General features: G+C 56.1%; 60 protein-coding genes, 1 tRNA gene, 2 pseudogenes and 1 riboswitch (1 of these 64 cut by a window edge). Of the genes and pseudogenes, 27 read left to right on the forward strand and 36 right to left on the reverse strand.

Going from position 1 to position 56416, the window contains the following annotated elements:
- Positions 1–617: 617 nt before the first annotated feature.
- The 5 genes from WG891_RS16205 to uvrY all read right to left on the reverse strand — a co-directional run bounded on the left by WG891_RS16205 (position 618) and on the right by uvrY (position 4323).
- Positions 618–752 carry a hypothetical protein gene (locus WG891_RS16205; protein ID WP_443006166.1) on the reverse strand — a complete coding sequence of 45 codons (135 nt, stop codon included), beginning with the start codon at positions 750–752 and terminating at the stop codon, positions 618–620.
- A gap of 262 nt (positions 753–1014) precedes the next feature.
- A tRNA-Gly gene (locus tag WG891_RS16210) sits at positions 1015–1090 on the reverse strand.
- Between the two features lie 144 nt (positions 1091–1234).
- Entirely contained in the window at positions 1235–1783 is a 549-nt protein-coding gene (pgsA, locus tag WG891_RS16215; RefSeq protein WP_337263809.1) for a CDP-diacylglycerol--glycerol-3-phosphate 3-phosphatidyltransferase, read from the reverse strand.
- A 58-nt stretch (positions 1784–1841) separates the two neighbouring features.
- A complete protein-coding gene (uvrC, locus tag WG891_RS16220) occupies positions 1842–3674 on the reverse strand; it encodes an excinuclease ABC subunit UvrC (RefSeq protein WP_337263808.1) in 1833 nt (610 codons plus the stop codon).
- Positions 3667–4323, reverse strand: a complete 657-nt coding sequence (uvrY, locus tag WG891_RS16225; protein ID WP_337263816.1) for a UvrY/SirA/GacA family response regulator transcription factor — start codon at positions 4321–4323, stop codon at positions 3667–3669. The genes uvrC and uvrY overlap by 8 nt, the downstream gene beginning before the upstream one ends.
- Before the next feature lie 792 nt (positions 4324–5115).
- Here uvrY and WG891_RS16230 point away from each other — a divergent pair.
- A complete protein-coding gene (locus tag WG891_RS16230; RefSeq protein ID WP_337263807.1) occupies positions 5116–5340 on the forward strand; it encodes a DUF2594 family protein in 225 nt (74 codons plus the stop codon).
- A 731-nt stretch (positions 5341–6071) separates the two neighbouring features.
- On the opposite strand, the gene WG891_RS16235 is transcribed toward WG891_RS16230, so the two are convergent.
- Genes WG891_RS16235 through WG891_RS16255 form a run of 5 tightly spaced genes read right to left on the reverse strand, consistent with a single transcriptional unit; the run spans position 6072 to position 9837 of the window.
- Positions 6072–6227: a hypothetical protein gene (locus tag WG891_RS16235; protein ID WP_337265217.1), complete on the reverse strand. Its 156-nt coding sequence runs from the start codon at positions 6225–6227 to the stop codon at positions 6072–6074.
- A 47-nt stretch (positions 6228–6274) separates the two neighbouring features.
- On the reverse strand, positions 6275–7537 hold the full coding sequence (locus tag WG891_RS16240; RefSeq protein WP_337263806.1) for an FAD/NAD(P)-binding oxidoreductase: 1263 nt from the start codon (positions 7535–7537) through the stop codon (positions 6275–6277).
- Positions 7530–7778 carry a (2Fe-2S)-binding protein gene (locus WG891_RS16245; protein WP_337263805.1) on the reverse strand — a complete coding sequence of 83 codons (249 nt, stop codon included), beginning with the start codon at positions 7776–7778 and terminating at the stop codon, positions 7530–7532. The genes WG891_RS16240 and WG891_RS16245 overlap by 8 nt, the downstream gene beginning before the upstream one ends.
- Positions 7775–8890: an NAD(P)/FAD-dependent oxidoreductase gene (locus tag WG891_RS16250; RefSeq protein WP_337263804.1), complete on the reverse strand. Its 1116-nt coding sequence runs from the start codon at positions 8888–8890 to the stop codon at positions 7775–7777. Before WG891_RS16250 ends, WG891_RS16245 begins: the two co-directional genes overlap by 4 nt.
- Positions 8890–9837: a 4-hydroxyproline epimerase gene (locus WG891_RS16255; RefSeq protein ID WP_337263803.1), complete on the reverse strand. Its 948-nt coding sequence runs from the start codon at positions 9835–9837 to the stop codon at positions 8890–8892. The genes WG891_RS16250 and WG891_RS16255 overlap by 1 nt, the downstream gene beginning before the upstream one ends.
- Positions 9838–10219: 382 nt before the next feature.
- On the opposite strand from WG891_RS16255, the gene WG891_RS16260 reads away from it, so the two are divergent.
- The 5 genes from WG891_RS16260 to WG891_RS16280 all read left to right on the forward strand — a co-directional run bounded on the left by WG891_RS16260 (position 10220) and on the right by WG891_RS16280 (position 16435).
- The gene (locus tag WG891_RS16260) at positions 10220–11065 is read left to right on the forward strand and encodes an AraC family transcriptional regulator (protein WP_337263815.1); all 846 of its coding nucleotides are present in this window, start codon (positions 10220–10222) and stop codon (positions 11063–11065) included.
- Between the two features lie 196 nt (positions 11066–11261).
- Complete coding sequence (locus tag WG891_RS16265; RefSeq protein WP_076942094.1) at positions 11262–12182, forward strand: dihydrodipicolinate synthase family protein; 921 nt, start codon at positions 11262–11264, stop codon at positions 12180–12182.
- 59 nt (positions 12183–12241) lie between these two features.
- On the forward strand, positions 12242–13861 hold the full coding sequence (locus WG891_RS16270; protein WP_337263802.1) for an aldehyde dehydrogenase (NADP(+)): 1620 nt from the start codon (positions 12242–12244) through the stop codon (positions 13859–13861).
- Positions 13845–15410: an APC family permease gene (locus WG891_RS16275; protein ID WP_337263801.1), complete on the forward strand. Its 1566-nt coding sequence runs from the start codon at positions 13845–13847 to the stop codon at positions 15408–15410. The genes WG891_RS16270 and WG891_RS16275 overlap by 17 nt, the downstream gene beginning before the upstream one ends.
- Positions 15411–15421: 11 nt before the next feature.
- Positions 15422–16435, forward strand: a complete 1014-nt coding sequence (locus WG891_RS16280) for an Ldh family oxidoreductase (RefSeq protein ID WP_337263800.1) — start codon at positions 15422–15424, stop codon at positions 16433–16435.
- Between the two features lie 36 nt (positions 16436–16471).
- Here the strand turns inward: WG891_RS16280 and WG891_RS16285 are convergent, their stop codons facing one another.
- Entirely contained in the window at positions 16472–16900 is a 429-nt protein-coding gene (locus tag WG891_RS16285) for a universal stress protein (RefSeq protein ID WP_076942098.1), read from the reverse strand.
- A gap of 759 nt (positions 16901–17659) precedes the next feature.
- Here WG891_RS16285 and cycA point away from each other — a divergent pair.
- Positions 17660–19057, forward strand: coding sequence for a D-serine/D-alanine/glycine transporter (gene cycA / locus WG891_RS16290; protein WP_337263799.1), 1398 nt, complete (start codon positions 17660–17662; stop codon positions 19055–19057).
- 61 nt (positions 19058–19118) lie between these two features.
- Here the strand turns inward: cycA and WG891_RS16295 are convergent, their stop codons facing one another.
- Positions 19119–20042 carry a LysR family transcriptional regulator gene (locus tag WG891_RS16295; RefSeq protein ID WP_337263798.1) on the reverse strand — a complete coding sequence of 308 codons (924 nt, stop codon included), beginning with the start codon at positions 20040–20042 and terminating at the stop codon, positions 19119–19121.
- A gap of 67 nt (positions 20043–20109) precedes the next feature.
- Between WG891_RS16295 and WG891_RS16300 the strand changes: the two genes are divergently transcribed.
- On the forward strand, positions 20110–20727 hold the full coding sequence (locus tag WG891_RS16300) for a LysE family translocator (RefSeq protein ID WP_337263797.1): 618 nt from the start codon (positions 20110–20112) through the stop codon (positions 20725–20727).
- Positions 20728–20965: 238 nt separating this feature from the next.
- On the forward strand, positions 20966–21277 hold the full coding sequence (locus tag WG891_RS16305) for a hypothetical protein (RefSeq protein ID WP_337263814.1): 312 nt from the start codon (positions 20966–20968) through the stop codon (positions 21275–21277).
- A 102-nt stretch (positions 21278–21379) separates the two neighbouring features.
- On the opposite strand, the gene WG891_RS16310 is transcribed toward WG891_RS16305, so the two are convergent.
- A complete protein-coding gene (locus tag WG891_RS16310; protein ID WP_337263796.1) occupies positions 21380–21616 on the reverse strand; it encodes a hypothetical protein in 237 nt (78 codons plus the stop codon).
- Between the two features lie 258 nt (positions 21617–21874).
- Here WG891_RS16310 and WG891_RS16315 point away from each other — a divergent pair.
- Both WG891_RS16315 and WG891_RS16320 read left to right on the forward strand, forming a co-directional pair.
- Positions 21875–22057: pseudogene (locus tag WG891_RS16315) on the forward strand (cytosine permease); the annotation flags it as partial.
- Between the two features lie 121 nt (positions 22058–22178).
- A pseudogene (locus tag WG891_RS16320) lies at positions 22179–22799 on the forward strand (precorrin-2 dehydrogenase/sirohydrochlorin ferrochelatase family protein); the annotation flags it as partial.
- Positions 22800–22846: 47 nt separating this feature from the next.
- Here the strand turns inward: WG891_RS16320 and cobT are convergent.
- The 23 genes from cobT to WG891_RS16435 form a co-directional block, all read right to left on the reverse strand.
- Positions 22847–23905: a nicotinate-nucleotide--dimethylbenzimidazole phosphoribosyltransferase gene (cobT, locus tag WG891_RS16325; protein WP_337263795.1), complete on the reverse strand. Its 1059-nt coding sequence runs from the start codon at positions 23903–23905 to the stop codon at positions 22847–22849.
- A gap of 4 nt (positions 23906–23909) precedes the next feature.
- Positions 23910–24527: an adenosylcobalamin/alpha-ribazole phosphatase gene (locus WG891_RS16330; protein ID WP_337263794.1), complete on the reverse strand. Its 618-nt coding sequence runs from the start codon at positions 24525–24527 to the stop codon at positions 23910–23912.
- Between the two features lie 9 nt (positions 24528–24536).
- Positions 24537–25283, reverse strand: a complete 747-nt coding sequence (gene cobS, locus WG891_RS16335; protein WP_337263793.1) for an adenosylcobinamide-GDP ribazoletransferase — start codon at positions 25281–25283, stop codon at positions 24537–24539.
- Positions 25280–25822, reverse strand: a complete 543-nt coding sequence (gene cobU / locus WG891_RS16340; RefSeq protein WP_337263792.1) for a bifunctional adenosylcobinamide kinase/adenosylcobinamide-phosphate guanylyltransferase — start codon at positions 25820–25822, stop codon at positions 25280–25282. Before cobU ends, cobS begins: the two co-directional genes overlap by 4 nt.
- Positions 25823–25896: 74 nt before the next feature.
- The gene (locus tag WG891_RS16345; protein ID WP_337263791.1) at positions 25897–27426 is read right to left on the reverse strand and encodes a cobyric acid synthase; all 1530 of its coding nucleotides are present in this window, start codon (positions 27424–27426) and stop codon (positions 25897–25899) included.
- The gene (locus WG891_RS16350) at positions 27426–28238 is read right to left on the reverse strand and encodes an ATP-binding cassette domain-containing protein (RefSeq protein WP_337263790.1); all 813 of its coding nucleotides are present in this window, start codon (positions 28236–28238) and stop codon (positions 27426–27428) included. The genes WG891_RS16345 and WG891_RS16350 overlap by 1 nt, the downstream gene beginning before the upstream one ends.
- Before the next feature lie 13 nt (positions 28239–28251).
- The gene (locus WG891_RS16355; protein ID WP_337263813.1) at positions 28252–28929 is read right to left on the reverse strand and encodes an energy-coupling factor ABC transporter transmembrane protein; all 678 of its coding nucleotides are present in this window, start codon (positions 28927–28929) and stop codon (positions 28252–28254) included.
- Positions 28916–29197, reverse strand: coding sequence for an energy-coupling factor ABC transporter substrate-binding protein (locus tag WG891_RS16360; RefSeq protein WP_337263789.1), 282 nt, complete (start codon positions 29195–29197; stop codon positions 28916–28918). The genes WG891_RS16355 and WG891_RS16360 overlap by 14 nt, the downstream gene beginning before the upstream one ends.
- Position 29198: 1 nt before the next feature.
- Positions 29199–29930, reverse strand: coding sequence for a cobalt ECF transporter S component CbiM (gene cbiM / locus WG891_RS16365; protein WP_337263788.1), 732 nt, complete (start codon positions 29928–29930; stop codon positions 29199–29201).
- Between the two features lie 3 nt (positions 29931–29933).
- Positions 29934–30647 carry a cobalt-factor II C(20)-methyltransferase gene (locus WG891_RS16370; RefSeq protein ID WP_337263787.1) on the reverse strand — a complete coding sequence of 238 codons (714 nt, stop codon included), beginning with the start codon at positions 30645–30647 and terminating at the stop codon, positions 29934–29936.
- The gene (gene cbiK / locus WG891_RS16375; RefSeq protein WP_337263786.1) at positions 30647–31441 is read right to left on the reverse strand and encodes a sirohydrochlorin cobaltochelatase; all 795 of its coding nucleotides are present in this window, start codon (positions 31439–31441) and stop codon (positions 30647–30649) included. Before cbiK ends, WG891_RS16370 begins: the two co-directional genes overlap by 1 nt.
- 1 nt (position 31442) lies before the next feature.
- Positions 31443–32222 (reverse strand): cobalt-precorrin-6A reductase, encoded by a 780-nt coding sequence (locus tag WG891_RS16380; RefSeq protein WP_337263785.1) that lies wholly within the window; start codon positions 32220–32222, stop codon positions 31443–31445.
- Positions 32219–32944 (reverse strand): precorrin-3B C(17)-methyltransferase, encoded by a 726-nt coding sequence (locus tag WG891_RS16385; RefSeq protein WP_337263784.1) that lies wholly within the window; start codon positions 32942–32944, stop codon positions 32219–32221. Before WG891_RS16385 ends, WG891_RS16380 begins: the two co-directional genes overlap by 4 nt.
- Positions 32938–33999: a cobalt-precorrin 5A hydrolase gene (gene cbiG, locus WG891_RS16390; protein WP_337263783.1), complete on the reverse strand. Its 1062-nt coding sequence runs from the start codon at positions 33997–33999 to the stop codon at positions 32938–32940. Before cbiG ends, WG891_RS16385 begins: the two co-directional genes overlap by 7 nt.
- Positions 33980–34756 (reverse strand): cobalt-precorrin-4 methyltransferase, encoded by a 777-nt coding sequence (locus tag WG891_RS16395; RefSeq protein ID WP_337263782.1) that lies wholly within the window; start codon positions 34754–34756, stop codon positions 33980–33982. The genes cbiG and WG891_RS16395 overlap by 20 nt, the downstream gene beginning before the upstream one ends.
- Entirely contained in the window at positions 34749–35318 is a 570-nt protein-coding gene (locus tag WG891_RS16400) for a decarboxylating cobalt-precorrin-6B (C(15))-methyltransferase (protein WP_337263781.1), read from the reverse strand. Before WG891_RS16400 ends, WG891_RS16395 begins: the two co-directional genes overlap by 8 nt.
- Positions 35308–35913, reverse strand: coding sequence for a cobalt-precorrin-7 (C(5))-methyltransferase (locus tag WG891_RS16405; protein ID WP_337263780.1), 606 nt, complete (start codon positions 35911–35913; stop codon positions 35308–35310). The genes WG891_RS16400 and WG891_RS16405 overlap by 11 nt, the downstream gene beginning before the upstream one ends.
- Positions 35910–37040 (reverse strand): cobalt-precorrin-5B (C(1))-methyltransferase CbiD, encoded by a 1131-nt coding sequence (gene cbiD / locus WG891_RS16410; RefSeq protein ID WP_337263779.1) that lies wholly within the window; start codon positions 37038–37040, stop codon positions 35910–35912. Before cbiD ends, WG891_RS16405 begins: the two co-directional genes overlap by 4 nt.
- Entirely contained in the window at positions 37037–37669 is a 633-nt protein-coding gene (locus tag WG891_RS16415; RefSeq protein WP_337263778.1) for a cobalt-precorrin-8 methylmutase, read from the reverse strand. The genes cbiD and WG891_RS16415 overlap by 4 nt, the downstream gene beginning before the upstream one ends.
- Before the next feature lie 12 nt (positions 37670–37681).
- Positions 37682–38638 (reverse strand): adenosylcobinamide-phosphate synthase CbiB, encoded by a 957-nt coding sequence (gene cbiB, locus WG891_RS16420; protein WP_337263777.1) that lies wholly within the window; start codon positions 38636–38638, stop codon positions 37682–37684.
- A complete protein-coding gene (locus WG891_RS16425; protein ID WP_337263776.1) occupies positions 38635–40017 on the reverse strand; it encodes a cobyrinate a,c-diamide synthase in 1383 nt (460 codons plus the stop codon). Before WG891_RS16425 ends, cbiB begins: the two co-directional genes overlap by 4 nt.
- 172 nt (positions 40018–40189) lie before the next feature.
- Positions 40190–40408: riboswitch (cobalamin riboswitch) on the reverse strand.
- 278 nt (positions 40409–40686) lie between these two features.
- Entirely contained in the window at positions 40687–41592 is a 906-nt protein-coding gene (gene pocR / locus WG891_RS16430; protein ID WP_337263775.1) for a transcriptional regulator PocR, read from the reverse strand.
- Between the two features lie 242 nt (positions 41593–41834).
- Positions 41835–42644 carry an MIP/aquaporin family protein gene (locus WG891_RS16435; protein WP_337263774.1) on the reverse strand — a complete coding sequence of 270 codons (810 nt, stop codon included), beginning with the start codon at positions 42642–42644 and terminating at the stop codon, positions 41835–41837.
- Positions 42645–43152: 508 nt separating this feature from the next.
- Between WG891_RS16435 and pduA the strand changes: the two genes are divergently transcribed.
- The 16 genes from pduA to WG891_RS16515 form a co-directional block, all read left to right on the forward strand.
- Complete coding sequence (pduA, locus tag WG891_RS16440; RefSeq protein WP_337263773.1) at positions 43153–43437, forward strand: propanediol utilization microcompartment protein PduA; 285 nt, start codon at positions 43153–43155, stop codon at positions 43435–43437.
- Positions 43434–44246 (forward strand): propanediol utilization microcompartment protein PduB, encoded by an 813-nt coding sequence (pduB, locus tag WG891_RS16445; RefSeq protein WP_337263772.1) that lies wholly within the window; start codon positions 43434–43436, stop codon positions 44244–44246. Before pduA ends, pduB begins: the two co-directional genes overlap by 4 nt.
- Before the next feature lie 19 nt (positions 44247–44265).
- Positions 44266–45930, forward strand: a complete 1665-nt coding sequence (gene pduC, locus WG891_RS16450) for a propanediol dehydratase large subunit PduC (protein WP_337263771.1) — start codon at positions 44266–44268, stop codon at positions 45928–45930.
- A gap of 15 nt (positions 45931–45945) precedes the next feature.
- On the forward strand, positions 45946–46617 hold the full coding sequence (locus WG891_RS16455; RefSeq protein ID WP_337263812.1) for a propanediol/glycerol family dehydratase medium subunit: 672 nt from the start codon (positions 45946–45948) through the stop codon (positions 46615–46617).
- Between the two features lie 14 nt (positions 46618–46631).
- Positions 46632–47153 carry a propanediol dehydratase small subunit PduE gene (gene pduE / locus WG891_RS16460; protein ID WP_337263770.1) on the forward strand — a complete coding sequence of 174 codons (522 nt, stop codon included), beginning with the start codon at positions 46632–46634 and terminating at the stop codon, positions 47151–47153.
- A 110-nt stretch (positions 47154–47263) separates the two neighbouring features.
- Complete coding sequence (locus tag WG891_RS16465) at positions 47264–49090, forward strand: diol dehydratase reactivase subunit alpha (protein ID WP_337263769.1); 1827 nt, start codon at positions 47264–47266, stop codon at positions 49088–49090.
- On the forward strand, positions 49087–49428 hold the full coding sequence (locus WG891_RS16470; RefSeq protein WP_337263768.1) for a glycerol dehydratase reactivase beta/small subunit family protein: 342 nt from the start codon (positions 49087–49089) through the stop codon (positions 49426–49428). The genes WG891_RS16465 and WG891_RS16470 overlap by 4 nt, the downstream gene beginning before the upstream one ends.
- Positions 49429–49553: 125 nt before the next feature.
- Positions 49554–49829, forward strand: coding sequence for a propanediol utilization microcompartment protein PduJ (gene pduJ, locus WG891_RS16475; protein ID WP_004090424.1), 276 nt, complete (start codon positions 49554–49556; stop codon positions 49827–49829).
- Positions 49830–49850: 21 nt separating this feature from the next.
- The gene (locus tag WG891_RS16480; protein WP_337263767.1) at positions 49851–50339 is read left to right on the forward strand and encodes a BMC domain-containing protein; all 489 of its coding nucleotides are present in this window, start codon (positions 49851–49853) and stop codon (positions 50337–50339) included.
- The gene (locus WG891_RS16485; RefSeq protein WP_337263766.1) at positions 50339–50971 is read left to right on the forward strand and encodes a phosphate propanoyltransferase; all 633 of its coding nucleotides are present in this window, start codon (positions 50339–50341) and stop codon (positions 50969–50971) included. The genes WG891_RS16480 and WG891_RS16485 overlap by 1 nt, the downstream gene beginning before the upstream one ends.
- The gene (pduM, locus tag WG891_RS16490; protein ID WP_337263765.1) at positions 50968–51450 is read left to right on the forward strand and encodes a microcompartment protein PduM; all 483 of its coding nucleotides are present in this window, start codon (positions 50968–50970) and stop codon (positions 51448–51450) included. Before WG891_RS16485 ends, pduM begins: the two co-directional genes overlap by 4 nt.
- A 3-nt stretch (positions 51451–51453) precedes the next feature.
- Positions 51454–51732 (forward strand): EutN/CcmL family microcompartment protein, encoded by a 279-nt coding sequence (locus tag WG891_RS16495; RefSeq protein ID WP_337263764.1) that lies wholly within the window; start codon positions 51454–51456, stop codon positions 51730–51732.
- Positions 51733–52217: 485 nt separating this feature from the next.
- Positions 52218–53228, forward strand: a complete 1011-nt coding sequence (locus tag WG891_RS16500; protein WP_337263763.1) for a cob(I)yrinic acid a,c-diamide adenosyltransferase — start codon at positions 52218–52220, stop codon at positions 53226–53228.
- On the forward strand, positions 53229–54620 hold the full coding sequence (locus WG891_RS16505) for an aldehyde dehydrogenase family protein (protein ID WP_337263762.1): 1392 nt from the start codon (positions 53229–53231) through the stop codon (positions 54618–54620). It abuts the gene before it with no gap.
- A gap of 10 nt (positions 54621–54630) precedes the next feature.
- Entirely contained in the window at positions 54631–55743 is a 1113-nt protein-coding gene (locus WG891_RS16510; RefSeq protein ID WP_337263761.1) for a 1-propanol dehydrogenase PduQ, read from the forward strand.
- Positions 55740–56416: the 5' portion of a 4Fe-4S dicluster domain-containing protein gene (locus WG891_RS16515; RefSeq protein WP_337263760.1), read on the forward strand. 661 nt of this gene lie beyond the right edge of the window; the window shows 677 of its 1338 coding nt (coding positions 1–677); it begins with the start codon at positions 55740–55742; its stop codon lies off the right edge, out of view. Before WG891_RS16510 ends, WG891_RS16515 begins: the two co-directional genes overlap by 4 nt.

Below are 56416 nucleotides of genomic sequence, written 5' to 3' on the forward strand. Positions count from 1 at the left end.
TCACTGTGAGAATACTGTTTTGCCATATTTTGCCTCAGGTTCGTTGTATTGAATGAAGGCAGCATGTGGCAGCAGAGTTTTGTTAACAATATGAGTTCGCCGGACGCTTACCTGGCTCCGGTCATTATCATACATCGGCCTGTACGAGACTGCCGATAAGGTTCAGTAACTGCCACAGACCGGTCACTTTACCTTCCTCGTCAGCACATCAATGTATTATGCAAACGGGTCACAAACAGACTATTCGCCGCCGCCAGGTTGGCATTGTCGGCCCCGGTAATCCGCTTACATCTGGACTTCGCTGGTTTCTACTGGATGAAAAAAAGACCCAAACAGGATTTAAGTCTTTCTTTCAAGAAATTATGGAATCTAGTGGAATTCCATAAATCGTAAATTGGAGCAGGAAACGTGACTCGACCAATTACTCTTAACACACTGAAGTTTGAACAATTTACCCTTTTTGTTCCGAGTTACTGGGCTTGTTTTGGACTCATTTACTTTGGTTTTCAAGTTTATACCCAAAATAATTCGAGTTGCTTGTAGGCGGCAACTGAGCGAAACCCCAGGAGCTTACTCAGGTAAGTGACTGGGGTGAATGAGGGCGGGCGGTGTTGAGGTTAATGTCGGGGTAGGTGCCAAAGTTTGCCGCCTGCGGGTTCGATGCGTAATGACAGCCCTCTGACATCTTTGAGGGGGTAGGGGGTGTTCTGGGGTTTGGCGCGGCGTACTTTGTAGTCGGTCAGGTGAGCCATAAGGGTTTCCTCTTAAGTTTCGAATGGGGGTTTCGGAAAGCATCAAGAGGTCTAAGCCCTCACAGCACGCGGCTGTGCGCTCAGACGGGGAATACAGTCAGGGACGGATGTACTTGCTGGATCAGGCCGATGTACTTAAAGCTGTACTTGTTGCACTAGGCTTTGATGGGATATCGCTGGATATCTTTGGACTGGAAAATCGCATAACGCTCTGATTTTCCATGGGTATTTAGAACACAAAGGATGTCTAAATACTAGGAAATGGAGCGGGAAACGAGACTCGAACTCGCGACCCCGACCTTGGCAAGGTCGTGCTCTACCAACTGAGCTATTCCCGCACTCATCAGATCTTGATGATTTATTTCAATCTTTCGGCAACGTGTCATTGCTGGCCGATGCGCTGCATTCTACTTGCCTGACGTAATGAGTCAATAACATTGTTCATGCACTGCGTTCATTTGTCGTTTTTTACAGCGCATTGATTACGGTTCCTGCAAATCCCTGCGTGCAGCATGCAAGTATTGGAACATCGACCAGAAAGTCAGTACCGCAGCAATATACAGCAGACCAAATGCCACATATTCAACCGTGCGATCGGGCCGCCACAGCAGTCCTACCAGCGACATCATCTGCGCCGTCGTTTTTACTTTACCAATCCACGAAACTGCCACACTGCTACGCTTGCCAATTTCTGCCATCCATTCGCGCAATGACGAGATAATAATCTCACGGGCAATCATGGTAGCTGCAGGTAACGTGATCCACCAGGTGTGGTAATACTCCGCTACCAGCACCAGCGCTATCGCAACCATCACTTTATCCGCAACGGGATCGAGGAAAGCGCCAAAGCGTGTTGTCTGCTTCCAGCGGCGTGCTAAAAAGCCGTCAAACCAATCGGTTACGGCAGCGAACACAAAGATCACGGCGCAAACTACTGGAGCCCAAGTGAATGGCAGATAAAACGCCAACACAAAAAATGGGATCAGAATCACGCGGAACAGGGTAAGCCAAGTCGGTATATTCAATTGCATAATGCTACGGTAACTGTCTGGCTGGAGTGGAAATTAAGAGTATGTTGCTACATTGCCCTCAGTGTTTCAATGCATTGTAGATCTTTTCTGCCAATGCTTGTGAAATACCCGGCACTTTTGCAATTTCCTCAACGCTGGCGTTCAATAATGGTTGAAGTCCACCCATATACTTCAACAGCACCTGACGCCGTTTTGGCCCAACGCCTTCGATCAACTCCAAGGCACTGGTGTTTTTAACTTTTGCCCGCTTCTGACGATGGCCGGTGATCGCATGGTTGTGTGAATCATCACGAATATGCTGGATCACATGCAATGCGGGTGAATCTGGCGGTAGTGAAATCCCCTCACCTTCCGGCACAAAGAACAGGGTTTCCAACCCGGCTTTACGACCGCTGCCTTTGGCAATACCAATCAGCAACGGCCGGTTTTTGTCCCAGGTGACATTCAGCGAATTGAATACCTCGATCGCCATCCCCAGTTGCCCCTTACCACCATCAATAAAGATCACATCAGGGATCTTTTTCTCTTCCAACGCTTTACCATAACGGCGTTTCAATACTTGCGTCATCGCCGCATAGTCATCGCCCGGCGTAATGCCTGTAATATTATAACGACGATATTCTGAACGCAGCGGCCCATTACCGTCGAACACGACACAGGATGCTACCGTCTGCTCCCCCATGGTGTGGCTGATATCAAAACACTCCATACGGTTAATCTCAGAAAGATTGAGCAATTTTGCCAGCTCCGCCAAGCGCTGATGAATCGTCGACTGTTGGGAAAGTTTGGTGGTCAGCGCCACCGAGGCGTTAGTGCGTGCCAGCTTGAGGTAACGAGCACGATCGCCGCGCGGTTTGCTCTGAATCTGGATCTTGCGCCCCGCCAGTTCACTCAGTGAGTCCGCCAGCAGGTCTTTTTCCGGCAGGCTGAAGTCCAGCAGGATTTCAGCCGGTAAGGTGCGCGCCTGGCTCCCCTGCAAATAAAACTGCCCCACGAAAGTTTGCACCACCTCGCTCATATCTGTGCCACCCGGCACTTTCGGGAAATAGCTACGGCTGCCAAGCACTTTGCCTTGGCGTATGAACAACACATGTAAACAGGCCATTCCCGCATCGAATGCTACGCCAATCACATCCAGATCGTCACTATTGCCCGAAACAAACTGTTTCTCGGTAACCCGCCGTACCGCCTGGATCTGATCGCGAATGCGTGCCGCTTCTTCAAAATTGAGCTCCCGGCTGGCATTTTCCATCCGCTCAATCAACTGATGCAAAACCTGCTGATCTTTGCCGGACAGGAACAAACGCACGTAATCCACCTGCTGTTGATACTCTTCTTCGCTCACCAAGCCAGAGACACATGGCCCCAGGCAGCGGCCAATCTGGTACTGCAGGCATGGGCGGGAACGATTGCGATAGACGCTATTTTCACACTGGCGGATCGGGAACAACTTTTGCAACAGTGCCAATGTTTCACGTACGGCATAAGAATTAGGGAACGGGCCAAAGTATTCGCCTTTGGCATGTTTAGCCCCGCGGTGTACGGCTAGCCGCGGATGAACATCTGCACTGAGGAAAATCAGCGGGTAAGATTTATCATCACGCAACAAAACGTTATATCGCGGTTGATATAATTTAATGTAATTATGTTCTAGAAGTAACGCTTCAGTTTCCGTATGCGTAACGGTGACATCTATCTGTACGATATTTTTGACTAACGTCTCCGTTTTACGGCTGCTGACTTGAGCACGAAAATAACTGGCGAGACGCTTTTTCAGATCTTTGGCTTTACCAACATAGATCACCGTACCCGTAGCGTCATACATACGATAGACGCCTGGCTGGCTGGTTACGGTTTTGAGAAATGCCTGGGCATCGAAACGGTCAGTCACTGCTTAACAACGTCTCCGCATTGAACAACCCGTGCCGTATCGCCAGGTGAGTCAACTCAACATCGCCGCTAATGTTCAGCTTGCTAAACATACGGTAACGATAGCTGTTTACCGTTTTCGGGCTGAGATTCAATTGCTCAGAGATCTCATTCACTTTTTTCCCTTTGGTGATCATCAACATAATCTGCAGTTCACGCTCAGAAAGCGTACTGAACGGGTTTTCCGCCTGCGGTTCCAATTGGCTCAATGCCATTTGTTGCGCAATATCGGAAGCAATATAACGCTGGCCAGCATGTACCGAACGAATCGCATTAACCACCTCCTGCGGCGCAGCACCTTTGCTCAAATAACCAGCAGCACCAGCCTGCATCACCTTAGCAGGTAACGGATTCTCAGTATGAATTGTCAGCATGATGACCTTGATATCGGGCGCATAACGAACAATCTTGCGGGTGGCTTCCAGCCCCCCTATACCCGGCATATTCATATCCATCAAAACGATATCAGCGGAGTTGCTTCGGCACCATTTAACGGCATCTTCACCGCATTGAGCCTCACCAACAACTTTTATGCCTTTGATATCTTCTAGAATGCGTCGTATCCCTGCGCGCACCAGTTCGTGGTCATCAACAAGAAGAACGCTAATCAAGGAAAATTCTCCAAAATAGGGGAGTAACGCAATCAATCAGCCTCTGACATCTAAACAGATATTACTTGGTTTTCAGCAAAGAATGAATACAGATTAATACTTACTCACGATTAACTCTGCGGAACAGGCCAAACTTTTCAAACTTTAGTCCGCTGCGACACCATTAATCTGCCCAGACACGGATGAAAATCAGTCGTATCAATTAGCAGCAACTCTGAACACTATCTTCCTATGATACGCCATTTTACACTCTTTGGTGGCAAATTTATTGTAAGTTATCGCTATCCACAATTATATTGACACCATCAATCATCACACATAACCATATGAATTACAAAAAGATAACAAAGAATTGCCATTTTCAATCACGCAGAAATCGCTGTGGCAAAACCATTATTCAGAATACAAAGCCGCCACGAACGCCGAAAGCGGGCTATTTTCAATTAAAATACCTAGCCTCACCCTTCACCGCACGCAGGCCAAATACTTGTTAAGGCTTCTGAAATACACCAGCGATATACTTCAGAACGCCGTAGCGGTAAAGGCATATCTATTCGCTGACCCAGTGTAAGCAGAAGCAGTAATTACAACACGAGTCTTACACTGCTGCCATTCCTTCTCAGCGGCAGTTCCGCGCACTTCCGCTCCTTCGCTAGACGTCAGCCTCCCTTGCCATGCTATACTTCGCGCCCACGTAAGTGCACGGCGGTCAGCCAGAGTGAATCGGCAACCGGCTAATGTGCATCAACCTGCATTTAGCTTCAGGCTTCAGCCTTAAACTAAGGAGAAAAAATGAGCAACGTTGACTTCACTACATCTGCAGATCCGCAAGCGCTGGCAACAGAAATCGCCTGCCTTAAAGCCACTCTGACACTGATCCTGAAAGCGATTGGCCAGGCAGATGCGGGGAAAGTTATCATCAATCTGGAGCGTTTTGCTGCTCAGGTTGATGATCCTGCCCAAGCTGAAATTTTTAAAAACAGCATTCAGCAGATCAAGCACGCTTACCGCCAGTAACCCCTGCTGGTGTTATCAGGCTGCCTTTATGCGAGCCTGATACTGCGCGGTTCGCCATCCCCCTGTCGTTGCTTTGTAGTCAAATTGCCACTGGCGCACGCTCAGCAGAGACTTTGAGGGTGACCCGCATGTGGATCCCTATACGCAGCCATCGCTCCACAGTTTCTCCCTTTTCTAACAAGAAAAACAAGCTGTTATATTAACTATCCTATGACAATAGCAGACTTATGGCAAAAACAGGATCCCTACTCTATAAAAAAACAAATAAATTAGAGAAACTCAGGAAAACCCAGGCTCAAATCCATTCATCACAATAGGACTACTCTTAATTAATCAATAAACATTTAATGGGATTATTATTACTCCTTTATTTCTATCATTTAATTATTAATATCAAGTTGAAACATTCCCCAAACCTTCAGCAATCACATAGATCTGCAGGTTGCCAAAAGCCAATACTGAGCTTTGGCATTTCCGCCATCAATACCTCGAAATGACTCATAGAGTCTGGCCTCTGCCAGGCAATGACTGCAGGGTATCACCCTATTGTCCTGTCTAAATAATTTACGAAAATAATGAATAAATAATTTCAATACATTTTTTTAATGAAAAAGAGAGCAATAAACCGCAGCGAACGAGGGCAGTGTGTGCAAAAACAACGGCGGTTACAATGCCGATATTTATTGACAAGGACAAATCGCGATGAGCATCACAGGGGCAACATACGTGGCTTATTCATCACCGCCACGTGGCATGCCGGTTCTTGAGCGCTCTTTGTCTCCCGCAGGCTTTTTATGATGGGCTTTTAACAACGCACGCTGAATTAACCTCAGCAGCAGAGGCATTAATAATAGACACAGACCTAATGTAATCAGAGCCTTTATCATGGTTCATCTGCCTGTACTTTTTACCACAGGCTTTAAGTATAGCAGTTTTATTGCTCTATCTTTGAGGGAGCCAGCAACGCCAAGGTTTCAACCCTTGCAGGGGTGAGCGGCACTCGAGGGGCGGACAACGGCCAGTCAAACAAATGACGCGCCGCAGCACCGCAAATCTTCCCTTGGCAAGCCCCCATACCACAGCGGCTCCCAAGTTTAGCGCTAGCCCAATCCGTATACTCACTCACTTGGCCCAGTTGCACATCCTCACAGCGGCACAGCAGCGTATCGGGTGGCACCAGCGCTTTCAGTGCCGGACGCAGGGCAAAAGCCTGTGCTACCGCCATGGCAAAACGTTGCCACCGAGCACGCAGCGCCATCTGTTGCAGCGCCTTTTCATTATTCTCTGTCGCGGCATAACCTGCGATAGCGCCTTCCACCAAGGCCAATTCGCTGCCGCCAACCCCGGTGCATTCACCGGCAGCAAATACCTGCTTTACGCTGGTTTGCTGCCAGCGATCGACCGCCACCGCCTCATCAACGATGCCGCACCCTAATAACAAGGCCAGCTCGATATTGGCCACCAGGCCAAAACCGCAGGCTAGCCGATCGCAGCCCAAGGTATATACCCGCTTTCCCTGCTGGACCTGTACGGACTCAATGCGTTCCACGCCCTCTGCCGCTATAACTTGGCTACTGGTCCGATAATGAGGGTTAGCCAGCGTGAAAGCCTGACGCAGCTTCGTTGGCCAGCGCCACAGCCCACAGCTGAACACCAACATACGCCGAAGGCTGGCCTGTTCAGCCAGTAACACGACTTCACCACCGGCCTTAACCACACTGTTGGCTACCGCCAGCAACAACGGCCCGCTGCCAGCAATCGCCACGCGTAACCCTTTTACGGATAAACCATTTTTAATTTGTGCTTGTAGCCCCCCAGCACCACTGACGCCAGGCAGCGTCCAGCCGGGGAAAGGCAACAGCAGTTCACGTGCACCGCAGCATAAAATCAGCCGTTGATAGGTAATCACCCCATGCTCTTGCGCACTTTCATACAGAATCTGCCGCCCGCCATACTGGGCAACCACCCGCGTAGCGTTAAGCAGCTTCACATGGTTCAAACCCTGCAATGCCTGCCGATATTCTGTGGCAGCGGCAGGTAGCTGCACTGCTGGGCCATCGCGCCAGATTTGCCCACCAGGGCGTGGATTATCGTCAAGTACCACGATCCTTTTCCCACTCTCGGCTGCGGCACGGGCGGCGGCCAGCCCGGCAGGCCCCGCACCGATAATCAGCACCTCACACTCAAAATCACGCATTTTTACTCCTTTCGATACACATACCTGATTGACACAAGGTCTGGCACGCCAAGCGACGCTGGCCGTTGATCGTAACCCGACACTCCTGGCAGATGCCCATACCGCAGAAGGCCGCACGTGGCTGCTGCGTGACTGAATATCGGCAAACATCCAGGCCGCTCTGGCTGAGTGCAGCCGCCACGCTGCAGCCATCGGGAACAAGAATGCCGTGCCCATCAACAGTTAAGCGAATCTGACTCATACCGGTGACTCCTCAGCAATGAACACACGTGCGGCCCTGTATGGGCTATCGTCGATTTCCGTGCGGTGATTGTGGATCTGTGCACCGATCAGCGCCGCGCTGCCCAGCGCCGTGGTGACACCCAGCCCTTCATGACCCAGCGCCAACCATAGCCAGGCATGGTGCGGATGTGGCCCCAACAAAGGCAAGCCATCAGCAGTGGCGGCACGAAAACCACTCCAGCAGCGGATAATATTCATCTGGTCCAGCGCGGGTAAAAAATGCTTGGCCCGTGCCAGCATTGCGGCCAATAGCGGCATATCGATAACGGGTTCGAGAGAGTCAAACTGACGTGAAGAGCCTATCAGCAACTGGCCGGTTGGCCGCGGTTGCACATTAAATGCGACCGAAGTGCCGCTGCCAGCATGGGCGCTGGCACCATAACCGAGCTCCACCAGTTGATGTTTGACCTGCGGTGGATAGCGATCGGTAATCGCCAGATGCCCCTTCTTGGCACGCAACAGCGGCTGCGCTAACAGTTGGTTAGCCTGTAAACCACAGGCCAGTATCACTACCGGCGCGGCCAGTTTCTTACCGCCCGTCAACACTACCGTTTCCTGATCTAATGCCTCCACCTGGCCGTAAAGAGTCGTTATCTGCTTTGCGGCATCGGCAACCAGCCAGCGGGCAACGTTTGGGGCGTAGACGATCCCATCACTCGCCACCCGCAATCCCCCGGCCAGACCACTGCGCAGCATCGGTTCCCTGACGGCTACCTGTGCCGCACTCAGGATTTCACTGGCAACGCCACGTTCCGCCAAACGCCGTTGCTTCAGTTCGGCAATCGCCATCTCATCCTGATGCTCCGCCAACCACAGCGTGCCACAACCGCGCCAGGCACAATCCTGCGGCAGGCGATCCACCACATTCCGCCACAAACGCAGCGAATAGGCGCTGAGCGCCAGCTCTGCCGGATTATCATCCATACATACCAGGTGCCCCATACCTGCGGCAGTAGCACCAGGCCGCCGATTATCCACTACCAGAACCCGACACCCCTGCTGTGCCAACTGCCAGGCGCAGGCTGCCCCGATAATCCCAGCACCGACGACGATAACATCCGCTACCGCCATTAACGGATCCCCCAGACAAAGGGATCGCGTTCATCCAGCAGCAGTTGGCTGTCGGCACAGACAAACGCCTGCCCACGAATGAAGGGGATAATTTCGTTACCTTTGGGTTGATAGAAGGCGCTGAATTCACTGCCAATCACGCTGGCCTGTCGCCAGAGGGTATCCGGCAACAGCTTACCGTCTGCAGCCAGGCAGGCCAGCTTGGCACTGGTGCCGGTGCCACAGGGGGAGCGATCGTAGGCTTTACCAGGGCACAGCACAAAATTGCGGCTATCGGCATGATCATCAGGCCCAAAAAGCTCAATGTGATCAATAATCCCCCCCTGTTCGCCATGAATACCGGCCAGTTCGAGTGCCTGACGCACGGCCCAACAGAACGCCGTCAGCTTGTCGATATTATGGTGGGCAATCTCCAGTGAATGATCGGCGATCAGGAAAAACCAGTTGCCCCCCCAGGCGATATCGCCCACGACGCAGCCATACCCCGCCACCTCAACGGCCACCCGTTGACGGAAACGATAAGCGGGCACGTTCTCCACCGTAACGCTGCCATCGTTATGCAGTGTGGCATTGATCGTACCCACCGGTGTTTCAATCAGGTGTTTACCGGCACCTATCTGCCCCAGATAGGCCAGCGAGGCGATCAGGCCGATAGTGCCATGGCCACACATGCCCAGATAGCCGGCGTTATTGAAGAAGATCACACCCGCGGTGGCCTGGGGTGAACAAGGCTGGCACAGCAATGCCCCCACCAGCACGTCATTACCCCGTGGTTCCAGAATGATCGCACTGCGCCAGTCATCGTAATGTTGCGCAAAGCGTGCCTTGCGTTCGGCCATCGTGCCCGTGCCCAGATCGGGAAAGCCGTCAATGATCAAGCGGGTCGGTTCACCACCGGTATGGGAATCAATCGCCCGCAGCGCGGTCAGGTGCGAAGGTAGGTTCATCAGGCTCTCCAAGTTAAGGAAATGTTATCAACACGCCTCAGCCTGCCCGAACGTCTTGCTGACAGCTTGATGTGTTTCAGCGCAAGCGATGCCGAAATCAGCATAATCATTCACCTGTGTCCTTCGCGAGAATGCATTGAAAAAACTCACGCAGTATAAAAAACAATAATATTTATCAATAGATTAAAAGCCCACCTTCCAATATGGAAACCTCTTCGCACCACCGCACGAACCCGTAACATTGCCGCAAGCAAAAGTATGCGGCGTTTCGCATATTTCATTTCTCACTGCTCATTGCGCTTGCCAAGTTACACAAAAGTTAATATTGATCCGAATGCGTTAAAAAAGAACAATTTGTCAGTTCACTGGAATAGGTATGACTATGCAATTAGCTCCTGAATACCCCGTGAACCCGCTTTCCTCGCGGCATGCGGAGGAAAACGAGGATGAAGTTTTCGCCGTTGAACAACTCTCGCGGCTGTGTACTGGCCTGGCGCAGCAACGTCCGAATAACCTCAACAGCTTGCTCAACGCCCTGGCGTTGATCGCCCCGCTGCTGAATGCCATTCCCAACGTGGTGTTTTTCATCAAAGATGCGCAAGCGCGTTATCTGCTGGCCAACCTGACGCTGGCCAAACGCTGCGGCTTCAAAACCGTCACACCGCTGCTGGGTAAAACCTCGGCCGACGTTTTCCCTGCTCAACTGGGTTCTGGTTACACCGAACAGGATCTGCGGGTGTTGCATAACGGCGTGCAGATTCAGGATCAGTTGGAAATGCACCTCTACAGCGGGCGTGAAACGGGGTGGTGTCTGACACAAAAGCTGGCGTTGCATGATACACAAGGCAAAATTATCGGTATGGCGGGTATCTCGCACGATCTGCAGGAAGCCAAAGCCAACCATCCGGCTTACCAACGGCTGGCAGCGATCGATGTTTATATTCGCGAACACTTTGCCCGGCCAATCGCCTCAGAGGAACTGACGGCGCTCACGGGCCTTTCCGTGGCGCAGATCGAGCGCTACTGCAAACGGATTTTCCATCTCACCCCGCGCCAGATGATCCATAAGGTCCGGCTTGAAAAAGCCACCGAACTGTTGGCCAGCGACCTGCCCATTACCGACATCGCCTTGCAGTGCGGCTATACCGATCACAGCGCTTTCAGCCGCCAGTTTAAAGCGATGACCGGCTCAACGCCGCGCGATTTCCGCACCACGCTGAGCAACTAACTTATTGAAATAAAACTACCGATGGCGTTAACGCGCCAGGCTTATTGCTACGCGTCATTCTCTGCCATTGTGCCAATTTCGTCATAGCAATCGGCGAAAGACGTCAAGCCGCCTCGGTCAATAGCGGTCAATCTGTTATCGAATTTCACCAATAATTCACCATTAATTAACAAACCCAGATAACAGGATAAAAGCGATGAACTCTAAAACGATTAGCTGGAGCGGCGTGTTCCCCGCGGTGACAACCCAGTTCCGCAGCGATTTCTCTCTGGATCTCGATGCTACCCATGCGGTCATCAAAAACCTGGTTAAAGACGGTGTTTCCGGCCTGGTCGTTTGCGGCACCGTAGGAGAAAACACCTCTCTCACCGTGCAAGAGAAACTGGCAGTCATTGAAGTGGCAAAAGATGCCGCTCAGGGCAAAGTGCCGGTGATCGCCGGTATCGCCGAATTCACCACCGCTTTTGCGCAAAACATGGCACGTGAAGCTCAAAAGGTGGGCGTCGACGGCATTATGGTGATGCCAGCCTTGGTCTATTCCGCCAAACCGCATGAAACCGCTGCCCACTTCCGCAGCGTGGCAGGTGCTACCGATCTGCCGATCATGGTTTACAACAATCCGCCAATTTACAAAAACGATGTCACGCCCGACATCCTCACCACCCTGGTGGACTGCGACAACATCGTCTGCTTCAAAGACTCTTCCGGCGACACCCGGCGCTTTATCGATCTACGCAATGCCGTGGGCGATCGCTTCGTGCTGTTTGCCGGCCTGGATGATGTGGTGCTGGAGAGTGTCGCGGTCGGGGCTGAGGGTTGGATCTCCGGCATGTCTAACGCATTCCCGCGTGAAGGAGAAACCCTGTTCAGGCTGGCAAAACAGAAACGCTTTGAAGAAGCACTGGCGCTGTATCGCTGGTTTATGCCACTGCTGCATCTGGATGCCCGCCCGGATCTGGTGCAATGCATCAAACTTTGCGAAGAACTGGCTGGCCGAGGCAGCGCCGTCACCCGCCCACCGCGCCTGGCCCTGCAAGGGGAAACGTTACGAGAAGTCACCACCATTGTGGAAACCGCGTTGGCAAACCGCCCTACGCTGCCTGAAGTCGGGTTGTAAGCCTCGTTCACGCCCGGCGCGAAACCGGGCGTATTTCTCTTAACCCACAGGGGAACCCCATGCCGAATACCTTCACCCTCAGCGGTAAACAGTTTATCGCTGGCCAGCGCCTTGCCAGCGGCGAGGCGGAGCTTATCAGTCGGCGAGCCGATAATGACCAGCCCACCGGTTATCGCTTTTATCAAGCCAGCAGCGCAGAAACTGCCGCGGCCGCACAGGCCGCCGCACAGGCCTTCCCTGCCTATTCACAAACCAGCGCTGAACAACGGGCCGCTTTTCTCTGTGCCATCGCCAATGAAATCGACGCGCTGGCCGAACCTTTCTTCACCTTCGCCATGCAGGAAACCGCCCTGCCGTTAGCGCGCCTGCAAGGTGAACGCGCGCGCACCAGTGGCCAACTGCGCCTGTTTGCCGAACTGCTGCGCCGCGGCGATGTCCACGGCGTGCGCATCGATTGTGCCTTACCGGAGCGTACGCCGCTACCGCGCCCCGATCTGCGCCAGTACCGCACTGCGCTTGGCCCAGTCGCCGTGTTTGGTGCCAGCAATTTCCCTCTGGCATTTTCTACCGCCGGAGGCGATACCGCCGCCGCGTTGGCCGCAGGCTGCCCGGTGGTTTTCAAAGCACACAGCGGCCATATGATCACCGCAGAACTCACCGCGCAAGCAATCGAACGGGCGGTGCAACAACAGCAGATGCCGGCGGGCGTCTTCAACATGGTTTTCGGCGCCCGCATCGGTGCCGAACTGGTGCAGCACCCGGCCATTCAGGCTGCGGGTTTCACCGGTTCATTGCCAGGTGGGCGCGCCCTGTTTGATTTGGCAATGCGCCGCCCACAGCCTATTCCGGTGTTTGCCGAGATGTCGAGCATCAATCCGGTGGTGGTGATGCCGCAGGCGCTGGCTCAGCGTGGGCAACTCATCGCGCAGGAACTGGTGGCCTCCTTCACGCTGGGCTGCGGCCAATTCTGCACCAAGCCAGGGTTGATCATCGGTATTCGCAGCCCGGCGTTCAGCCAATTAATTGATGATTTAAAAACCCGGGTCCATGCCGCCACGCCGCAGCACATGCTGAATGCAGGCACGTTGGCGCACTATCGCCAGGGGCTGCAAGCGCTGGAACAGCATCCAGGGTTAGAACACTTGGCGGGTAACCAGGTTCCACACCCCCATCTGGCGGCAGCGCAGCTCTATCAGGCAGACGCTCAACTCTTGCTCAACGGCGACGAGCTGCTGCAGGCAGAAGTGTTTGGCCCGGTGGCGATCGTGGTAGCAGTAGACGATCGGCAGCAATTGCAGGTGGCGCTGGAACAGTTGCAGGGCCAACTGACCGCGACGTTACTCGTCGATCCTGGCGATATGGCTGCGGCAGCAGAACTGCTGCCCCTGCTGGCGCGCAAGGCCGGGCGAGTGCTGTTCAACGGTTACCCGACCGGTGTAGAAGTCTGCGATGCCATGGTGCACGGCGGCCCTTACCCGGCCACCAGCGATGCACGCGGCACCTCGGTCGGCACGCTGGCGATTGAGCGTTTCCTACGCCCTGTTTGCCTGCAAAACACCCCAGCAGCGCTACTGCCAGCCGCTTTACAGGACAGTAACCCACTCAACCTGTTGCGCTTGGTTAATGGCACCTACACCCGCTCCTCATTGCAAGGAACCGCTTATGGCGATCCAAGGTAAGTTTAAAAAGCAGCTTACGCTCACCGATCTGACGTTTATCGGCCTGGGCGCAATTTTTGGCTCTGGCTGGCTGTTTGCTGCCAGCCACGTTTCCTCCCTCGCCGGGCCTGCGGGGATCTACTCATGGCTGATTGGTGGATTGGCAGTGTTGCTACTCGGCATCGTTTACTGTGAACTGGGCGCGGCATTACCCCGCGCTGGTGGCATTATCCGTTATCCGGTGTTTTCTCACGGCGAACTGATGGGCTATTTATTGGGTTTTATCACCCTGATCGCCTTCTCCAGCCTGATTTCGATCGAAATCGTCGCCGCTCGCCAATATGCCGCCGCCTGGTTCCCGTTCCTCACTCAGCCAGGCTCTGGTGACCCAACGCTGATCGGCTGGCTGGTGCAATTGTTATTGCTGTGCTTTTTCTTTGCCCTTAACTATTACAGCGTGAAAACCTTCGCCAAATCCAACAACCTGATCAGCGTGATCAAGTTCCTGGTGCCGTTACTGGTGATCGTGGTGCTGTTCACCTTTTTCAAACCGGAGAATCTGCACAGCCAGGGTTTCGCCCCTTTCGGCGCAGCCGGAGTTGAAGCGGCTATCTCGGCAGGCGGGATTATCTTCGCCTATCTTGGCCTGACGCCGATCATTTCGGTGGCCAGTGAGGTGCAAAAACCGCAGCGCACCATTCCGATCGCTTTGATTCTGTCGGTGGTGCTTTCCACCATTATTTACGTCCTGCTGCAACTGGCCTTCCTCGGCAGTATCCCGAGCGAGATGCTCGCCGATGGCTGGGCCGGTATCAGCAAACAGTTCTCTCTGCCTTATCGTGATATTGCCGTCACCTTGGGTATGGGGTGGCTGGCCTTTATGGTGGTCAGCGATGCCATCATTTCACCCAGCGGAACCGGCAACATTTATATGAATGCCACACCGCGGGTTATTTATGGCTGGGCACGCACCGGCACCTTTTTCAAAATATTCACCCGGGTTGACGGTGAGTCTGGTATCCCGCGTTACGCCTTATGGTTGACCTTCGGCTTATCCATTTTCTGGACGCTGCCGTTCCCGTCTTGGGAACGGTTGATCGGCGTGGTGTCCGCCGCGCTGGTGTTAAGCTATGCCATTGCCCCTGTTACCGCCGCAGGCTTACGCCGCAATGCAGCGGATCTGCCCCGGCCATTCCGGGTTCGTGGCTTTTGCGTGCTTGGGCCGCTGTCATTTATCATCTCGGCACTGATCGTCTACTGGTCCGGCTGGAATACCGTTTCCTGGCTGCTCGGCCTGCAGATCCTGATGTTCTTCATCTATATCCTGTTCAAGAATAAAGTACCGACACACGCCGTTAGCCTGAAACAGCAGATCTACTCCTCTTTGTGGCTGATCGCATTCTACGCGCTGATTATCGTCGCCTCTTATCTCGGCAGTTTTGGCGGCATTGGTGCCATCAACCACCCTTGGGATACCCTATTGGTCGCCGCCATTGCGCTGATCATTTACTACTGGGGAGCCTATACCTGTCTGCCTAAGGCAAACTTTGCCGGGGACGAAGAAGAATAAAGGAAGAGAAAATGACTCAAACCGTAAATCTATCGCTGGACGAGGCTTATCAGTTAGCACACCGCGCATTACGCAGTAATGGCTTCAGCCAGGCACAAGCCCACGCGGTGGCGCAGAATGTCACCGCCGGGGAGCGAGACGGTTGCGCCTCCCATGGTTTGTACCGCGTCCTGGGTTGTGTGCGTTCGCTGCATGCGGGCAAGGTTTCCGCCGATGCCGAGCCGCGGCTGATCGATACCGCCCCCGCCATTCTGCAGGTGGATGCCGGAGCGGCCTTCTCATTGGTGGCTTATCAAGCCGCTTTGCCTGCATTCATCGCTAAAGTACGCCACTGCGGCATAGCAGTACTTGCTATCAACCACTGTGTACACTTTTCTGCACTGTGGGCCGATATCGAGCCGCTGGTTGAACAAGGGCTGGTAGCGCTAGCCTGTACGCCAAGCCATGCCTGGGTGACGCCAGCAGGGGGAACCCAGCCGCTGTTTGGCACCAACCCGATCGCCTTTGGCTGGCCACGCCCACAGCAGCCGCACTTTATCTTTGATATGGCCACCAGCGCCGCCGCACGCGGTGAGATTGAGCTGCATCGCCGGGCAGGCAAACCCCTGCCGGAAGGCTGGGGGATCGACCAGCAAGGCCGCCCCTCAACCGATGCAGCCAGCGTACTGCAAGGGGCGATGCTGACCTTCGGCGGCCATAAAGGCTCGGCGCTGGCGGCCATGGTGGAACTGCTTGCCGGGCCACTGATTGGTGATATGACCAGCCAGGAGTCGCTGGCTTACGACGCCCAAACCGGCTCTTCCCCTTACGGCGGTGAACTGATTATTGCCATGGATCCCGTTCGTTTTCTCGGTGCCGAACAGCCAGCACATTTCGCCCGTGCGGAAACCCTGTTTGCCAACATGCAGGCACAGGGTGCGCGTATCCCGGGAAAACGGCGTTTTCAGGCTCGACAACGCAGCATGCAGTACGGCGTTACGCTGCCGCAAACGTTATACGATGAAATTGTGGCGCTATGCCGCTGAGAGGCAACAGGCCCGCGCTGACGGCGGGCCGATGAGTTATCTGATCACCATCACCGACGTTTTGGCATGGCGCACAATGGCTGCGGCGTTGGAGCCCAGGAGATAGGTCTTCACACTTGGGCGACGGGAACCAATCACGATCAGGTCGGCTTCAATCTCTTCGGCGAGCAGTAACACTTCATCACGCGGTGAACCAAAGCTGATGGTATACGCCAGGCGCTCCAGCGGCAGATCAATTTCCGCCATGATTTTCTTCAGCCCTTCAACTGCTTTCACTTCGGCCTGATTTTCAAACTCTTTGATACCAAAGGAATAAGCAGTGACAAACGCCGAGGCATCCGGTAACGCATGGAAGAAATGTACCTTGGCCCCGGACATTTTTGCCAGATACTCGACATGCTTAAGGGCATGTTCGGTCAGTACATCTTCTGAAATATCTACCGGTACTAAAATGGTCTTGTACATATTCAATCCCTTCTTTATTTACCGTGATTTACCGTGATGAAACCAAGTTTACTGCCAGACAATACGATGGTGAATCGGTTTATACCACTTTTGTGAGGCAAGGCAGGAGAAGAGCTCATCGCCATGAGCTGCATCTGTTAGCCTGTTATGCTTAAAAAGACTTTAGCGCTAGTCAGATGTTTTGCAGACCCAGACTCTCATTCGACGTACTCTCATTTCACCTCGCCCCAAACAGCCTAGATGCAAAATCCCCTCCCACCGCTCATTAAATCAATGATTTTTACTTTTGTGACCGAGAGCGCAAAACCAGAGAAAGATACGTGGTGGAACCGTGAATCTGCCGCGCTGGTACGCCAGCCGCCGCCATAAACTGATTAAAACTCAACTGCCCTTGCAGAAATCAATCCCTATCACACTTCCTGCTGCCTTGCGCGGAACCCTGAGTTTAGCGCCTTATTTGCATTACTTTTTCTCATGCGAATTTTGCAACATGCTGTCTAATCAATAAGATAAGACTTTGCCACCCTGTTAATTTGCTATGGCAAAGAGTAATCTTCCGCCCCTTGGACGTCCGATTTGCTGCCAAAGTGTAAAGAATAATCGACTTTTACCTCGCACATAAATGTTGTAAACATGTTGCATAAAGATGGCGATATTGAGTTACCTTACTAACACCGGGACGCCCGGATAAACACATAAAAAAGAGCCACTTCAGAGCTCACAATCTCACTCATGACAGGTAAAACAGGACATCATCAGATGGTAGATCATTCTAAAATAACCACAGATGCCACCACGGGATCAGAAGATCATCTAAGACGAAACCTTACCAACCGACATATCCAACTGATTGCCATCGGCGGTGCCATTGGTACCGGCTTGTTTATGGGTTCCGGTAAAACCATCAGTCTGGCTGGCCCCTCCATTATTTTTGTGTACATGATTATCGGCTTTATGCTGTTTTTCGTGATGCGCGCGATGGGCGAATTACTGCTTTCCAATCTGCAATATAAGTCCTTCAGCGACTTCGCTGCCGATCTGCTCGGGCCTTGGGCGGGGTTTTTCACCGGCTGGACCTACTGGTTCTGCTGGGTGGTCACCGGGATTGCCGATGTGGTTGCCATCACCGCCTACGCCCAATTCTGGTTCCCCGATCTGTCGCAATGGATCGCTTCGTTACTGTGCGTGTTGCTGCTGCTCAGCCTGAATCTGGCGACGGTAAAAATGTTCGGTGAAATGGAGTTCTGGTTCGCGATGATCAAAATCGTCGCGATTGTCGGCCTGATCATTGCCGGTTTGGTGATGGTAGCCATGCATTTCGAGTCACCTAACGGCAGCGTCGCTTCGTTTTCGCATCTGTGGAATGACGGTGGCATGTTCCCGAAAGGCATCAGCGGCTTCTTTGCTGGCTTCCAGATCGCGGTATTCGCCTTCGTCGGGATCGAACTGGTGGGTACCACGGCGGCAGAAACTAAAGATCCGGAAAAAGTACTGCCACGTGCGATCAACTCCATTCCGATCCGTATCATCATGTTCTATGTGTTTGCACTGATCGTGATTATGTCCGTAACGCCATGGAGCTCCGTGGTTGCCGACAAGAGCCCGTTTGTTGAGCTGTTTGTGCTGATTGGCCTGCCTGCGGCGGCCAGCGTCATTAACTTTGTGGTACTGACCTCTGCAGCCTCTTCCGCCAACAGTGGCGTATTCTCCACCAGCCGTATGCTGTTCGGCCTGGCGCAGGAAGGCGATGCGCCAAAATCGTTCGCCACGCTTTCCAAACGCGCGGTACCGGCCAACGGCCTGACCTTCTCCTGCATCTGTCTGTTGGGCGGCGTGGTGCTGATTTACCTGATCCCGAACGTGATGACGGTATTCACCCTGGTCACTACCGTGTCGGCGATCCTGTTCATGTTCGTTTGGACCATTATTTTGTGCTCATATCTGGTTTACCGTAAGCAGCGCCCGGCGTTGCACCAGAAATCGATCTACAAAATGCCTGCCGGTAAGCTGATGTGCTGGGTATGTATGGCGTTCTTCGTGTTTGTGCTGGTGTTGTTATCACTGCGTGATGATACCCGCCAGGCGCTGGTGGTGACGCCGCTGTGGTTTATCATTCTGGGGATCGGTTATCAGTTTGTCCGCCGCAAAAGGGCCTGAGCGATGCGATAACGGCAACGCCGCGTTCTAACGCGGCGTTGTTATTTTCGGCTTGGGGTATTCAAGAATCTGAGTTCGATTGCAGCCAGGCGATCACTTTAGCTACCGGGCTACCAGGTATCACTTTCTGTTGTGTCAACACGCAGTAACCACTGCCATCCTGTTGAAAACCGAAGGGGGCGGTTAACAAGCCGGCATTGATATCATCACGCACATGTTGCCAAGGGCCAATAGCAATACCAAGGCCCGCCACTGCGGCTTGCAGGCTAAAATAGAAATGATCGAAATGCTGTTGTGGCTGATTGGCCAGTGCGATCCCCTGCGACTCAGCCCAATCGCGCCAGGCTTGCGGGCGGGTGGAAGTATGCAACAGCAGTGCGTCATCGCGTAAACGCTTTTCCACACCATTATCGACAACAAACTGTTCGAGCATCTCGGGTTTGCATACCGGGCCGACCTTTTCGACAAACAAAGGCTCGCTGTGCATATTAGTGCCCCAGTCAAAATCATTACGACGTATTGCCACCGTCGTTCCATCGCGAAAAGAAAATGCCCCACCACCCGCAACCAACTGCAGATTGATATCGGGCAATGCCTCTTGGAATGCGGGTAGACGCGGGATCAGCCAGCGCATCAACAAGGTGGGCTCACAAGACAGCACTATCGGCGCATCCTGTGCCTGTTGGTACAGTTCCTGAGTGGTATCTTCCAGTATGCCGAACGCCTGCTGCGTCGCTTGATATAACTTGCGGCCCGCCGGGGTCAGAAACACCCGTCGATGACGACGTTCAAACAGTGCTACTCCAAGCTCATCTTCAAGTGCACGTACCGCTCGGCTCACCGCACCATGCGTCAGGCTCAAACTTTGTGCCGCTAGCGTAAAGCTCTCCTGACATGCAGCAGCCTCAAAGCAGCGTAACCCACCTAATGACAGTTGCCGCCCGACCTTGCGTGAATATTTCTCACCAATCTGGTCAGTTTTCATCGTTTGTCTCCACGTGCATTTTTCTTTATAAATCAATTACAAATTTCAATCACTGTGCAAAATAACTATGACCGAACTCTTAGCCGTCTTCATTATTACCCTATTCGCGGTGATCAGCCCTGGGCCAGATTTTGCCATGGTATCGCGTAATAGCCTGCTGCTCTCGCGCCGTGCCGGGTTGCTGAATGCCAGTGGCATTGGCGCCGGTGTGCTAATTCATGTCTCTTATACCCTTATCGGCGTCGGAATGCTGATACTGCAATCTTTATGGCTGTTTTCTGTATTCAAGATAGTCAGTGCAATCTGGTTGGTCTACCTGGGCGTCAGCCTGCTGCGCCAGGCAAACCACCCCTTGAGGCCACAAGCCTCGGCCCCATCCGATGATTTAAGCGCACTAAAAACCGGCTTTCTGACTAACCTACTGAATCCAAAAGCCACTCTGTTTATTGTCAGCCTGTTTGTGCAAGTGGTGAATCCTCAAACGCCACTCGCGGTACAAATCGGCTACGGGCTGTTTATTTCATTAGCTCATGTTGCCTGGTTCAGCCTCGTGGCACTGTTCTTTTCGTCACCCGGTATCAACGCCCAATTCCTGCGCATACGTAAAACTATCGACCGATTATTCGGTGGAATTCTGATCGTCTTCGGCACCTTACTGCTCGCCAGCAACCTTAAGCCAGAGTGAGCTGGTCGCTAAAGCCACCGCTGCGCTGAAAAAGCCATCAATCATCATCTAGAGTGATTCTTAAGGGCCTAACATCCATCGGCCCCATCTTGTTGCTGAACTAGCGCAAGGTTAAAATACCCTCTAGCCTGAACGTCAGTGTTCTGCCTGCCCAGAGTCAAGGTCAGGCGTTTTGTTTTTGCGTATTGCAAAGGGAAATAAGTCAGTGTCTAAAGATTTTGATGAACTAATAAGAGACATGGATCTTATTATTGAGAATGTAGACAGTTTCAAGGCTATGGCCCCCCGCGCACCTCAGCCAACGGCGGAACCGCCAGCAATTCATTATTACGATTCGTTCTGCGAAAACATTGCGCTGAAAGTGGTACTGAAAGTGCTGCTCTCATCAGTGGACAAAATTGTGAAGGTACAGATCGCCAATAAAGTTGAGCAGGAAATCGCCCAAATTGAGCAGCAAGTCGTACGTGCCGGTGGCGGCCCGGTCGCAGCCGAAGATCTGGCACAAATGACCCACTATGTACGCCGTACCGTCAATGATTTACTGGACTAGGCTGATAATCATACAGCCTAAAAGCGACTGGGCTTTCTCAAGATAGCCAGCGTCCGCTTTCCCCATCAAACGGCGTAGCTCTTATTGATTATGGTTAAAGATTTACGATGCATAAGAAAAACGTTTTGGTGGTAACTCCAACGCTTTGTTTTTGTTGACCTTAACGGCCTTAGCGGGATCGCCAGCAATAAACTCCAGAGTGGGTGAATAGTAAAAAGGTAACCAAGCCTCATAGCTGCTCTCCCACTCCCATTTTACCGGGCATGGCCACAGAATATCCTCATACAGAATGTAATAGATCCACCGTCCATGTGGACGGCGCGGTTTGACTGTTTTCATAGTGCCATCAGTAATTCTCTTACCCAGCGCATAGTTTTCTGCCCAATGATCCAATCAATCAAATAGCTATACTACCTCAGCGAGACCCTCTGAGGCGAGAAACACCACTTTCTGCTTGATTGATTGCCATTAATTATAAAACAAGGACGGCGGGCTGGCTAAAACCTATGAAGGCGATAACACAAATGGGATGAGAGGTATCAAGCGATGCGGGCCATGACGATAGAAAACTGTAATACCACGAGTTCAGATACAAATCTGCCACAAGAAACGCCGCTTATTGGTTGGGTTGCCATTATAGCCAGCATAGGCGGCAGCGTGATTGGGCTAGTAACTGAATGGGGTGTACCCACCCTCAACTCATTGCTGGCAGCCAGCCTGATTTACTGGTTGCTGAAACTGCTGCTTGGGCAAGCCACCAGCTTGCAAACTGCGCAATAGCCAAACGATTTATATCAGCCCCTCACTCTTTGTGCGGGGACTAAACCTTCAACAATAACCTTAATAATAATATGCCTTTAACGTTATAATCACTCTCTCACTCCCTCATCAAAAAAATACTATGGATTACTTACCGTTGTTTATCGATCTCAAGCAGCGTCCGGTTCTGGTGGTGGGTGGCGGAACAGTGGCAACACGCAAAATTACCCAACTGTTGCGCGCCGGAGCGCAAGTGCGCGTCGTGGCACAAACGCTGACGCCGGAACTTTATCAGCAACATCAGACAGCACTAATCTGCTGGGTAGCACAATCCTTTGACGAACAGCAGTTAAACAGCGTGTTCCTGGCGATCGCCGCCACCAACGATCCACGGCTCAACGCCATGGTCGCCCAGGCGGCTGAACGGCGACAACTGCTGGTCAACGTCGTCGATGCCCCAGCCAGTGGTTCCTGTATTTTCCCGGCGATTATCGATCGCTCACCGTTAGTGGTGGCCTTTTCTTCTGGTGGCCAGTCGCCCGCACTAACACGCATTTTACGTGAAAAACTGGAGCAACTTCTGCCCGCCAGCCTTGGCATAATGGCTCGGATTGCCGGACTATTTCGTTCACAGGTAAAAACACGGCTGCCGGAATTGGAAGCACAACGTCGTTTCTGGCAGCGGCTTTTCAATGGGAAATTCGCCCGCTTGGTTGAATCGGGGCAAGAACAGCTCGCTCAGGCTGAGCTCCAGCGTGAACTGGGGCGCTCAGCCGAGCAACAACAATCCGGGGCCGATAAAAACCACCGCTAACTGCTGCTGCCGGGGATAATGATATTGCTGTCGGCCAGCAGCCCCATATGGTTATACATCGCACAGGCAGCATCTACGATATGCATGGCGATCGCCGCACCGCTGCCCTCCCCCAAACGCATGTCCAGGTGCAGATAAGGGGCTAACTGAAGATGGCTCAGGGCGATGGCTGCGCCTTTTTCCGCCGAAAAATGCGACGGCAGCAAATAGTGCCGTACTTCGGGCGCAATGCCACAGGCTACCAGCGCCGAAGCGTAGGAAAGAAAGCCGTCCAACACCACCGGCAAACCGGCCGCCGCCGCGCCCAGCATCACTCCAGCCATGCCTACCAGATCGTATCCCCCCAGCTTGGCCAGCACATCCAACGTATCGTGAGTATCCGGCTGGTTGTGGGCAATAGCCTGACGGACCACCGCCACCTTGTGGTGCAAACGATCGCTGGGGAAATTGGCACCAATGCCCACCACGTCCTGCGGATCGCTGCCGGTCAACACGCTGATGATGGCGCCCGCAGGCGTGGTGTTGGCCATTCCCAATTCACCAACGCCAAACAACGTAACCCCAAGCGCTGCCTGTTCCTGCGTCAAGCGGGCGCTGGCAAGCAACAACGCTTCCGCCTGCTGGCGCGTCATTGCCGCTTCTCGGGCAATGTTGCCGCTGCCGCGCCCCACTTTCATATTGATCAGGCCCGGCAACGGATCGCTGTCGATCCCGACATCCACCACCTTCACTTCAGCCCCGGCATTCGCGGCCAGCACGCAGACACCGGTAATGCCTTTCACCATATTCAGCGCTTGAATCACGGTCACTTCGCGAGGCGATACCGCCACCCCTTCGGCATACACTCCGTGATCGGCCGCCATAACGATAATTTGCTTGCGCCCCGCGGCCATCCCGCTAAAACCGCGCATGCCCGCCAGCTGAATCGCCAACTGCTCCAAGCGGCCCAGGCTGCCGGGCGGCTTCAGCAGTCCATCCAGCCGGGTTGTCGCCTGCTGCATGGCAGCCGTATCCAGCGGCGCGATAGCACTGATTAACGATGAAAGTGTTTGCATCAGTTTATTCTCTTGTTGCAGGCAGCCAACGTGCCTGACTGTTAAAAACCCGCAGCGCAACGAACCCAGCGCGGATCTCCAGCATGCTGTAGGCTCCTTGTTCAAAATGGAAGTGCCACATTCCGGCAGCAGGCATCGCCAGCAGCCCGGCCAGCAGCAGGCTCAGGCTGCCCTGATGTGCCACCAGCAGGCGGTTACCGCCGCCGTTGTCGGTTAAAAGCTGCTGCACCTGCTGCTGAATGCGTTGAGAAAATAACGGGAAAGACTCACCCGCCGTCGGGCAGCCCTGTTGCCAATCCGCAATCCAGTTGGCCCACGCGTCGGCGTCCTGCTGTTGTAAATCACGGTGATGGCGCATCTCCCAGGCGCCAAAGTTCATTTCATTAAAACCGCCGTCAGCCTGCGCCACTAAATCACGTTGCCCCAGCACGATTTCGGCGGTATGCCGCGCCCGCAGCAGTTCGCTGCTGGTCGCCTGGGTAAAAGGCACCTCGGCCAACCATTCCGCCACCCGTTGCGCCTGCATCACCCCCTGTTCGGTCAACGGCACATCGGTCATGCCACAGAAAACTCCTTGCTGATTGGCCAACGTTTGCCCGTGTCGTACCAAAAATAATCGCATCGTCATCGCTCACAGCAGCGCCATTAAAAATACCAGTTCGGCCACTTCCACCGCCGCCCCCAACGTATCGCCGGTTTGCCCCCCCAAGCGACGGCGCAAATAGGCCCGTAATAGCAACACGGCGATCAACGTATAGCCCAACGCGATCATGGCTTTGCTCTGCCCTAACAACATCACCAACACCACTGCGCAGGCCAACGTGGTTGCCGTTTGCACGCCATTGATCCGGCCGATATAAAGGTTCCCCAAGCCCACGCCCTCGCGGGCATAGCGCTGACGATACATCAACAATACCAATAACGAGCGCCCAACCACGCTGGCCGCTATCAGCGTGGCCAGCATCGGCAACCCGCGCAGCGCCAGTTCGCTGACCACCAGCACTTTTGCCAGCACAATAAACACCAGTGCCAACCCGCCGTTGGTCCCCAGGCGGCTGTCGCGCATAATCTCCAGCATGTTTTCCCGGCTGCGGGCAGAAAACACGCCATCGCAGGTATCGGCCAACCCATCAAGATGAAATGCCCCGGTTACCAGCGCCAAAGTCAGTACATAAGCCAATGCCGCCAGCGGGAATCCGCACCAGGGAGATAGCAGAGTAAATACCCCGCCGCCAATGGCACCGACGATCAAGCCAATCAACGGAAAGCCGACGATGCCGCGCTCGTAGTGATCCAGTTCCAGCCCCTGTGTCCAACGGGCAGGCACCGGAATACGCGTCATAAACTGCAAGGTGGCTAAAAACAGACCTAGCCTCATTTGATTTTTACCTCGATACCCGAGATCACCAAAAACACCGTTTCGGCAGCGGCGGCCAGGCGTTGATTGACCCGGCCAGCGATATCGCGGAAATGCCGCGCCAAACGGTTTTCCGGCACAATACCCATACCCAACTCGTTGGTGACCAGATAAATCGCCGCCGGGCTTCGGGCGCAGGCCGCCAGCAACTCACCGATCTGCTGCTGAAGTTCATGCTCCACCGCCGCAAAATCGATCTCTTCCACCGGCGTGTCTGCCGTTAAGGCAAACATCTGGTTGGCAAGCAGCGTGGTGATACATTCAAGGATCACCGCCTCTCCCGGCATAACTTGCTCGTCAATCACCTTTGCCAGATGCTGGCTCCCTTCCCAGGTGCGCCAATGGGCCGGGCGGCTTTGACGGTGCAATTCGACCCGCTCGGCCATTTCCGCATCACTCACCACCGAGGTGGCGATATACAACACCTGTTCGCTCGCACTCGCCAACCGTTCGGCCAGTGAGCTCTTGCCACTGCGTGCGCCGCCGGTAATCAGAATCACGAAATACTCCCCTCTTGATGGTTAAGTCTCCCCCTCTCCCCAAAGGAGAGGGAACTGGTTAGTACCGGCTGGTATTACTCCTCTCTATAGCTGCTCATAATGCGGTAAATAGCCTTAATATCAATATGTTCCCGCATCGCTTCGGCCAGAATGTCAAACTGCCGCTGTTTATACTGGGTATAGTCCAGCGCCACCCCCTCATCAACCGGCAGCCCTTTACGGCGGCGTAACGCATTCAGTAAGGCTCGGCTGAAAGGGCCACTGTCAAACAGACCATGAATATAGCTGCCCATTACGTTGCCCGCGCGGTTCACCGCGCCATCAAAGGCATTGCCCGGTGCACCATTGCGTTGGGTGAAACAGGCAAAAGGCAGTGCTTCCGCACCGAGTTGCGTGGTCCCCATATGAATTTCGTAACCAGCCAGCGGATGCCCGGCACAACCTGCCATTATGCCGGGCAGTAGCGGCTGACTCACACCGCTCACCTGGGTCGTCACCTTTTCCCGTGCGAACTGGGTGGTGACATCCAGCAACCCCAAGCCTGCCATTTGCGCCACGCCGGACTCGACGCCATCGATAACGTGTTTACCCAACATCTGGTAACCGCCACAGATGCCAACGATCGGCGTTCCAGCCTGATGCTGCGCCTGCAACGCTGCTGCCAGGCCGCAGTGCTGTAACCACTGCAAATCCCCCAGGGTATTTTTACTGCCCGGCAGAATAATCAGATCGGCACCGGCCAGCGCCGCAGGATTCGTGACATAACGCAGCGCCACGCCCGGTTGCGCCGCCAAGGCGTTAAAGTCGGTAAAATTAGCGATATGCGGTAGCTGTATCACCACAATATCCAGCAAATGATCCCCCGCCGGGCGGTATTTACCGTTTTGCAGCGCCACACCGTCTTCATCTTCCAGATCGATATTCAGCCACGGCATCACCCCCAACACCGGCACGCCGGTCAGAGCTTCGATCTGCTCTAATCCCGATTGAAGCAACGCGATATCGCCACGGAATTTATTGATGATCACCCCTTTTACCCGCGCTTTCTCTTCCGGCTGCAGCAGCGCCAGCGTGCCATAGATGGCAGCAAAAACGCCGCCGCGATCGATATCCGCCACCAGCAGCACCGGCGTTTGGGCGATCGCCGCCATGCCCATATTGACGATATCCCGGTCGCGCAAATTGATCTCCGCCGGGCTGCCCGCCCCTTCCAGCACCACCACGTCATAGTCGCTCACCAGGCTGTAAAAAACTTCGCGGATCTGTTGCTGCAATTGCGGCTTGTAGTGGTGATAACTAACCGCATCCATATCGCAGGCCACTTTGCCCATCAGCACCACCTGCGCCTTGCGATCGCTGGTGGGCTTCAGCAGCACCGGGTTCATCCGCACGTCGGGCGCAATCCCTGCCGCCTCGGCCTGAAATATCTGCGCTCGGCCCATCTCTTCACCATGGGCGGTAATGCCGGAATTAAGCGCCATATTCTGCGATTTAAACGGCGCGCAGCGGTAACCATCCTGCGCAAATATGCGGCACAAACCGGCCACCAACACGCTTTTGCCGACATCCGACGCCGTTCCCTGCACCATTACGGACAGTTTCATCACCTTTTCTCCACGTCACGCTGGCGCAGCAGCGCAAACAACTGTTGTTCCGTTTTACACAGCGGCAACCCCAGTTCACTGTGCAATTTTACCAGCCAGGGTTGCACCAGCCCGGCGGCAGATAATTGTTCATGCTGCAAGAAAACCTGCGCCGTTTCCCCGGCGCTGACCAACCGCCCATGAGAAAGGACATACAGGTAATCACAAATATGATAAATCAAATCAATGTCATGGCTGGAGATAATTACCCGTTTACCTTCGGCGACGATCCGCTCGATGATGGCGATCATCTGCTGCCGCCCCGCCGGATCCAGCCCGGCGGTGGGCTCATCCAACAACAGGTATTCTGCCTCCATCACCAACGCCCCGGCGATCGCCACCCGTTTTTTCTGCCCGTAACTCAAGTTCTGCACCGATTTATGCCGGAAACCCTGCGCATCCACCAGCGTCAACGCCCGCTCCACCCGCTTGGCAATCTGCTGCCGATCCACACCCAGATTATGCAGGCTGAAGGCGATGTCGCTGTCGATATCGGTATAAAACAGTTGCTGTTCCGGATCCTGGAACACGGTGGTCACCCGCTGGCGCAGCGCCCGCAGGCTGGCTTTGCCGTAATTGAGCGCTTCCCCCTGCCACAGCACCGCGCCCTGCTGCGGGCGCAAGATGCCGGTCAGGTTCATCAGCAACGTCGATTTACCGCAACCATTCGCCCCCAACAATCCGGTGACCGCATGCTGTCCAAAATCCAGCGTCAGTTCCTGTAGCACCGGTTCATTCTGGTAGCTGAAGCTTAATTGTCGGGTGCTTAACATCGGCGGCCTGCTCTCACAGCGGAAAATCCCCCTGATACAGTTTGACGTCCAGCGCGATAATCATCTGCTGATAGCGGATCATCACCCGGGTAAATAACATACTCACCAGCATCGCCATCGAACGATAGCTGCTGCCCAGCGACACATAGCCAAAGCGCAACGACTGAGCGTGGTGGATCGCCGCCGCCTCTTCGATAAAAATAAAGATAAACCGCCAGGTCAGCAGAATTTGCTCCGTCAGCAGGCGCGGTGCATGGCAGCGCTTGAGCAACTGGATCAGTTGCGGAAATGGCGTGTTCAGCACAAACCAGAAGGTGGCGGCCAGCGCGGCCAGGCTACGCCACAGGGTGTGATTGGCCGTTACCAACCCAGCGCGATCGATACCCAACCAGAAGTTCCCCACCTGCACACCCCACCACAGGCTATCGGGCTGCCGGGCCACCGAGAGCATAATGGTCAACATCCCCACCAGCAGAAAAGTCAGCGGGATCGCCAGCCAGCGCAGATACCGCACCGGGCCGATGCGCAGCAGGTAGCAGGTCAGCAGCGCGATAATCACCAGCAACAGCGCCTGATAGCTCGGTGGCAACACCATCGCTAACAGCAGAAACAGGCCATACAGCGCCAGTTTGGCCCGCGGATCCCGCTGCCGCCAGCGGCTTTGTTCGCTCAGTCGATCAATCCCCAGCATGCTCACGGCGTTTACCCCGGTAGTAACCCAGAATGTAAAAAATCACTGCCGTTCCCAACGAGCCTTGCAAGGTAAACAACAGGCTTTCAATCTCACCGCTGGCCGGTTTATACAGCGGGGCAAACCAGGGCTGATAGTGCGGTGAGGTTTGCTGGATCAAGGTTTTGGCTGCACCATCGGAGCCGCCATATTCACCACCGTGGTTGATAAAGAATGGCATGATGACCAGGGCAGCCACCAGCGCCAGCAGAATCAGCGTTTTTTTCATCTCAGTGTCCCTCTGCCGGGATCAACCGACGTTTCGTCAACTGGTCATAAATCATCACGGTCAGTAGCCCTTCGGCAATGGCGATCGGGATTTGCGTCAGGCAGAACACCCCCATAAATTTCACGCTGGAGCCGATGATGCCAAACTGCGGATCCGGAAAGGCCATCCCCAGTTGTACCAAGGTGACAAAATAGGTCGCCAGATCGGCCAGCGCCGCGCACAGAAACACCGCCACATCGCGGCGCAGGCCTGATTTACAGGCCAGTTGCCACACCAGATAGCCCACCACCGGCCCGATCACCGCCATCGACATGCCGTTGGCCCCGAGCGTCGTCAGCCCACCATGAGCCAGCAGCAGCGCCTGGAACAGCAGCACGATCGCCCCCAACACCGCCACCACCGCAGGGCCGAACAGGATCACCGCCAGCCCTACGCCGGTGGGGTGAGAACAACTGCCGGTGAGCGAAGGGATCTTGAGCGCTGAGAGCACGAAAATAAACGCCGCGCACAGTGCCAGCAGCACCTTCTGGTTGCTGTCGTCGCTGACGATCTGTTTCATCCGCCGTAGCCCGATATACAAACAGGGCAGGAACAGCAGCCACCAGGCCATCGCCCACAGCGGTGGCAAAAAACCTTCCATAATGTGCATGGCAAAGGCGTCTTGCGGCAGCAAGATCATCAACAACGCGAATCCTAATCCCATTAATGAAAGCTGCTTGGTTTGCGTCTCCATCGGTTACTCCTCGGTAAACCAACGTTTATTCACCAGAATGGTCGAAAAATAGGGCAACGGCCGGTCGGCTGGCAGTTGATCCAACCGCCGCCAGCACTGCTCGCCCGGCTGCGTGGCTTCAGCCATCAGCAGCGCGTGATCGAACAACTTCAGCCGCGCCAGCAACGCCTGGATGCTGGCAAAGCGGCCATACACTTTCATCAGCACCACACAGTCGTGGGTTAACAACGCCTGTTCCAGCTCGGCTTCCGCTGCCGCGCAGGACATTACCGCCAACGACTGCGTTTCCATCGCCAGCGGCAAGGCAGCGCGCGCGGCGATCGCCGCAAACGAGGTGACGCCCGGCACAATCTCCAGCCAGGCCGGGCGGCCAAGGCGCGCCAGCAGAAAAACCCAGGTGCTGAACAGCATGGCATCACCCAGCGTGATAAAACCCACCTGTTTGCCACGCGCGACTTCCGCCTTAAGCTGCTGCGCTACGTCGTCCCAGGCCGCCTGTTTTTGTGCATCATCGGCGCTCATTGGGAAATGGCAGGTGCGGATCTCGGTGTGTGGCAGCAGGTATTCCCGCACGATCGCCAGCGCCAGGCTGTCGCCGCCTTTACGGCCCGCCGGGGCATACAGCACATCAAGCTGGCCAAGCAGCCGGGCGGCACGCACGGTCAGCAAATCACTGCCCCCTGGGCCGACGCCCAGTGCATACAGTTTGCCGCTCATCAGGCCACCTCCTGCTGGTTGTGGCACAAAGCCGCGTGCAGATGTTCGGCAAACATCTGGCGAATCAGCGGGTTTTCGCCCAACCCTTGCAGCCAGCATTGCGTTTCAATCCCGGCCGCCGCCATTTGCGAGCCCCAGGAACCGGGGTCGGCAGAGGCCATATCATTAATCGCGTGATCGCCTGCCACCAGCATCAGCGGCATCAAATGCACTTTGCGCACCCGCTGTTGCTGCAAGCGGGCGATCAGCCCGTCCACCTCCGGGTAACTCTCTACCGCCCCCACCAGCGCCGGGAAGCGCTGTGCGGCCATCAGATGATCCAGGCAGGCATAGGCGGCAAAGGCGTGATGGCCGGTACCATGGCCCATAAACACCACCCGCTCATCGGCGGCCAGCGGCGGCATTTGCCCCTGTAATGCCAGCAGTAATTGCTGATAGTCGGCAAAGCTGCTGAGCAACGGTTTGCCCAACGCCAAACGCCAGAAACGGTGGCGATTGGCGCGTACTTCGCTGGCCACTTTTTCATATTCGTCGCCGTTAATGATGTGCAGCGACTGGATCGCCACATCCTGATAACCCGCCTCTGCCAAACGCTGTAGCGCCTGCTGTGGGTTATCGATCTGCAAGCCGTCGCGCTGGCGCAGCTTGCGGATAATCATTTCCGAGGTGAATGCGCGGAACAGATGGCGATCGCCGCAGCCTGCTGCCAACTGCTGCTCACAGGCTTCGATGTTTTTCTGCCGCGTGCTTGCATAGCTGGTACCAAAACTGATCACTAACAGCGCTTTTTTCATATCACTTCCCTTGAGGTTTCTGCCAGTGGGCCAACAACTGCGCAAAGGCTGCCAATGAGTCTATCTGTTCACTCCCGTTTTCTAACGGTTGCGGGCGACGCACCACGATGCAGGGAATGTTTAATACCAAACAGGGTTCAACCTTTTGCAGATAGCCCCCTTCGCTGCCGGATTCTTTGGTGATCACCACGTCCGGCTGGCAAAACTCGTACAATGCCTGGTTGAAGCGCGCACTGAACGGGCCGCGCAGGGCGATGATGTTATCCACCCCTAACCCCAGCGCTTCGCTTTGCGCTAACACCTCGGCGGTCGGTAATACTCTGACCAGCAGAGTTTTCCCCGGCAGGCCGCGCTGATATTCCGCCAATTGCTTGCTGCCAGTGGTCAGTAACACCCGTTGCCCCATCCCCTGAGCCAACACGCAGGCTTCAGCCACCGTATTCACCTTGTACAACTGCGGGTGCGACAGCCGGTCAATTTCGCTCGGGCGCTGATAGCGCGTCAGGCGCAGCCCCAAGCGGTGGCAGGCGTTCATCACATTGGTGCTCAATGCATCGGCATAAGGGTGCGAGGCATCGATCACCCAGCGAATGCCACGCTGTTGCAGATAATCCGCCATCTCGTTGCTGTTCATGCGCCCAACCACCACCTCACCCTGAAGGTTGCCCGCCAGCTGTTTACCCGCATCGCTGGCCACCGACAGGCTATAGCGTTCACCGGCCCGATCCAGGCACTGGCAAATCAACCGCGCATCGTGGGTTCCACCGAAGATATGGATCACAGTGCATAACCCCGCGGAGTGATCATCAGCCCGTTGCGGCAATAGGTGGTTTGGTTGCCGACAATCACCAGGCTGGTCATATCGACCGGTGCAAAATCCATCTCACCGAGCGTGGTTAACCACTTTTCCTGCTTTTTGCGGCCAGCGGCCTTCACCACGCCGACCAGCGTTGCAGCCGCTTTATAAGGTTGCATCAGCGCAAAGGCGCGAGCGAGATGCCCTTCCCGGCCACGGCTGCGCGGGTTGTAGAAGCAGATCACAAAGTCGGCCTGCGCGGCGGCAATGATGCGTTTTTCGATCACCGGCCACGGGGTAAGCAAGTCACTCAGGCTGATATGGCAAAAATCATGCATCAGCGGCGCACCGAGCAGTGAGGCGGCGGCGATGCTGGCGGTAATACCCGCCACCAGCTTCACCTCCAGATCTAACTGCTGCTGGCCGACAAGCTCCAGCACCAACCCGGCCATGCCGTAAATCCCGGCATCACCGCTACTGATCAGCGCCACGTTGTGGCCCGCCAAGGCCAAATCGATCGCCACCTGACAGCGTTCAATCTCCTTACACATACCGGTTTTGATCACCTGCTTATCGCCGATCAACGGCTTCACCAGGTGGGTATAGGTTTTATAGCCGACGATAATTTCTGCCGCGCGGATCGCCTCGATCGCATCCTGCGTCATCATCGATTCACTGCCTGGCCCAATGCCAATCACGCTTAACATGAATGTGCTACTCCCAATGTCATGGTGACCCCCTGCTCACGCAGCGTGTTGCCCACCAGTTTTCCTCCGCTCATCAGCCAGGCTACCGGCTGTGAAACGCTGCCAACGCCTACCGTGGCTCGCACAAAATCAGAGGCCGGGAAGCGTTGTTCGTGGTGGCGCAACTCATGGCTGCTGAACAGTTCGAACGGCACTCGCCAGCAACGCGCCAATTGTTGCAAGGCTGGCTCATCTTTTTTGATGGCGACGCTGCCGATAGCGCGCAGCGCCATCGGATCGAAATGGTTGTCTGCCAGTTGTTGTTGCAGCAGGTCAATCAAGGTTTTTAATGCCGTGGCGCGGCGGCAACCGATGCCCACCACCACCCGACGCGGCACCAGTTTGTACACCGGCAGCGGCAGCGCCGGTAAGCAAGCGCGCAGGCTGACGCACACCAGCGCGTCCAGCGCTGGCAGATGGTGTAAATCCGCCACGGGGATAAAGCCACGGGTATCGCAGCCGGGTTGTTCCGCCTGCAAAGGCTCATCCCACCACAGCCCAACTTTCTGGCCGCTGACCAATTGCTGGTTCACCGTTTTCACCGCCTGACGGAAATCCTGCATCTCGGCATCCAGTTGCGTCGCCAGGGTATCCAGCGCGGCCATTTGATTGACATCGGTCGCGGTGGTGATCACCGGATCGGCCCCCAGCAGCCCCGCCAGAAACAGCGTCAACGCATTTGCCCCCCCCACATGGCCCGACAGCAGGCTGATCACATGCTGGCCGCGTTCGTCGATCACCACCACCGCCGGATCGCTCATTTTATCGTTCACCAACGGGGCAATCACCCGCACGGTCAGGCCGGTGGCCCCCACCACCACCAAGGCCGAATAGCTTTTGAACGCCTCGCGCAGCGTAGCGCCGAAGCTACCGTTAAACGGCTGGAAGCCCGGCATCAGCAGCTTTTCGCTGGTAAAACAGGTGAGCGGCAAGTGGGTTTGCAAGCGCTGCTCCAGCCGCACGCCGCCCGGTGTCAGGCAGAACAGGGCAATGGCTTCAGGCTTGACGGTATTCATGGCTGAACCCCGCGTCATACAGCTTGGAATAGTGGTATTCGTCCCCCAAAAAGGCACCCACCAGGATCAGCGCGGTTTTGTGGATCGCTGCCGCACGGACTTTTTGCGCGATCTCCACCAGCGTGCCGCGCACCGTTTGGCTCTCTTTCCAGGTGGCTTTGTACACCACCGCCACCGGCGTCTGTGGCGGATAGCCGCCCGCGATCAACTGCTCCACCACCCGCGCCATCTCCTGCACGGAAAGGAAAATCGCCATCGAGGTCTGATGGGCGGCAAAAGCGGCTAGCTGTTCGCGCGGCGGCATCGGCGTGCGCCCTTCAATGCGGGTAATGATCAGGCTCTGCGCCACTTCAGGCACGGTGTACTCCACCCCCAGTTGTGCCGCTGCCCCCAGAAACGCGCTCACCCCCGGCACGGAGACAAAGCCGATCCCCTGCTGCGCCAGCATTTCGCCCTGCTCGCGGATCGAACCGTACAGCGAGAGATCGCCGGTTTGCAGCCGCACCACCAGCTTGCCCGCGCGCACGCCGTTCACCATCAGCGCAATGATTTGCTCCAGCGTCAGGCCCGCGCTGTCGTGCAGTTCGGCCTGCGGCGGGCAATAGCGCAACAGTTCGCTATTAATCAGTGAACCGGCGTAGATCACCACCTGCGCCTGTTGCAGCAGCCGGTAGCCTTTCAGCGTGATTAGCTCCGGGTCCCCCGGCCCTGCGCCAACAAACCAGACTTTCTGTGTATCCCAAAGGTGTTCAGACATCGCGGCCCTCCTTGCGGCAAGAAATAAGATAGGTGGGGTTGTTCGGCTTAAAATAGTAGCCACGGCCCAGCGGCGTCAGGGCTGAGAATTGCAGTTGCTCGCCGCAGATCCCCTCCACGTTGCGCGCTTGCAGGCAGGCCAGCGCCTCCGTGAAGTTGTTCAGCAAAATAAAGCTCAACACCAGGCGACCAGCGGGGCGCAGTTGCGCCAGCGCCCAATCGATCAGGGCCAGCAGTTGCCCGCCGCTGCCGCCGATAAACACCGCATCGGCCAGCGGTTCTAACGCCAGCGGGGCAGTGGCGGCCACAATGTTGACGTTGCCGCACCCCAACCGCTGGCGGTTTTCGGCAATCAAGGCCAGCGCGGCGGGGTTATGTTCAATCGCGGTGACCAGCAACGCGGGGAAACGCAACGCGGCCTCCAGCGCAACGCTGCCGGTTCCGGCACCTACGTCGATCAAGTGCTCGGCCCCCGCCAACGCTAACCGCTCCAGCGCCAGCAAGCGCACGGCTTCTTTAGTCATCGGCACGCGTTGCCCGCGTAAAAATGCATCATCTTTCATTGAGGATCACCACCACATTCATGTCATAACGTTGCGCGACCGCCGCCGGTGGCAAGCGATAAATCCGTTCGGCCGGCAGCGAAAGGTTCTCACCGATAATCAGGCTGCGTATCAGGCCGCGCTGGAGAATGGCGTCGGCAATGGCACGCGGCCCGATCGCCGCATCGGTCACCATCGCTACCTTGTGGTGTTGCAATAGCCAGTCAAAATCCGGCGTGCGGCCATGGCTGCTGGTGAGATAAATATCGTTCATGTCCAAGGCGATTCGTGCGCACAGGTATTGAATGGCGCTGATGCCAGGAATGACCTGCAGCTCCGGCGCTGAGAAATGTGCCGCCAACCATTTACCAATGCCGAACAACAGCGGATCGCCAGAAGCCAGTACCACAATGCGTTGCGAACCAAGGTGAGCACGCAACCATGTCAGCAAAGCGCTCAAGTCGGCATCCAGGGTGCGGGTTTTATGAGCGGCTGTAGCAAAGACAGCCAAGTGACGCGCCCCACCAACCAGCCAATCGGCAGTGGCGATCGCCACCTGCGCCTGTGGCGTCAGTAATTGGGGATTGCCGGGGCCGACGCCAGCCACAACGATCATCGCATCACCTCCACAATCTCTTGCAGCGGCCGGTTGCAGCCCAGGATCTGCTGATCGAAAGAAAACAGAATCGCGTCGCAACCCGGCGGGTTAACGCTAAAACGCAGCATTTCCTGCACCCGCTCGCAGATCCGCCTGGCGATGCGCGGATACAGCGCCTGCCAGCCTTGCACGGCGATCAGTTCCATGGCCGCTTCGGTGGTGTCGCACTGTTCAACCTGTTGCAACAGCGCCAGCGGGGCGCCCATCAGCGCCAGATGGGCGATCAGGGTTTCCATACGCCCGTCGGCGATATGGCTGTGGGTATGGAAGATCCCGGCGGCTATCTTGACCAGCTTGCCCGGATGGCCCACCAGCACAATATGGCGGAACTCCAGCCGTACCGCTTCTTGCAACAGGTAGCCGACAAAATTGCTCATGGTCACCACTTGTTGGCTATCCAGCCCAAGCCGTTCGCGTACAAAGCGCTCACCGTGGTTACCCGGCACCAGGATCACCTTATCCAACCCTGCGGCTCGCTTCATTTCCAGCTCTAAAGCCAGCGAACGCTTCCAGCTCTCTTCCGACATCGGCGTGACAATGCCGGTGGTGCCGATGATCGAAATGCCCCCCAAAATCCCCAACCGGCCGTTGTAGGTTTTCTGCGCCCGCGCGATCCCTTCCGGCGCAAAAATCTCTACCTGTGCGCCGCGCAGTGGGCCAATCACCTCGCGTACGGCGGCTTCGATGGTCTGACGCGGCGTGCGGTTGATCGCCGCGCTGCCAACGGCCAAGCCGATACCTTTGCGGGTAACGGTGCCCACGCCTGCCCCACCGTGCAGTAAGATCTGCTGGTGGTCGTTTTGCAGCGTGACGCGGGCAAAAATCAGCATGCCGTGCGTAGCATCCACATCGTCGCCGCCGTCTTTGCGAATCGCCGCCGTTGCCTGTTGCCCTTCAATCAGCGGTTGCTCAACGTTCAGATTTAGCGTCACGCCCGAAGGCGTAACGATCGCCACCTGATGGATGATCTGCTGGCGCAGCACCATCAGCGCCGCCACCTTCGCCGCCGCCGTGGCGCAAGAACCGGTGGTGTAACCTTTGCGATAGCGCTTGCCGTGATGCCACACGCTGTCTTGCAGGCTCATAGTTCCCCCCGCAGGTAATACAACGTGGCGTTGATAATCGCGGCGGCCACGTTGCTGCCGCCTTTGCGCCCACAGGCAACGATGCTCGGTAACGGGCTGTTCTGTAACGCCTGTTTGGATTCCGCCGCACCGACAAACCCCACCGGCACACCGATCACCGCCAGCGGGTTGGCTTGCTGTTCCAGCAAGCGGAATAGCGCAGTAGGAGCATTGCCGAACACAAACAGCTTTTCCCCGGCTTCCGCCAACGCAATATCCACCGCCGCCATCGAACGGGTGATCCCTTGGGTTCTCGCGGTATCAATCACCCGTGGATCGCTGATATAGCAACGGCATTGGCACCCCATCTGCTGCAACAGGGTTTTGTTGATGCCGGAGAGCGCCATGGTGGTATCGGTATACAACGTGCAGCCACGGCGCAATCCCTCAGTGAGCACGTGCAGCACGTTTGGGGAAAACCACAGAATATCCAGCCAATCGAAATCGGCGGTGGTGTGGATCACCCGCTTAATCACCGCTTCCTGCCAGGCATCGGCAAAACGGTAATCCGGGCGTTCGCAGGCGATAATCTGCTCGATAATCCTGAAGCTTTGCTGCTCAATGTGTTGCGGTTGTTTAAGGTAGTTCATCGCGATCCTTCTCTAAGCGCCAACCCAAAGCAGGCGCAACAGTGCAAACAGCAGCAGCGCCAGTAACGCAGCCATCCTCATCAAATGAATGCTGTGGGGGATATCCGCCAGCGCCACTTCCCGCTGGCCGTCACCGATCCAGGGTTTTTCTACCCGCTGACCAAAGTAATCATTCGGCCCACCCAAGCGAATCCCCAGGGCTCCGGCCACCGTCGCCTCCGGCCAGGCGCAGTTCGGGCTGGCGTGCTGATAACGATCGCGCCAGCCAATGCACAAAGCGCGGCGATAGTTCAGCCCCACCAGCCAGGCCGCCGCACTCAGCAGCAACCAACTCAGCCGGGCCGGTAACCAATTAGCAAGATCGTCCATCCGAGCCGACACATAGCCGATGGCGCGGTATTGCGGTGTTTTGTAACCGACCATTGAATCGAGGGTATTGACCGCTTTATAGGCCATCGCCAGCGGCGCACCGCCGAGCAGCAGGAACATCAGCGGCGCGATCACGCCGTCTACGCTGTTTTCTGCCACCGTCTCCACCACCGCGCGGTTAATTTGCGGGGCTTCGAGCTGCGACGTATCACGCCCGACAATCCACGACAGTTTGCGCCGGCTCTCTTCCAAACCGGCGTACTCCAGCGCGTAGTGCACCTCCATCGCCGCATCCTCCAGGCAGCGCGCGGCCAGCAGGGTGTAGATCAGCCACACTTCAGCCAGCCAGCCGAGCCAAGGGTGGATCTGCGTCAGCAGTGCTAAAAAGCCCCAACTGAGCAACCACACCAGCCCCACTACCGCCAACCACAGCAGCCCACCGCCGATCCTGAGCGCCCTTTCGCTGTGGCAAGCGCGGCGGATCGGGCGTTGCAGAACGTTAATCAGGTTACCGATCCAGCGCACCGGATGCGGCCAGTGCGGCGGATCGCCCAGCAGGCTGTCGAGCAGAAAAGCCGCAAACCAGGCTGCCAGCGTCATAGCACGCTCCTGGCCGCCGTCAGCCAGCGATCCAACAAGCCAGGGCGTTGTGCAAAATGAATATGCAGATAGCTGGCCTGAGTGCGGCCAAGCTGATACCCCCCCTGCCAGCGCTGTACCGCAACGCCGTCGCGCCATTTGGCGCAGTCAAATACCGGCGTCAGCGGGCTGGAAAAATCGGAATAGTGAAACTCGTGGCCGCGCAGGGTTTCCCCTTTGGCGGCCAGCAACGTGTCGGTACGGGCTTGCCACTGGCAATAGCCGAAGCGCGTCAGGCGATCTCCCATGCGGCTTTCCCCCGGCAAAATGCCGCTCATCCGGTGGCACTGCCCAGCACTGTCGGTCAGCCCCTGGCCGAGATACATCAGGCCACCGCATTCGGCATAGATCGGAATCTGCCGCCGCTGCGCCGCCTGTAGCGCAGCGTGCATCTGCATGTTGGCCGCCAGTTGCGCTGCATGTACTTCGGGGTAGCCGCCGCCGAGGTAGATCATCTGGCAAGCCGGCAATTGGCGATCGTGCAGCGGGCTGAACCGTTGGATGCGCACGCCCGCCTGCTCCAGCAGATCGAGGTTATCCGGGTAGTAGAAGTTGAAAGCCTCATCCTCGGCCAGCGCCAAGGTTAAGCCTGCGGCCAGTTCAGGCGCGGGTAATGCCGGGGGTTGGCCGACCGGTTGGTGGCCAGAGAGGGTCAGCGCCAGCAAGCGATCGAGATCGACATGGGCTTCAACCTGCTGCGCCAGCCGCTGCCAGCAGGGATCGTTGCCAGCACTTTCTTGTGCAGCAACCAGCCCCAGATGGCGGGACGGTAACGCCACCTCCGCCAGCACCGGCAAGCGCCCTAACACCGGTATGGCGCAATAACGTTCGATAGCCTGACGAATCAGTTGGTAATGTTGGTCTGAATTCACCCGGTTGACGATCACCCCAGCTAGATTCAGTGCCGGATCAAACTGGCGGAAACCCAGCACGGTTGCCGCCACCGAGGTGGATACCGCTTTGCCGTCCACCAGCAGGATCACCGGGCAGCCCAGTTGCTTGGCCAGCGCCGCACTGCTGCAATAGTCGGGATCAATACCATAGCCGTCGTACAGCCCCATCACGCCTTCGATCACCGCCACATCGGCATGGCACCGATGTTGGTTGTACAGGCCGTTGAGGGTTGCCGCTGGCAGCATAAAGGCATCCAGGTTGCGCGATGCCACGCCGGAAACGGCACGGTGCCAGCCAGTATCCAGATAGTCGGGGCCGACCTTGAACGGTTGCACGCGCAGGCCGCGCCGTTGCAGCGCGCGCAGGATGCCGAGCGTCAGCGTGGTTTTGCCACAGCCGCTGCCGGTACCTGCGATCAGAAAAGCGCTTTTGTCTGTTGGCTGCATAAAAAAATCCCGGCCACTCGGTCGGGATTTCGGCGTCAAAAAGATACGCTCACACAGCACCAACGCTGCACGTATCTAGTGACAACCCGCTTCCCTCCGAAGGAGTTGAATGCTAGCCCCAAAGAACTTGGCGTTGCAGGTAGGCAGCTAGCACCTTTACAACTCAAGTACGCAGGGGGTAAACCAACTGGCCGGTCTTCTGGCTTAGCTTCATCCTCATCCACCACCTTCCCGATCTACAGATCAGTGGCATAACCAGCGCCTTACAAAATACTTTGGCTATACGGTGAAATCGTCAGCATCACAGCAGCGGGGGCTGCGGGGGATTAACACCCCCTTCCCAATCACAATTTATTCAGATTGTGAGTTATCCAGTTGGCGATAATAATTCTTTTACCTAACTCATTTAATCTATCAATTTATTAACATTGCGATAGCATTAAATATTTTCTCTATAGAACGTCTTACTGATAATAATTAATATACGTCAGCTAATTAATAAAAAAATGTTCAGTTTATTTATTTGCGAAAAAAACATGGCCACACGATAGTAAAATATTGCTCTCTGACAACGGCCATTGCTGTTGCAGCAAGGGCTTAACGCTTATTTTCAGATTTTATCAATAACAAAATATTGTTATCTGCCTCTGCCATTCAGTAATGCCACTCTTACTCCACCAGATTGGGTTGCTCAATCGCCAGCGAACGAAATGCTTGCGGTGTCACATTATAAGTCTGGCGAAATACCTTACAGAAATAACTGGTCTGCGAGAAACCCAGGTTTTTCGCAATGCTGGCAATACTCCAATCACTGTGTTGTAACATCTCCCTGGCATTGGCCATACGTTGTTGATTAACCCACACGTTGAAGCCAACGCCCTGATATTTTTTGAATAGCTTGCTGAAATAGTAAGGGCTGAGATACACCTTGGCTGCCACGTCTTCAAGGCGCAACTCTTCTGAAAGATGGGCATCAATATAGCGCAACGCCTTTTTCATTTTCGCTTCGTGCGGATTGGGCTGGCGTGCCTTAGCCTGCTCTTTAGTTTCGTTATTATCTTTGATCACCACAAAATTCAGATGCTTCTTCAAACAATTTTCCACGATCAGCTTCAGCAAATCCGCCGAGGCAATCACCCGTGAATATTCCATCACCTGCACATTATGGAACTCATCCAGCAACGCCGGATCCTTTTGCCAGCAGTCATCAACGCTGAGGATATCAATCAGCCCGACTTCCTGTTGCAGCCTGACCTGGCCACACAGCACAAAGCCCACCAGGTGGCCAGCAATCACCAGCGGGATAGAAAAATCCGTCAAGCCCGCATGGCAGCGATAGATACAGGGCTCATTGGATTTTGAGGCTTCAAGCCCGCCACAGCGGTCACTCATGCGGCAACGCAGATGGTTAACGGGATCCTGGCGCATCATCTGGCAAAACGAGGTGAAATTAAACAGATCGGAGATTTCCTCACCGTGAATGTTCACGACCACGACGGCCAATCCCGTAGCCTGAGCAAAGTCTTGGGCAATTTTATTGATGAGTTCTGAGTTAAGTAAACTGGCAGAAATCATTATAGCCCTCCCTACGTGAAGTTTTATTTATTGTGATAATCTGTCCCTACTGTTATCAGTTTGTTATTTTTTGCTTTTATCTCCCGAGGGGAAAATGAAAAGATAAGATTCGTTAATCGTATTAAGAGCCAGCGCTTAAGCCTATCAGACTAATAAAAAACCCGAAATCGATTTTCATGGATTAATCCAAACAGATCACAAAAATCATCCTCACTCCAATTTTGGAATGAGGAGACTCAAAATCAGATCTTTTCTTCTCCTAATTGGCAGGCATTACACGGCAGATTTTTGCCAATTAAATAGCGGTAACCGGCAGCGCCCAGGCAGGCACCAATCACCGGAGCGACGATCGGCACAATAAAATAGGGAATATCGCGCCCGCCGGTCATTGCCACTTTGCCCCAGCCAGCAAAGAACGCGAACAGCTTCGGCCCAAAGTCACGCGCCGGGTTCATGGCAAACCCGGTCAACGGGCCCATCGAAGCACCGATCACCGCCACCAGAATACCGATCAGCAAAGGCGCCAGTGGCCCGCGCGGCACCCCATTGCCGTCATCGGTCAGCGCCATTACCAGACACATCAGAATGGCGGTAATGACGATTTCCACCAGTGATGCCTGTAGCACGCTAATGGCAGGATTTGGATAAGTGCTGAAAATGCTGGCCAGTTGCAGGCTCTCCAGGCTGCCGCGCACCATATTTTTCGCCGCTTCGGTCTCGGCAAACAGATTATGGTAGAGGGCGTAAACCAGCGCCGCGCCACAGAAGGCACCGACAATCTGCGAGGCACAGTACCCCAGCACCTTGCCGCGCGGGAAGCAGGCAAACAGCCACATGGCGATGGTGATCGCCGGGTTCAGGTGCCCACCGGAAATCCCCGCCGTCAGATAAACCGCCAGAGAAATCCCCAACCCCCAGACGATGCAGATTTCCCACAGGCCAAAATTGGCTCCGGCCAACTTCGCCGCACAAAGGCACCCGGCACCGAAAAAAATAAACAGCCCGGTGCCGAGAAACTCGGCAATACATTGCGCTTTCAGTGAATCATTCATAACCTTCCCCTGCGTGATTGGATGAGGAATCAGCCCACATCAACTGGCTCCCGGGCAACAGCAATACTGCGAGCTACTATAGAGAGCGGGCAAACGAAAGTGTTGTTGCAATGGCCAAGCGGCGGGGGAAAAACTTGCCTGGCAATAACAGATTATTGTTATTGATAATTTGAAAAATCATTTATTCTCAGGGTAATAGATAGAATTTTATTTAAAGCTAAAATAACACTTTCTTGTTCTACCCTTCTTCCGTTATTGCTATCCAGCTCTCAATTTTCACGCTCTGACGCTAATAATAAAATTTCAGATTAAAATAGAAATTTGAAAAGCGAATTTTTGCTAATACCGAAGCATTACAATTCACAATAAAAACAGTGAAATAGAAAACCTTCACATCCAATTTTTATTATCCAGTCACCAACCATTCTCCGCAAACAATTTAAGTCAGCCATTCTTTTTCGTTGCTTATTTGTATATTCGCTGCATCACAGTCCTGACAGAGGTGTTTATGCAACAAGAAGCATTAGGAATGGTGGAAACCAAAGGGTTAGCCGCCGCCATCGAAGCCGCCGACACCATGGTGAAGTCTGCCAACGTGGCGCTGGTGGGCTACGAGAAAATTGGCTCTGGCCTGGTGACCGTCATCGTCCGCGGCGACGTGGGCGCAGTGAAAGCGGCAACCGATGCCGGTGCCTCTGCCGCCGCCCGGGTGGGAGAAGTCAAAGCCACTCATGTCATTCCGCGCCCACATAGCGACGTGGAGAAATTCTTACCAAAGGGAAATAGCCGATGAGCAGCCATGAGCTGGTCGACAAAATCATGGCCCAGGTGATAGCCAAGGTCAGCGAGCACACCCCGGCTGCTTCCTCACCACTCACACACACAACACGAGATACGGTTATGGCAGAAAAAACCTGCAGTTTAACGGAATTCGTTGGGACCGCCATTGGCGACACAGTGGGTCTGGTTATTGCCAACGTCGACAGCGCCCTGCTGAGCGCCATGAAGCTGGAAAAGAGCTATCGCTCGATTGGCATTCTCGGCGCCCGCACCGGTGCGGGCCCGCACATTATGGCGGCAGATGAAGCCGTCAAGGCCACCAATACCGAAGTGGTGAGTATTGAACTGCCGCGCGATACCAAAGGCGGCGCGGGCCATGGCTCGCTGATCGTCTTCGGCGGTAACGATGTCTCCGACGTGAAACGCGCCGTTGAAGTGGCGCTGAAAGAGCTGGATCGCACCTTCGGCGACGTTTATGCCAATGAAGCCGGTCATATCGAACTGCAATACACCGCTCGCGCCAGCTATGCGCTGGAAAAAGCCTTTGGCGCACCGGTGGGCCGTTCCTGCGGGGTGATCGTCGGCGCTCCGGCCGCCGTTGGCGTGCTGATGGCTGATATCGCGGTGAAATCCGCCAACGTCGACGTGGTGGCCTACAGCTCACCGGCACAGGGCACCAGCTACAGCAACGAAGTGATTCTGGTGATCTCCGGTGATTCCGGCGCGGTGCGTCAGGCGGTGATATCCGCCCGAGAGATCGGCAAAACCGTTCTGGCCACGCTGGGTGCCGAACCGAAGAACGACCGCCCTTCTTATATCTGATGCCAAGTGAGGCTGTTTCATGAAATCGAAAAGATTTGAAGCATTGGCAAAACGCCCGGTCAATCAGGACGGCTTTGTCAAAGAGTGGATCGAGGAAGGCTTTATCGCCATGGAAAGCCCCAACGATCCCAAACCGTCGATCAAAATCGTCGGCGGCGTCATCACCGAGCTGGACGGCAAGCCGCAGAGCGAGTTTGACCTGATTGACCACTTTATTGCCCGCTACGGCATCAATCTGGCACACGCAGAAGAAGTGATGGCGATGGATTCGGTGAAGCTGGCCAATATGCTGTGCGATCCCAACGTCTCTCGCGCCAGCATCGTGCCGCTGACTACCGCCATGACCCCGGCGAAAATCGTCGAAGTGGTGTCGCACATGAACGTGGTGGAAATGATGATGTCGATGCAGAAAATGCGCGCGCGTCGTACGCCGTCACAGCAGGCACACGTCACCAACGTGAAAGACAACCCGGTGCAGATCGCCGCCGACGCCGCAGAAGGTGCCTTCCGCGGCTTCGATGAGCAGGAAACCACCGTCGCGGTAGCCCGTTATGCGCCGTTCAACGCCATCGCGCTGCTGGTTGGCTCGCAGATTGGCCGCCCAGGCGTGCTGACTCAATGTTCACTGGAAGAAGCCACCGAACTGAAACTCGGCATGCTGGGCCACACCTGTTATGCCGAAACCATTTCAGTGTATGGCACCGAACCGGTGTTTACCGACGGCGATGACACCCCGTGGTCGAAAGGCTTCCTGGCTTCGTCCTACGCTTCACGTGGGCTGAAAATGCGCTTTACTTCCGGCTCCGGCTCCGAAGTGCAGATGGGCTATGCAGAAGGCAAATCCATGCTCTATCTGGAGGCCCGCTGCATCTACATCACCAAAGCCGCCGGGGTTCAGGGCCTGCAAAACGGTTCTGTCAGTTGCGTGGGCGTACCTTCGGCCGTGCCTTCCGGCATCCGGGCCATTCTGGCCGAAAACCTGATCTGCTCCGCGCTGGATCTGGAGTGCGCCTCCAGTAACGACCAGACCTTTACCCATTCGGACATGCGCCGCACTGCCCGCCTGCTGATGCAGTTCCTGCCGGGAACCGACTTCATCTCCTCCGGTTATTCCGCGGTACCGAACTACGACAACATGTTCGCCGGTTCCAACGAAGATGCGGAAGACTTTGACGATTACAACGTGCTGCAACGCGACCTGAAAGTGGACGGTGGCCTGCGCCCGGTGCGCGAAGAAGACGTGGTTGCCATCCGTAACAAGGCTGCGCGCGCACTGCAAGCGGTGTTTGCTGGTATGGGGCTGCCGCCGATCACCGATGAAGAGGTTACCGCCGCCACCTACGCCCACGGTTCGAAAGATATGCCGGAACGTAACATCGTCGAGGACATCAAGTTCGCGCAGGAAGTGATCAGCAAAAACCGCACCGGCCTGGAAGTGATAAAGGCGCTGGCACAGGGCGGCTTCGAAGATGTGGCGCAGGACATGCTCAACATCCAGAAAGCCAAGATCGCCGGTGATTACCTGCACACGTCGGCCATCATCGTCGGCAATAACCAGGTGCGATCGGCCGTCAACGATCTCAACGACTATGCCGGCCCGGCTACCGGTTACCGGCTGCAGGGCGCACGCTGGGAAGAGATCAAAAACATTCCTAACGCACTTGATCCTAACGCGATCGATTAAGGGGTTCACGCCATGGTGGATATTAACGAAAAACTACTGCGCCAGATTATTGAAGGCGTGCTGCAGGAAATGCAGGTGGAACAAAAGCCGGTCTCCTTCCAACCGGATGCACCCGCCGCCGCACAGCCTGCAACGGCCCCCGGCAGCAGCTTCCTGACCGAAGTGGGTGAAGCCAAGCCCGGCAACAGCCAGGATGAGGTGATCATTGCCGTCGGCCCGGCGTTTGGCCTGTCGCAGACCGTCAACATCGTTGGCCTGCCGCATAAAAACATCCTGCGCGAGCTGATTGCCGGTATCGAAGAAGAAGGTATCAAAGCGCGAGTGATCCGCTGCTTTAAATCATCCGACGTCGCCTTTGTGGCGGTGGAAGGCAACCGCCTCAGCGGTTCCGGCATTGCCATCGGCATCCAGTCGAAGGGCACTACGGTGATCCATCAGCAAGGGCTTCCCCCGCTTTCCAACCTGGAACTGTTCCCGCAGGCACCGCTGCTGACGCTGGAAACCTACCGGATGATCGGTAAAAACGCGGCCCGTTATGCCAAACGAGAATCACCGCAGCCGGTACCGACGTTGAACGATCAGATGGCACGGCCAAAATACCAGGCCAAATCGGCGATTCTGCACATTAAAGAAACCAAATATGTGGTGACTGGCAAGAATCCGCAGGAACTCCGGGTACAGCTTTAACAAAGGAAAACACAATGAATTCCGAAGCTATTGAATCCATGGTGCGCGATGTCCTGAGCAAAATGAACAGCTTGCAAGGGCAAACCGTCACCACCGCCACGCCGCCAGCAGGCAACGGTAGCAAGGCCAAAGTGGCCGATTACCCACTGGCCAACAAACACCCGGAGTGGGTGAAGACCTCTACCAACAAAACGCTGGATGATCTGACGCTGGCCAACGTGCTCAACGGCAGCGTCACGCCGCAGGACTTGCGCATTACGCCGGAAATCCTGCGCATTCAAGCCGATATCGCCCGTGATGCGGGCCGCGAACGCCTGGCAATGAACTTTGAGCGTGCGGCGGAGCTGACGGCGGTGCCCGATGACAAGGTGCTGGATATCTATAACGCCCTGCGCCCGTTCCGTTCCAGTAAAGAGGAGTTGAACGCCATCGCCGACGATCTGGAGAAAAACTATCACGCCAAGATCTGCGCGGCGTTTGTCCGCGAGGCGGCAGCACTGTACGTGCAGCGCAAGAAACTTAAAGGCGACGATTAAGGTCAAGCTAAACCGTTCCTTTCGTTGGGGGAAAGGAGAACTAACCAGTCTCCTCTCCCACTGGGAGAGGAGCGTTACCACCGGCATAAAGTTAACACTGAGGGCGGGACATGCGTTACATAGCAGGTGTGGATATCGGTAACTCATCAACGGAAGTGGCGTTGGCGCGCTGTGATACCGGGGGGAGGTTCGAATTCGTCACCAGTACCCTGACTGAAACCACCGGAATCAAAGGCACCCAGCGCAATATGTTTGGCATCCGCCAGGCGCTGGACATGCTGGCGGCCAAAGCGGGCATCGCCCTGAGTGATATCAACCTGATCCGCATCAACGAAGCCACGCCGGTGATTGGCGATGTGGCGATGGAGACCATTACCGAAACCATCATCACCGAATCCACCATGATCGGCCACAACCCGAAAACCCCCGGTGGACTGGGGCTCGGGGTGGGTATCACCATCACCATGGACGAGTTGGTGACGCGCGATCCTTCCCAGCCCTACATTCTGGTGGTGCCGAAAACGGTGGATTTTGCCGATGTCGCCAGCGTGGTTAACGCCACCAATGGGGCCGGTTACCGCATCACTGCCGTGATTATGCAACGTGATGATGGCGTGCTGGTGAGTAACCGCCTCACACACCCGTTGCCGATCGTTGACGAAGTGCTGCATATCGACCGCATTCCAATGGGGATGTTGGCGGCGGTTGAAGTGGCTATGCCGGGCAAGGTGATCGAAACCCTCTCCAACCCCTATGGCATTGCCACCGTGTTCTCACTCAGTGCTGAAGAGACTAAAAACATCGTCCCGGTAGCTCGCGCGCTGATCGGCACCCGTTCAGCGGTGGTGGTCAAAACCCCGGAAGGCGACGTCAAGGCGCGTTCGATACCCGCGGGTCATCTGGAGCTGTTAGCCGATGGCCGCACTTTACGGGTGGACGTCGCCGCAGGCAGTGAAGCGATCATGAATGCCGTCAACGCCTGCCGCCGCATGGAGAACGTTAGCGGTGAAGCGGGCAGCAATATTGGCGGTATGTTGGAACATGTGCGCCAGACCATGGCAGAACTGACGAATAAGCCCACCAGGGAAATCTTCATTCAGGATCTGCTGGCCGTGGACACATCGGTGCCGGTGAACGTGACCGGCGGGCTGGCCGGTGAGTTCTCGCTGGAGCAGGCGGTAGGCATCGCCTCGATGGTGAAGTCCGATCGGCTGCAAATGGCGCGTATCGCCAGTGAGATCGAACAGACGTTGCATATCGATGTGCAGGTCGGCGGAGCCGAGGCCGAAGCCGCGATCCTCGGTGCCATGACCACCCCAGGCACCCGGGCACCGCTGGCGATCCTCGATCTCGGTGCCGGTTCAACGGATGCCTCCATCATCAACGCCAAAGGCGAAATCATCGCCACCCACCTGGCCGGTGCCGGAGACATGGTGACGATGATTATCGCTTCAGAACTGGGCCTGGAAGACCGCTATCTGGCTGAAGATATCAAAAAGTATCCGCTGGCTAAGGTGGAAAGCCTGTTCCACCTGCGCCATGAGGATGGCAGCGTGCAGTTTTTCCCCCAGCCGCTGCCCGCCGAGGTATTTGCTCGCCTGGTGGTGGTGAAACCGGAAAATCTGCTGCCGTTGCCCGGTGAGTTCTCACTGGAAAAAGTGCGCAATATCCGCCGCTCGGCCAAGCAGCGGGTGTTCGTGACCAACGCGCTGCGCGCCCTGCGCCAGGTCAGCCCAACCGGCAATATCCGCGATATTCCCTTCGTGGTGCTGGTTGGCGGCTCGTCGCTGGATTTTGAAATTCCACAGTTGGTTACCGACGCCCTCGCCCACTACAAGCTGGTGGCCGGGCGCGGCAACATCCGCGCCTGCGAAGGCCCGCGCAATGCGGTCGCCACCGGCCTGATCCTCTCTTATCAGCGGGAGATCGCACGATGATTACCGCCAATGATATCCCCACGATTGCGATCAGCGCCGCGCCGGAGGTCACCGAACGGCAATGGCAACAGGTGCTGCTCGGCATTGAAGAAGAAGGCATTCCCTGGCGTTGGCAACCAAGCGCCGATGGCGAAGTGGTGCAACGCGCCTGGCAGGCCGCCGCACGCTCTCTGTTGCTGGTGGGGCTGGCCTGCACTGCCAATGAGATGGTAGTGCATTACCGCAATTTACCTGCCGATCAGCCGCTGTTTCGGCTGGCCGGGCCACAGGAGGACGATCGGTGGCGGCGTTTGGGTAACAACGCCGCACGTTTGGTGAAGGGTTTGCCCTTTAAATAAATGCAGTCATAACGCTACAGCTTGATGAATGTAAGGGTATACCCAATGAATTTCGCGTCGCAGCCAACAACGCTGTGGCTTGAAAGACAAAGGGCATAAAAAGCGAATATCACAGGAGAAAACAAATGAATAACGCATTAGGGCTGGTTGAAACAAAAGGCTTGGTCGCGGCCATTGAAGCCGCCGACGCCATGGTGAAATCCGCCAACGTGCAGTTGGTCGGTTACGAGAAAATCGGCTCCGGGTTGGTCACCGTGATGGTGCGCGGCGACGTTGGGGCAGTCAAGGCAGCGGTGGATGCCGGTTCAGCGGCCGCCAGCGCGGTGGGCGAAGTGAAGTCCTGCCATGTGATCCCACGCCCGCACAGCGATGTGGAAGCCATTCTGCCTACCTCAGCCTAAAGCTAAGAACAGGAGCACAGCGTGAAAACGTCACTGGGATTACTCGAAGTTAGCGGTTTGGCGCTGGCGATTGGCGCGGCGGATGCCATGGCGAAAGCCGCATCCGTTCAACTGGTCGGAATGGAAAAAACCAACGGTTCGGGCTGGATGCTGCTGCGCCTTACCGGCGATGTGGCGTCCGTTCAGGCAGCAATTACCACCGGTGCGGCCTTTGCCGCACAGCGCAACGGGCTGGTGGCGCAAGCGGTACTGGCCCGCCCGGCAGACAGCCTGCTGGCGCATTGGCAGCCACCACGGCACGCAGCGGTTGTGGTGCCGCAGATACCACCTGCCGTTGAAGAACAAACCCACAGCCTGCCCACACTCCCAGAGCCACCCGCGCTAGCAGAGACTCCGGTTTTTTCGAGCGTACGGGCAAGCTGCAATCTTTGCCAGGATCCCGCCTGCCAGCGCAAGAAAGGGGATCCGCGCGACCGTTGTTTGCACAGTGTGAGAGGGGGTAAGGCCTGATGGAAAAAGCGTTGTTGGAACCCGTGGTCAGCAAGATCCTCGACGAGATGCGCCTGCGTCCGATCCCGCTTGGGGTTTCCAACCGACATGTGCATCTGTCTCAGCAGGATTACCAGCGGTTGTTCCCGCAGCAGCCGCTGGTTGAGAAAAAGGCGTTGCTGCAGCCCGGCCAATACGCCGCCGAGCAGAGCATCACGCTGGTTGGGCCGAAAGGCAGCTTGCACAACGTGCGTATTCTCGGGCCGCTGCGCAAGCGCAGCCAGGTGGAGATTTCCCGCAGCGATGCCCGCGTGCTGGGCATTGCCGCGCCGCTGCGCATGTCGGGTGATCTGGACAACACGCCGGGCATCCGGCTAGTCAGCCCGTTTGCCGATCTGGAGCTGGAAAACGGCGCGATGGTGGCCCAGCGCCATATTCATATGTCGCCGCTGGACGCCCTGATTTATCGGGTGCAGCACGGCGAGCGCGTTCAGGTTGCGGTCCACGGCGGTGGCCGACGGCTGGTGTTTGACGACGTGGCGATCCGTGTTTCACCGCAGATGCGGCTGGAGTTGCATATCGATACCGACGAAGCCAACGCCGCCGGGGTGGACAACCCTGGTGCCTTCGCCACCCTGGTGCCTCGGTCATGAACCTGGAGCGGTTGGTCAACCTGGTGGTGGCACGGCTGGTAGAGCGTGAACAACGGGTTTATTCCGTGAGTTTGCCACAGCTGCGGCACGGGCTCGAACCGGCAGCTTATTTACATCACGCCACCCTGCATCTGCTGCTGCCGGATCCAGGCTTTATACAGCAGTTGGCCGCCGGTAACAGCGCCGAACCGGCGGTAGCCGCGCTGCACGAGGCCTGGTCATGGGGGCTACGGGTGCATATCAGCCTGCATCAGCAATTGCTGCCCAGCTTGCCGCGCAAAGCGCTGCAACGGTTGCCGCTGAGCCTCAGCGATCATCAGGGGCAACCGATCCGGCTGAGCGCCAGCAAGCTACTGAGCTATGGCGATATTGCCACGCTCGGCCCCTGCTGGCTGATTATCGGCCACAAAACGCGGGTGACGCCGCTGGCACAGGATTATCTGTCAGTGCGCCGTATTCAACTGTTAAGGCAGGAGTAAATCATGCAGCTAGCCAGAGTAGTGGGTTCCGTGGTGTCAACGCAGAAATCGCCGACGCTGATCGGCAAAAAGCTGCTGCTGGTGCGGCGTGTGACGGGCGACGGCTCATTACCCCCGGCCAGCGATAAGCCGGACGAAGTGGCGGTGGATTCCGTCGGAGCCGGTGAAGGCGAACTGGTGCTGCTGTCTGGCGGCTCCAGCGCCCGCCGGGTGTTTGCCGAACCGAATGACGCCATCGATCTGGCGATTGTCGCCATCGTCGACAGCGTGAGTATCTATTAGCCGGCCATATGGCACGTATTTTCCCCCTCACCCCGGCCCTCTCCCTCAGGGAGAGGGGGTTGATGCGGTGTCGTGGGCAGCTACGTAAGCCCATTTGTGGCACGTTCCGCCCTTTCACCGTGGGAGAGGGCGTTGATGCGGTGTTATGGGCAACGGCGTAAGCCCATTTGTGGCACGTTCAGCCCCCTCTCACCGTGGGAGAGGGCGTTGATGCGGTGTTATGGGCAACGGCGTAAGCCCATTTGTGGCACGTTCAGCCCTCTCTCTCCGTGGGAGAGCGCGTTGATGCGGTGTTATGGGCAACGGCGTAAGCCCATTTGTGGCACGTTCGGCCCTCTCTCACCGTGGGAGAGCGCGTTGATGCGGTGTTATGGGCAGCTACATAAGCCCATTTGTGGCACGTTCAGTCCCCTCTCCCTTGGGGAGAGGGTTAGGGTGAGGGGCAACAATGTGCAAGAGAATAGGATTAACTGAGAACCAACGTGATGAGCATTTATACCAAAACCGGCGATAAAGGCACCACCGCACTGTTTACCGGCCAACGGGTGAAAAAGAGCCATCCGCGGGTGGAAACCTACGGCACCCTGGATGAATTGAACGCGGCACTGAGCCTGTGCGCGCGGGTGGTTCAGGGGCCGGAAAACCAGCAGTTGCTCGATGCGGTGCAGCATCAACTGTTCTATTTCAGCGCTGAGTTGGCGAGCGAAGGGGAAACGGTTACTTCCGGCCAGCACAAAACCATCAATGATGCGCACATCCAGCAGTTGGAACAGGCGGTGGATCGCTGTATGTCGGCCTTGCCGCCGGTGCAGGGGTTTATCCTGCCGGGCAGCAGTGAAGCGGGCAGCCGGTTGCATTTCGCCCGCACGCTGGCCCGCCGCGCAGAACGGCGGTTGATTGAGCTGGCAGAACAGGTTCCGGTACGCCAGGCGTTATTGCAATACCTGAACCGGCTGTCGGATTGCCTGTATGCCCTGGCGCGCGATGAAGACCACCAGCAGCGCTTACGGCAGATCACCCAAACGGTGTTGGCCCGCTATCTTGCCGCCAGCCACACCGCGCCAACCAGCACGCCTGCCCCGGCAGAGCTGACGTTTGTGGATATCCAGCAGTTATTAAAGCTGTGCGTGGCTTCCGCTCTTGAACTTGAACTTCCGGTGGTGATCGCCGTTAGCGATCGTCACGGCAACATGATGATGACCTACCGCATGCCCGATGCCCTGCTGGTGAGCAGCGAACTGGCGCCGAAAAAAGCCTGGACCGCGGTGGCAATGAAAACCCCCACGCACCAACTGAGCGCCGCCATTCAGCCGGGTGCCGATCTGTTCCAGTTAGAAGCCAGCCTGGGTGGCAAAGCCGTCACCTTTGGCGGCGGCTACCCGCTGTGGCGTAACGGCCAGATTATCGGCGGGCTGGGGATCAGCGGCGGCAGCGTCGAGCAGGATATGCATATCGCCCAAGCGGCCATCTTGGCTTTACATTTGAGGAATGAATAAATGAACCCCACCGATCTTGAGTCTCTCATTCGCACCATCCTCACTGAGCAATTGGTGCCAGAAGTGGCACCGGCCCAACATGCCAATGCCATTTTCACCACGGTCGATGAAGCGATAGGTGCCGCACAGCGTGCCTTTCTGCGCTACCAGCAAAGCCCGATGAAAACCCGCAGCGCCATCATCAGCGCCCTGCGTGAACAGATCAAACCGCATCTGCCTTCACTGGCCGAGCGCAGCGCGGCAGAAACCGGCATGGGTAACCGCGCCGATAAGCTGCTGAAGAATCAGGCGGCGCTGGAGAACACGCCCGGCGTGGAAGACTTGATCACCACTGCCATCACCGGTGACGGCGGCATGGTGCTGTTTGAGTATTCGCCTTTTGGCGTGATCGGCGCCGTGGCCCCCAGCACCAACCCGACCGAAACCATTATTAACAACAGCATCAGCATGTTGGCCGCTGGCAACGCGGTCTATTTCAGCCCGCATCCGGGGGCCAAGCAGGTGTCTCTGGACCTGATTGCGTTAATCGAAGAGATCGTGTTCAACAGTTGCGGCATCCACAACCTGGTGGTCACCGTGCAAGACCCGAGCTTTGCCGCCACGCAGGAAATGATGCGCCATGCCGACATCGCCCTGCTGGCGATCACCGGCGGGCCGGGCATTGTCAATATGGGGATGAAAAGCGGCAAGAAAGTGATTGGTGCCGGGGCTGGTAACCCACCGTGCCTGGTGGATGAAACCGCCGAACTGGTCAAAGCCGCGCAGGACATCGTGGCCGGGGCCTCTTTCGACTACAACCTGCCCTGCATTGCTGAAAAGGCGCTGATCGTGGTGGAGAGCGTCGCCGATCGTCTGTTGCAACAGATGCAGGCTTTTGACGCATTACTGATTAGCCAACCGCAGGATGTCGAACGTTTGCGGCAGGTGTGCCTGGCAGACGGCCATGCCAATAAAGATCTGGTAGGCAAAAGCCCGGCCGAACTGTTGGCCGCCGCAGGCCTGCCCTGCCCGGCTAAAGCGCCACGTTTACTGTTGGCCGAAGTCGCCTGGGACGATCCATTGGTAACCACCGAACAGCTAATGCCACTGCTGCCCGTGGTGCGCGTCAAGGATTTCGACGCCGGGCTGGCACTGGCGCTGAAGGTAGAAGATGGCCTGCATCACACCGCGATCATGCACTCGCAAAATGTCACGCGGCTCAATCTGGCCGCTCGCCAGTTGCAGACCTCGATCTTCGTCAAAAACGGCCCTTCGTATGCCGGGATTGGCGTCGGCGCGGAAGGCTTTACCACCTTCACCATCGCCACGCCGACGGGGGAAGGCACCACCTCTGCCCGCACCTTTGCCCGGCAGCGCCGCTGCGTATTGACCGACGCGTTTTCCATTCGCTGAGTGAGGATGTATGAAGACTTTTTCCGTACAAACGCGGATCTACAGCGGTGAAGACAGCCTCAAAGCGCTGCGGCGTTTCCGCCAGCGCAAAATCTGGATCATCTGTGACGGTTTTCTGGCCACCTCGCCGCTGCTGGAGCGGCTGAAACAGGCGTTGGACGCCGATAACCGGATCGCTCTGTTCAGCGATATTACGCCCGACCCGACCATAGCCACCGTGGTCAAAGGGATCGAGCAGATGCAGACCCTGCGCCCCGATGTGGTGATCGGTTTTGGCGGCGGTTCGGCGCTGGATGCGGCCAAAGCGATTGTCTGGTTCAGCCGCCAGCAGGGCATCAGCATCGATACCTGTATCGCCATCCCGACCACCAGCGGCACCGGTTCGGAAGTGACCAGCGCCTTTGTGATCAGCGATCCGGAAAAGCACATCAAGTATCCGCTGTTCAGCGATGAGATCTACCCGGATATCGCCATTCTCGATCAGGCGCTGGTGGCCAGCGTGCCACCAGCGATCACCGCCAATACCGGGATGGATGTGCTGACGCACGCGCTGGAAGCTTATGTTTCGCCGCGTGCCAGCGATTTTACCGACGCGCTGGCGGAAAAAGCGGCGCAGTTGGTGTTTCGTCATCTGCCCACCGCCTGCCGGAAAGGCGATTGCCTGATCACCCGAGGCAAAATGCACAACGCCTCGACGCTGGCGGGGATCGCCTTCAGCCAGGCCGGTTTGGGGATTAATCACGCTATCGCTCACCAACTGGGTGGCCAATTCCATATCGCCCACGGGCTAGCAAATGCGCTGTTGCTGATCCCGGTGATTCAGTTCAACGCTGCCGAAAACCGCGCACGCAAGCGCTACGCCCGTTTAGCTCGCGTCTGCGGTATCAGCCCGGCGGAAAGCGACGATCGTCAGGCCGTGAATCAACTGATCCAGCGGATTGAGCAGCTAAAAACCCAGTGCGCTATGCCACGCTATTTTGCCGATCTCAAGCCCAGCGAAAGCCAGCTTGAACAGCGCATTCCGGCGATGGTTGCTGCCGCGCTGGCCGATGCCACCCTCAAAACTACGCCACGCCCGGCGGCGGCAGAGGACATTCGCGACATTCTTGAGGCACTGCTATGAACGTTCAGGTGTGCGATGCCGACACCATCCGCCAGCGGGTGCGTGAAGCAGGCGTGGTTGGCGCAGGCGGTGCCGGTTTCCCTACGGCGGTCAAACTGCAGGCGCAGGCGGAAATCTTTCTGATCAACGCCGCCGAATGTGAACCGATGCTGAAGGTGGACCAGCAGCTGATCCCTCACCAAGCCGAACGGTTGCTGCGCGGCTTACAATATGCCATGACCGCCACCGGGGCACAGGAAGGGATTATCGCGTTGAAGGCCAAATACGCGGCGGCGATCGAAGCACTGACGCCGTTGTTGCCGCCACACATCCGGCTGCACATTCTCCCCGATGTTTACCCCGCCGGGGATGAAGTGATCACCATCTGGCTGGCTACCGGGCGCCGGGTGCCACCGGCCGCGCTGCCGATCAGCATTGGCGTAGTGGTGAATAATGTGCAGACGGTGCTGAATATCGCGCGCGCCGTGGAACAGCAGTGGCCGGTGACCCGTCGCACCCTCACGGTCAATGGTGCCGTTGCCAAACCGATCACGCTGACGGTGCCGCTGGGGATCAGTTTCCGCGAAGTGCTGTCACTGGCGGGGGGCGCTACCGTGGCTAGCCCCGGCTTTATCAACGGTGGCCCGATGATGGGGCGCTTGCTGACAAACCTCGATGAGCCGGTGACCAAAAC

Source organism: Serratia sp. MMO-28 (assembly GCF_037199905.1).
GTDB classification, from domain to species: domain Bacteria; phylum Pseudomonadota; class Gammaproteobacteria; order Enterobacterales; family Enterobacteriaceae; genus Chania; species Chania oryzae.

Coding starts and splice junctions, on each gene's coding strand:
- WG891_RS16205 (WP_443006166.1), bottom strand. CDS start 752: ATGGCTCACCTGACCGACTACAAAGTACGCCGCGCCAAACCCCAGAAC.
- pgsA (WP_337263809.1), bottom strand. CDS start 1,783: ATGCAATTGAATATACCGACTTGGCTTACCCTGTTCCGCGTGATTCTG.
- WG891_RS16230 (WP_337263807.1), top strand. CDS start 5,116: ATGAGCAACGTTGACTTCACTACATCTGCAGATCCGCAAGCGCTGGCA.
- WG891_RS16235 (WP_337265217.1), bottom strand. CDS start 6,227: ATGATAAAGGCTCTGATTACATTAGGTCTGTGTCTATTATTAATGCCT.
- WG891_RS16240 (WP_337263806.1), bottom strand. CDS start 7,537: ATGCGTGATTTTGAGTGTGAGGTGCTGATTATCGGTGCGGGGCCTGCC.
- WG891_RS16245 (WP_337263805.1), bottom strand. CDS start 7,778: ATGAGTCAGATTCGCTTAACTGTTGATGGGCACGGCATTCTTGTTCCC.
- WG891_RS16250 (WP_337263804.1), bottom strand. CDS start 8,890: ATGGCGGTAGCGGATGTTATCGTCGTCGGTGCTGGGATTATCGGGGCA.
- WG891_RS16255 (WP_337263803.1), bottom strand. CDS start 9,837: ATGAACCTACCTTCGCACCTGACCGCGCTGCGGGCGATTGATTCCCAT.
- WG891_RS16260 (WP_337263815.1), top strand. CDS start 10,220: ATGCAATTAGCTCCTGAATACCCCGTGAACCCGCTTTCCTCGCGGCAT.
- WG891_RS16265 (WP_076942094.1), top strand. CDS start 11,262: ATGAACTCTAAAACGATTAGCTGGAGCGGCGTGTTCCCCGCGGTGACA.
- WG891_RS16270 (WP_337263802.1), top strand. CDS start 12,242: ATGCCGAATACCTTCACCCTCAGCGGTAAACAGTTTATCGCTGGCCAG.
- WG891_RS16275 (WP_337263801.1), top strand. CDS start 13,845: ATGGCGATCCAAGGTAAGTTTAAAAAGCAGCTTACGCTCACCGATCTG.
- WG891_RS16280 (WP_337263800.1), top strand. CDS start 15,422: ATGACTCAAACCGTAAATCTATCGCTGGACGAGGCTTATCAGTTAGCA.
- WG891_RS16285 (WP_076942098.1), bottom strand. CDS start 16,900: ATGTACAAGACCATTTTAGTACCGGTAGATATTTCAGAAGATGTACTG.
- cycA (WP_337263799.1), top strand. CDS start 17,660: ATGGTAGATCATTCTAAAATAACCACAGATGCCACCACGGGATCAGAA.
- WG891_RS16295 (WP_337263798.1), bottom strand. CDS start 20,042: ATGAAAACTGACCAGATTGGTGAGAAATATTCACGCAAGGTCGGGCGG.
- WG891_RS16300 (WP_337263797.1), top strand. CDS start 20,110: ATGACCGAACTCTTAGCCGTCTTCATTATTACCCTATTCGCGGTGATC.
- WG891_RS16305 (WP_337263814.1), top strand. CDS start 20,966: ATGGATCTTATTATTGAGAATGTAGACAGTTTCAAGGCTATGGCCCCC.
- WG891_RS16310 (WP_337263796.1), bottom strand. CDS start 21,616: ATGAAAACAGTCAAACCGCGCCGTCCACATGGACGGTGGATCTATTAC.
- cobT (WP_337263795.1), bottom strand. CDS start 23,905: ATGCAAACACTTTCATCGTTAATCAGTGCTATCGCGCCGCTGGATACG.
- WG891_RS16330 (WP_337263794.1), bottom strand. CDS start 24,527: ATGCGATTATTTTTGGTACGACACGGGCAAACGTTGGCCAATCAGCAA.
- cobS (WP_337263793.1), bottom strand. CDS start 25,283: ATGAGGCTAGGTCTGTTTTTAGCCACCTTGCAGTTTATGACGCGTATT.
- WG891_RS16345 (WP_337263791.1), bottom strand. CDS start 27,426: ATGAAACTGTCCGTAATGGTGCAGGGAACGGCGTCGGATGTCGGCAAA.
- WG891_RS16350 (WP_337263790.1), bottom strand. CDS start 28,238: ATGTTAAGCACCCGACAATTAAGCTTCAGCTACCAGAATGAACCGGTG.
- WG891_RS16355 (WP_337263813.1), bottom strand. CDS start 28,929: ATGCTGGGGATTGATCGACTGAGCGAACAAAGCCGCTGGCGGCAGCGG.
- WG891_RS16360 (WP_337263789.1), bottom strand. CDS start 29,197: ATGAAAAAAACGCTGATTCTGCTGGCGCTGGTGGCTGCCCTGGTCATC.
- cbiM (WP_337263788.1), bottom strand. CDS start 29,930: ATGGAGACGCAAACCAAGCAGCTTTCATTAATGGGATTAGGATTCGCG.
- WG891_RS16370 (WP_337263787.1), bottom strand. CDS start 30,647: ATGAGCGGCAAACTGTATGCACTGGGCGTCGGCCCAGGGGGCAGTGAT.
- cbiK (WP_337263786.1), bottom strand. CDS start 31,441: ATGAAAAAAGCGCTGTTAGTGATCAGTTTTGGTACCAGCTATGCAAGC.
- WG891_RS16385 (WP_337263784.1), bottom strand. CDS start 32,944: ATGTTAAGCGTGATTGGCATTGGGCCAGGCAGTGAATCGATGATGACG.
- cbiG (WP_337263783.1), bottom strand. CDS start 33,999: ATGAATACCGTCAAGCCTGAAGCCATTGCCCTGTTCTGCCTGACACCG.
- WG891_RS16395 (WP_337263782.1), bottom strand. CDS start 34,756: ATGTCTGAACACCTTTGGGATACACAGAAAGTCTGGTTTGTTGGCGCA.
- WG891_RS16400 (WP_337263781.1), bottom strand. CDS start 35,318: ATGAAAGATGATGCATTTTTACGCGGGCAACGCGTGCCGATGACTAAA.
- WG891_RS16405 (WP_337263780.1), bottom strand. CDS start 35,913: ATGATCGTTGTGGCTGGCGTCGGCCCCGGCAATCCCCAATTACTGACG.
- cbiD (WP_337263779.1), bottom strand. CDS start 37,040: ATGAGCCTGCAAGACAGCGTGTGGCATCACGGCAAGCGCTATCGCAAA.
- WG891_RS16415 (WP_337263778.1), bottom strand. CDS start 37,669: ATGAACTACCTTAAACAACCGCAACACATTGAGCAGCAAAGCTTCAGG.
- cbiB (WP_337263777.1), bottom strand. CDS start 38,638: ATGACGCTGGCAGCCTGGTTTGCGGCTTTTCTGCTCGACAGCCTGCTG.
- WG891_RS16425 (WP_337263776.1), bottom strand. CDS start 40,017: ATGCAGCCAACAGACAAAAGCGCTTTTCTGATCGCAGGTACCGGCAGC.
- pocR (WP_337263775.1), bottom strand. CDS start 41,592: ATGATTTCTGCCAGTTTACTTAACTCAGAACTCATCAATAAAATTGCC.
- WG891_RS16435 (WP_337263774.1), bottom strand. CDS start 42,644: ATGAATGATTCACTGAAAGCGCAATGTATTGCCGAGTTTCTCGGCACC.
- pduA (WP_337263773.1), top strand. CDS start 43,153: ATGCAACAAGAAGCATTAGGAATGGTGGAAACCAAAGGGTTAGCCGCC.
- pduB (WP_337263772.1), top strand. CDS start 43,434: ATGAGCAGCCATGAGCTGGTCGACAAAATCATGGCCCAGGTGATAGCC.
- pduC (WP_337263771.1), top strand. CDS start 44,266: ATGAAATCGAAAAGATTTGAAGCATTGGCAAAACGCCCGGTCAATCAG.
- pduE (WP_337263770.1), top strand. CDS start 46,632: ATGAATTCCGAAGCTATTGAATCCATGGTGCGCGATGTCCTGAGCAAA.
- WG891_RS16465 (WP_337263769.1), top strand. CDS start 47,264: ATGCGTTACATAGCAGGTGTGGATATCGGTAACTCATCAACGGAAGTG.
- WG891_RS16470 (WP_337263768.1), top strand. CDS start 49,087: ATGATTACCGCCAATGATATCCCCACGATTGCGATCAGCGCCGCGCCG.
- pduJ (WP_004090424.1), top strand. CDS start 49,554: ATGAATAACGCATTAGGGCTGGTTGAAACAAAAGGCTTGGTCGCGGCC.
- WG891_RS16485 (WP_337263766.1), top strand. CDS start 50,339: ATGGAAAAAGCGTTGTTGGAACCCGTGGTCAGCAAGATCCTCGACGAG.
- pduM (WP_337263765.1), top strand. CDS start 50,968: ATGAACCTGGAGCGGTTGGTCAACCTGGTGGTGGCACGGCTGGTAGAG.
- WG891_RS16495 (WP_337263764.1), top strand. CDS start 51,454: ATGCAGCTAGCCAGAGTAGTGGGTTCCGTGGTGTCAACGCAGAAATCG.
- WG891_RS16500 (WP_337263763.1), top strand. CDS start 52,218: ATGAGCATTTATACCAAAACCGGCGATAAAGGCACCACCGCACTGTTT.
- WG891_RS16505 (WP_337263762.1), top strand. CDS start 53,229: ATGAACCCCACCGATCTTGAGTCTCTCATTCGCACCATCCTCACTGAG.
- WG891_RS16510 (WP_337263761.1), top strand. CDS start 54,631: ATGAAGACTTTTTCCGTACAAACGCGGATCTACAGCGGTGAAGACAGC.